46 protein-coding genes, 1 tRNA gene and 1 riboswitch (2 of these 48 cut by a window edge) are annotated in these 57,671 nt (G+C 55.7%); of the genes, 22 read left to right on the forward strand and 25 right to left on the reverse strand.

The window, feature by feature from the left end; translation table 11 throughout:
• From FYC48_RS21690 to FYC48_RS21705, 4 genes are all read right to left on the reverse strand, one after another.
• On the reverse strand, positions 1 to 2,012 hold the 5' portion of the coding sequence (locus FYC48_RS21690; protein WP_149498892.1) for a hybrid sensor histidine kinase/response regulator. The gene continues 859 nt to the left of window position 1, outside the view; only the first 2,012 of its 2,871 coding nucleotides appear in the window; it begins with the start codon at positions 2,010 to 2,012; its stop codon lies off the left edge, out of view.
• A gap of 119 nt (positions 2,013 to 2,131) precedes the next feature.
• Positions 2,132 to 3,583, reverse strand: a complete 1,452-nt coding sequence (locus FYC48_RS21695) for a Gfo/Idh/MocA family protein (RefSeq protein WP_149498893.1) — start codon at positions 3,581 to 3,583, stop codon at positions 2,132 to 2,134.
• 175 nt (positions 3,584 to 3,758) lie between these two features.
• Positions 3,759 to 4,820, reverse strand: coding sequence for an LOG family protein (locus FYC48_RS21700; protein ID WP_149498894.1), 1,062 nt, complete (start codon positions 4,818 to 4,820; stop codon positions 3,759 to 3,761).
• Positions 4,821 to 4,943: 123 nt separating this feature from the next.
• Complete coding sequence (locus FYC48_RS21705) at positions 4,944 to 6,533, reverse strand: Na+/H+ antiporter NhaA (protein WP_149498895.1); 1,590 nt, start codon at positions 6,531 to 6,533, stop codon at positions 4,944 to 4,946.
• Positions 6,534 to 6,910: 377 nt separating this feature from the next.
• Between FYC48_RS21705 and FYC48_RS21710 the strand changes: the two genes are divergently transcribed.
• The 5 genes from FYC48_RS21710 (at position 6,911) to FYC48_RS21730 (ending at position 14,404) form a co-directional block, all read left to right on the forward strand.
• Positions 6,911 to 7,399, forward strand: a complete 489-nt coding sequence (locus FYC48_RS21710) for a PDZ domain-containing protein (RefSeq protein ID WP_149498896.1) — start codon at positions 6,911 to 6,913, stop codon at positions 7,397 to 7,399.
• A 345-nt stretch (positions 7,400 to 7,744) separates the two neighbouring features.
• Positions 7,745 to 10,762, forward strand: coding sequence for a type II secretion system protein GspD (locus FYC48_RS21715; protein ID WP_149498897.1), 3,018 nt, complete (start codon positions 7,745 to 7,747; stop codon positions 10,760 to 10,762).
• A gap of 389 nt (positions 10,763 to 11,151) precedes the next feature.
• The gene (locus tag FYC48_RS21720) at positions 11,152 to 12,468 is read left to right on the forward strand and encodes a citrate synthase (RefSeq protein ID WP_149498898.1); all 1,317 of its coding nucleotides are present in this window, start codon (positions 11,152 to 11,154) and stop codon (positions 12,466 to 12,468) included.
• Between the two features lie 75 nt (positions 12,469 to 12,543).
• On the forward strand, positions 12,544 to 13,113 hold the full coding sequence (locus FYC48_RS21725) for a thioredoxin family protein (RefSeq protein ID WP_149498899.1): 570 nt from the start codon (positions 12,544 to 12,546) through the stop codon (positions 13,111 to 13,113).
• 91 nt (positions 13,114 to 13,204) lie between these two features.
• On the forward strand, positions 13,205 to 14,404 hold the full coding sequence (locus tag FYC48_RS21730; protein WP_149498900.1) for a right-handed parallel beta-helix repeat-containing protein: 1,200 nt from the start codon (positions 13,205 to 13,207) through the stop codon (positions 14,402 to 14,404).
• Between the two features lie 48 nt (positions 14,405 to 14,452).
• Here FYC48_RS21730 and FYC48_RS21735 read toward each other — a convergent pair whose 3' ends face one another.
• The 4 genes from FYC48_RS21735 to FYC48_RS21750 form a co-directional block, all read right to left on the reverse strand.
• Positions 14,453 to 14,869, reverse strand: a complete 417-nt coding sequence (locus FYC48_RS21735; RefSeq protein WP_149498901.1) for a TadE/TadG family type IV pilus assembly protein — start codon at positions 14,867 to 14,869, stop codon at positions 14,453 to 14,455.
• A 56-nt stretch (positions 14,870 to 14,925) separates the two neighbouring features.
• Positions 14,926 to 16,095: a pilus assembly protein TadG-related protein gene (locus FYC48_RS21740; protein ID WP_235034358.1), complete on the reverse strand. Its 1,170-nt coding sequence runs from the start codon at positions 16,093 to 16,095 to the stop codon at positions 14,926 to 14,928.
• Positions 16,096 to 16,142: 47 nt separating this feature from the next.
• Complete coding sequence (locus FYC48_RS21745) at positions 16,143 to 16,811, reverse strand: hypothetical protein (RefSeq protein ID WP_149498902.1); 669 nt, start codon at positions 16,809 to 16,811, stop codon at positions 16,143 to 16,145.
• Positions 16,812 to 16,867: 56 nt separating this feature from the next.
• A riboswitch (cyclic di-GMP riboswitch) is annotated at positions 16,868 to 16,956 on the reverse strand.
• A gap of 268 nt (positions 16,957 to 17,224) precedes the next feature.
• Positions 17,225 to 18,328, reverse strand: a complete 1,104-nt coding sequence (locus tag FYC48_RS21750; RefSeq protein ID WP_149498903.1) for an endonuclease/exonuclease/phosphatase family protein — start codon at positions 18,326 to 18,328, stop codon at positions 17,225 to 17,227.
• Between the two features lie 119 nt (positions 18,329 to 18,447).
• On the opposite strand from FYC48_RS21750, the gene FYC48_RS21755 reads away from it, so the two are divergent.
• Both FYC48_RS21755 and FYC48_RS21760 read left to right on the forward strand, forming a co-directional pair.
• A complete protein-coding gene (locus tag FYC48_RS21755) occupies positions 18,448 to 18,849 on the forward strand; it encodes a DUF4112 domain-containing protein (RefSeq protein ID WP_149498904.1) in 402 nt (133 codons plus the stop codon).
• A complete protein-coding gene (locus FYC48_RS21760) occupies positions 18,846 to 19,457 on the forward strand; it encodes a hypothetical protein (protein ID WP_149498905.1) in 612 nt (203 codons plus the stop codon). The genes FYC48_RS21755 and FYC48_RS21760 overlap by 4 nt, the downstream gene beginning before the upstream one ends.
• On the opposite strand, the gene FYC48_RS21765 is transcribed toward FYC48_RS21760, so the two are convergent.
• Genes FYC48_RS21765 through FYC48_RS21775 form a run of 3 tightly spaced genes read right to left on the reverse strand, consistent with a single transcriptional unit; the run spans position 19,394 to position 24,728 of the window.
• Positions 19,394 to 20,221, reverse strand: coding sequence for a PB1 domain-containing protein (locus FYC48_RS21765; protein WP_149498906.1), 828 nt, complete (start codon positions 20,219 to 20,221; stop codon positions 19,394 to 19,396). The genes FYC48_RS21760 and FYC48_RS21765 overlap by 64 nt on opposite strands.
• 18 nt (positions 20,222 to 20,239) lie before the next feature.
• On the reverse strand, positions 20,240 to 23,587 hold the full coding sequence (locus FYC48_RS21770) for a hypothetical protein (RefSeq protein WP_149498907.1): 3,348 nt from the start codon (positions 23,585 to 23,587) through the stop codon (positions 20,240 to 20,242).
• Positions 23,526 to 24,728 carry an NAD-dependent epimerase/dehydratase family protein gene (locus tag FYC48_RS21775; RefSeq protein WP_149498908.1) on the reverse strand — a complete coding sequence of 401 codons (1,203 nt, stop codon included), beginning with the start codon at positions 24,726 to 24,728 and terminating at the stop codon, positions 23,526 to 23,528. Before FYC48_RS21775 ends, FYC48_RS21770 begins: the two co-directional genes overlap by 62 nt.
• Positions 24,729 to 25,100: 372 nt before the next feature.
• Here FYC48_RS21775 and rpe point away from each other — a divergent pair, with 372 nt between their 5' ends.
• From rpe to FYC48_RS21790, 3 genes are all read left to right on the forward strand, one after another.
• Positions 25,101 to 25,790, forward strand: coding sequence for a ribulose-phosphate 3-epimerase (gene rpe, locus FYC48_RS21780; protein WP_149498909.1), 690 nt, complete (start codon positions 25,101 to 25,103; stop codon positions 25,788 to 25,790).
• Positions 25,787 to 26,380: a histidine phosphatase family protein gene (locus FYC48_RS21785; protein WP_230780057.1), complete on the forward strand. Its 594-nt coding sequence runs from the start codon at positions 25,787 to 25,789 to the stop codon at positions 26,378 to 26,380. Before rpe ends, FYC48_RS21785 begins: the two co-directional genes overlap by 4 nt.
• Positions 26,381 to 26,685: 305 nt before the next feature.
• Positions 26,686 to 27,444: a prolipoprotein diacylglyceryl transferase gene (locus FYC48_RS21790; RefSeq protein ID WP_160149692.1), complete on the forward strand. Its 759-nt coding sequence runs from the start codon at positions 26,686 to 26,688 to the stop codon at positions 27,442 to 27,444.
• A 162-nt stretch (positions 27,445 to 27,606) separates the two neighbouring features.
• Here the strand turns inward: FYC48_RS21790 and FYC48_RS21795 are convergent, their stop codons facing one another.
• On the reverse strand, positions 27,607 to 28,446 hold the full coding sequence (locus FYC48_RS21795) for an MBL fold metallo-hydrolase (protein WP_149498912.1): 840 nt from the start codon (positions 28,444 to 28,446) through the stop codon (positions 27,607 to 27,609).
• Positions 28,447 to 28,548: 102 nt separating this feature from the next.
• Positions 28,549 to 29,724: a hypothetical protein gene (locus tag FYC48_RS21800; protein WP_149498913.1), complete on the reverse strand. Its 1,176-nt coding sequence runs from the start codon at positions 29,722 to 29,724 to the stop codon at positions 28,549 to 28,551.
• Between the two features lie 322 nt (positions 29,725 to 30,046).
• Between FYC48_RS21800 and FYC48_RS21805 the strand changes: the two genes are divergently transcribed.
• The gene (locus tag FYC48_RS21805; RefSeq protein ID WP_230780049.1) at positions 30,047 to 30,715 is read left to right on the forward strand and encodes a HEAT repeat domain-containing protein; all 669 of its coding nucleotides are present in this window, start codon (positions 30,047 to 30,049) and stop codon (positions 30,713 to 30,715) included.
• A 326-nt stretch (positions 30,716 to 31,041) separates the two neighbouring features.
• On the forward strand, positions 31,042 to 31,305 hold the full coding sequence (locus FYC48_RS21810) for a hypothetical protein (RefSeq protein ID WP_149498914.1): 264 nt from the start codon (positions 31,042 to 31,044) through the stop codon (positions 31,303 to 31,305).
• 137 nt (positions 31,306 to 31,442) lie between these two features.
• Here the strand turns inward: FYC48_RS21810 and FYC48_RS21815 are convergent, their stop codons facing one another.
• Complete coding sequence (locus FYC48_RS21815; protein ID WP_235034359.1) at positions 31,443 to 32,672, reverse strand: thioredoxin family protein; 1,230 nt, start codon at positions 32,670 to 32,672, stop codon at positions 31,443 to 31,445.
• Positions 32,673 to 33,842: 1,170 nt separating this feature from the next.
• On the opposite strand from FYC48_RS21815, the gene rho reads away from it, so the two are divergent.
• The 3 genes from rho (at position 33,843) to trxA (ending at position 35,967) form a co-directional block, all read left to right on the forward strand.
• Positions 33,843 to 35,126, forward strand: coding sequence for a transcription termination factor Rho (gene rho / locus FYC48_RS21820; RefSeq protein ID WP_149498915.1), 1,284 nt, complete (start codon positions 33,843 to 33,845; stop codon positions 35,124 to 35,126).
• A gap of 295 nt (positions 35,127 to 35,421) precedes the next feature.
• Positions 35,422 to 35,504 (forward strand) — tRNA-Ser (locus FYC48_RS21825).
• A gap of 142 nt (positions 35,505 to 35,646) precedes the next feature.
• Positions 35,647 to 35,967: a thioredoxin gene (trxA, locus tag FYC48_RS21830; RefSeq protein ID WP_200836671.1), complete on the forward strand. Its 321-nt coding sequence runs from the start codon at positions 35,647 to 35,649 to the stop codon at positions 35,965 to 35,967.
• Between the two features lie 218 nt (positions 35,968 to 36,185).
• Here the strand turns inward: trxA and FYC48_RS21835 are convergent, their stop codons facing one another.
• Positions 36,186 to 37,541, reverse strand: a complete 1,356-nt coding sequence (locus tag FYC48_RS21835; protein ID WP_149498917.1) for a dihydroorotase — start codon at positions 37,539 to 37,541, stop codon at positions 36,186 to 36,188.
• Positions 37,542 to 37,996: 455 nt separating this feature from the next.
• On the reverse strand, positions 37,997 to 38,329 hold the full coding sequence (locus tag FYC48_RS21840; RefSeq protein ID WP_149498918.1) for a hypothetical protein: 333 nt from the start codon (positions 38,327 to 38,329) through the stop codon (positions 37,997 to 37,999).
• A 156-nt stretch (positions 38,330 to 38,485) separates the two neighbouring features.
• Between FYC48_RS21840 and FYC48_RS21845 the strand changes: the two genes are divergently transcribed.
• From FYC48_RS21845 to FYC48_RS21860, 4 genes are all read left to right on the forward strand, one after another.
• A complete protein-coding gene (locus FYC48_RS21845) occupies positions 38,486 to 39,052 on the forward strand; it encodes a rhodanese-like domain-containing protein (RefSeq protein ID WP_149498919.1) in 567 nt (188 codons plus the stop codon).
• Between the two features lie 186 nt (positions 39,053 to 39,238).
• Entirely contained in the window at positions 39,239 to 42,421 is a 3,183-nt protein-coding gene (locus FYC48_RS21850; protein WP_160149693.1) for an amidohydrolase family protein, read from the forward strand.
• The gene (locus tag FYC48_RS21855; protein ID WP_149498921.1) at positions 42,418 to 43,731 is read left to right on the forward strand and encodes an amidohydrolase family protein; all 1,314 of its coding nucleotides are present in this window, start codon (positions 42,418 to 42,420) and stop codon (positions 43,729 to 43,731) included. Before FYC48_RS21850 ends, FYC48_RS21855 begins: the two co-directional genes overlap by 4 nt.
• A gap of 130 nt (positions 43,732 to 43,861) precedes the next feature.
• Entirely contained in the window at positions 43,862 to 44,773 is a 912-nt protein-coding gene (locus tag FYC48_RS21860; RefSeq protein WP_149498922.1) for a lactate/malate dehydrogenase family protein, read from the forward strand.
• A gap of 80 nt (positions 44,774 to 44,853) precedes the next feature.
• On the opposite strand, the gene FYC48_RS21865 is transcribed toward FYC48_RS21860, so the two are convergent.
• The 6 genes from FYC48_RS21865 to FYC48_RS21890 all read right to left on the reverse strand — a co-directional run bounded on the left by FYC48_RS21865 (position 44,854) and on the right by FYC48_RS21890 (position 52,252).
• The gene (locus FYC48_RS21865) at positions 44,854 to 45,795 is read right to left on the reverse strand and encodes a diguanylate cyclase (RefSeq protein WP_149498923.1); all 942 of its coding nucleotides are present in this window, start codon (positions 45,793 to 45,795) and stop codon (positions 44,854 to 44,856) included.
• 151 nt (positions 45,796 to 45,946) lie between these two features.
• Positions 45,947 to 46,753, reverse strand: coding sequence for a WecB/TagA/CpsF family glycosyltransferase (locus FYC48_RS21870; protein ID WP_149498924.1), 807 nt, complete (start codon positions 46,751 to 46,753; stop codon positions 45,947 to 45,949).
• Positions 46,750 to 47,802, reverse strand: coding sequence for a polysaccharide deacetylase family protein (locus FYC48_RS21875; protein ID WP_149498925.1), 1,053 nt, complete (start codon positions 47,800 to 47,802; stop codon positions 46,750 to 46,752). The genes FYC48_RS21870 and FYC48_RS21875 overlap by 4 nt, the downstream gene beginning before the upstream one ends.
• Before the next feature lie 7 nt (positions 47,803 to 47,809).
• On the reverse strand, positions 47,810 to 49,105 hold the full coding sequence (locus tag FYC48_RS21880; RefSeq protein ID WP_235034360.1) for a glycosyltransferase family 4 protein: 1,296 nt from the start codon (positions 49,103 to 49,105) through the stop codon (positions 47,810 to 47,812).
• Positions 49,106 to 50,395: a sugar transferase gene (locus FYC48_RS21885; RefSeq protein WP_235034361.1), complete on the reverse strand. Its 1,290-nt coding sequence runs from the start codon at positions 50,393 to 50,395 to the stop codon at positions 49,106 to 49,108.
• 141 nt (positions 50,396 to 50,536) lie between these two features.
• Complete coding sequence (locus FYC48_RS21890) at positions 50,537 to 52,252, reverse strand: GumC family protein (protein ID WP_149498926.1); 1,716 nt, start codon at positions 52,250 to 52,252, stop codon at positions 50,537 to 50,539.
• 308 nt (positions 52,253 to 52,560) lie between these two features.
• Between FYC48_RS21890 and FYC48_RS21895 the strand changes: the two genes are divergently transcribed.
• Positions 52,561 to 53,265 carry a class I SAM-dependent methyltransferase gene (locus FYC48_RS21895; RefSeq protein ID WP_149498927.1) on the forward strand — a complete coding sequence of 235 codons (705 nt, stop codon included), beginning with the start codon at positions 52,561 to 52,563 and terminating at the stop codon, positions 53,263 to 53,265.
• A gap of 220 nt (positions 53,266 to 53,485) precedes the next feature.
• On the forward strand, positions 53,486 to 54,568 hold the full coding sequence (locus FYC48_RS21900; RefSeq protein WP_149498928.1) for a redoxin domain-containing protein: 1,083 nt from the start codon (positions 53,486 to 53,488) through the stop codon (positions 54,566 to 54,568).
• Positions 54,569 to 54,582: 14 nt separating this feature from the next.
• On the opposite strand, the gene FYC48_RS21905 is transcribed toward FYC48_RS21900, so the two are convergent.
• From FYC48_RS21905 to FYC48_RS21910, 3 genes are all read right to left on the reverse strand, one after another.
• The gene (locus tag FYC48_RS21905) at positions 54,583 to 55,260 is read right to left on the reverse strand and encodes a 3-keto-disaccharide hydrolase (RefSeq protein ID WP_149498929.1); all 678 of its coding nucleotides are present in this window, start codon (positions 55,258 to 55,260) and stop codon (positions 54,583 to 54,585) included.
• A 110-nt stretch (positions 55,261 to 55,370) separates the two neighbouring features.
• Complete coding sequence (locus FYC48_RS27915) at positions 55,371 to 55,532, reverse strand: hypothetical protein (protein WP_160149694.1); 162 nt, start codon at positions 55,530 to 55,532, stop codon at positions 55,371 to 55,373.
• Positions 55,533 to 56,113: 581 nt separating this feature from the next.
• Positions 56,114 to 56,929: a LuxR C-terminal-related transcriptional regulator gene (locus FYC48_RS21910; protein WP_160149695.1), complete on the reverse strand. Its 816-nt coding sequence runs from the start codon at positions 56,927 to 56,929 to the stop codon at positions 56,114 to 56,116.
• A gap of 439 nt (positions 56,930 to 57,368) precedes the next feature.
• Here FYC48_RS21910 and FYC48_RS21915 point away from each other — a divergent pair, with 439 nt between their 5' ends.
• Positions 57,369 to 57,671 carry the 5' portion of a Gfo/Idh/MocA family protein gene (locus FYC48_RS21915; protein WP_149498931.1) on the forward strand. It continues 846 nt past the right edge of the window, so the window shows 303 of its 1,149 coding nt (coding positions 1-303); its start codon is at positions 57,369 to 57,371; the stop codon falls past the right edge of the window.

Genomic DNA, 57,671 nt, shown 5'->3' on the forward strand with positions numbered 1-57,671 from the left:
AGCACCTGACCAAGCTGAGCCTGATCGAATCGGCAACGTGGAATATTCTGAGCTAGTTTTGTCGTGACGGTGATATTCTTGGTAAACGTCGAACGGGCGAGCAGCGCAGTTTCTTCGACCGTTCGATTGATATCGCCTGGTAGCAATTCGACCTTCGTTTGTCGAGCAAACCCCAAGAGGGAACGCACCAAACGTGAGGCTTGCTGTGTGCAGCGAATCGCGGATCGGAGATTTTCGGCCGATTCAGAAGCGGGTTGATTTGATGAACGCTGAAGCAATTCTAAGTTCGACGCGATACCCGTCAGCAAGTTGTTAAAGTCATGCGCAACTCCGCTCGTCAGACGCCCGATGGCGTCGAGCTTCTGGCTTTGCACCAACTGAAACTGTAGGTTCCGATTGTCGTCGGCGGCGCGTTGAAGTCGTAACCATAACGTCGCGAAGCAGATCATCCCGACGGTGCAGGCGATCGCGACGATCGTCAGACTGGCGATCGCAATTGATGGCGAGAACTGCCACCAACGAGCGGTCACATGAATCTCTGTCATCGACGGTACTTCGATCACGAACGCTGGATGAACATCACCGCCTGACGCGATCGCATTGCCACTCACCGGGACGGCCGTTCCTGACACGGAGAGTTCTCTGGCGGTCGGAAGGGCAAGCGATTCGAGATTGGACATCACCGAATCGATTTTCGCAACGAAATCGACCCCTTGGTCGCGCAGCGTCAGATATGAATGGTTGCCGGCCCGATGGGAAGTGACCAACGTTCCACGAAGCCGAACCCTCAATGGCAAGTGATTGACATCCACTTGCCGAACGTCAGTTAGAGGTGGGGGCATCGATTGCTGGCCTCTCGAAAGCACGTAAAGGTTGCAAAACGTGTTCGGACCAGATTGATAAACATAGGCATCGACTGCATTCCCAACCATTGCCGATTGGATGATGTTCGATCGGACCAGCAAGTGATTTCCGTCTTGCTCTAAAAGATAATGCCGGTTCGGAACAACTTCGGTGACTTGGCCACGAATCAATACCGGGCGGTTCCCTACCGGCAGTTGCAAGACCGTCGCGATCGATGTCGGTTCGGTCGGCAGCGTCGTGGGGCCTTGCCGAGTTGACTCGGCAGCCAAAGCGAGCGGAGGATCCGCTTCATTGGTTTGAAAAAAGTAACGCGTTGGGTTGCCATCGGCGTCGATTTCGCAGCTCAGGGTCCCCTTCGCGATGACGGTTCGATGAAGGTAGCGATCCCAATCAAAATAGCTCGATTCGTCGCGGCGGCGAATGACGAACTCTCGGTCGTTGATGCTGCACAATGCTTTCCAGTGGCTTCCCATTCGAGCCAATTCGGTTAACTCACCTTCCGCCCGAACATAGTGTGACCAAAACTCCCCGAGTTCCAATTCACTTAGGATGACAGGGGCCGATCTCTTTAATTCCTGTTTGTCGAGCACATCGATTGTGTCCGCCGAGATAAAAAAGTCATCGACATCAAGATACCCTCGGACACGGATTTTCGTTCCCGGTGCAAGACGCGGGTAAACGGCGAACGCTTTTTCGGTTGCGGCGATGTAGATCGCATCGAACTGATCTTCGATGAATAAATCCGAAGTACGGTGATCCCACAAGTTGACCGACGCCTCGATATCAACAGGAACCCTGGAAAGTGTTGGGTGACCGTAGTAGCTCGCCACTTGTCCGAGGTTAGTCGCGACCAATTGATTCGTGCCGCCGGAGGGAGTGGATTCACTCGAAGAAGTGCCCTCGCGAAAAGTCTGGTCGGACCTCGCGGCGGAGGCCTGGGCATAGGCCCGGGTGGGGGCTAACGACGATGCGACGACAAGCCAAGCGGCGATCAGACACGCGAGTCGGAATAGGAGCGATGCGGACGAACCGCTGTCAACACGAGCCTTTGATCCCTGCTTCTTGTGATACCGCAGACAGCCGAACCACGGACAGTGAGACTTCCGTTTACAACACCACCGACAGGCTATGCGGAGACTTCTCATCATTATTGTCGCCTTTTTAATTCGCGATGTTGATGTCCCCGTTTCACAAAACAAACATCGATGAAGCCGGCGATGCCGACTTCATCGAAAGCTGATTTAACTCATCGCAGACCCGCGCGCTTCTAGACGATTTCCGGAACTTCGTAACCTTTGCGGTACTCTCGCTTCAGGAGCGGATTGGCCAGTTCAGCACCTTCGCCAACGAACTGTTCGGTCTCCGAATCGAGTTCCAGCATCGGACTGAGTTTGATCTGACTATCGGTCAACTTCAAATTGTGGGCCGCAAGGTGCTCTTCCATATCGCCGAGCAGATCTTTCCACTGGGACAGGTCAACTTGGTTAGCGGATTTAGCGGAGTAAGCTTGGCCGGCTTGGAAGGCGATGTTTGCCAAGTTGCACCAACCGGTGCTGTCGTTACCGACTTCGACTTCGGCATTGAGGATCGATCGATCCCCTGCGCGAACGGCATCGATAAAGTTTTGTTGGTGAAGAACGTCGCCGTTGCCTTTGAACTCGCGGATTTTCTTGCCATCGTTGTCGTACGCCGCGGCACGCCCACGCTGTCCTTCGAAACGGCCGCCTTCGCAGTACGCCATGTATCCACTGGAAGGACCGGGATGAGCGGCACTACGTTTGTCGCCGGGTTTGGCAGGCAGATTGCTCAATCCGATCACGACGGGAATCGATCCGGTATCAAAGAATGCGAAGTGAACGTTCGGGGTTTCACCGGCGTCGTTGTAGACGACACGTCCGCCACCACCAAGAATTCGCTTCGGCAATGCGACGCTGTCTTGGAAGATGTTGTTGCGACAATCGTCAAGGACGTGAACGCCCCAATTGCCCATTTCCCCCGAACCGGTGTTCCAATCCCAGTGCCAATCGTAGTGCAGGCTTTCGCGGTACAGCGGTTCGTCGGCTGCCGGGCCGAGCCACAAATCGTAGGCCACATTTTTGTCGATCGGCAACGGCGTGTCGCGTTTGCCAATCGACTTTCGAATCCCGTAGCGGTTGACGCGTGCGGCTTTGATTTCACCGAGCGCCTTCTCTTCGTGTAAAAACTTCTTGATCTCCGCCTGCATCGGATCGGAGCGTTGCTGGGTGCCGAGTTGGCATACGCGGTTGTACTTTCGAGCCGCCGCAACGGTTTGCTTGCCTTCCCATTGGCTGTGCGACAACGGTTTTTCTACGTAAACATCTTTGCCGGCTTCCATCGCCCAGATTGCGGCCAAGCAGTGCCAGTGGTTGCAGGTCGAAATCACGACGGCGTCGATGCTATCCGATGCGATCAAATCTCGAAGGTCAGTCCAACCTTGAGCTTTCGGGAAACGCTTCTTCGCCGACGCCAATCGTGTTTCATCGACGTCACAAAGTCCGGCAATGTTCACGCCTTGAACTTTGGAAAACTGACTCATCAAGCCTTGTGACCGACCGCCACAACTGATGAAGCCGAGGTTGATTTCTTCGTTGGCGTTTGCCGCCCATGACAGACGGGCTGGCAAACTTGAAGTCACGGCCAAAGCGGCCGCCGCGGTCGTTCCGGTTCCAACGAACTGACGACGGGAATATCTATTCATCGCAAGGTGGGGGGCAAAGGGGAGGAAAGTCGAAATGAACGCCTTTATCATACCCTGAATCGGCGTTTTCGTCTCCACGTTTACCATCCGACCGCACTGTTTCTTTCCAACATGGCGCAGTGCAGTTTTTTCCAGACAAGCCGGAAACCTCGGCAAATCCCGCGACGTGGTGAGATTAGTCTCGGTTGATCTCGTTGATCAACAGACGCAGTCGACCGAGCGAGCGCCGATTGAAACGGAAGACCAATCGGGGCAGGCCCGCCAAGTCCGGCTCGCCGGCCTCTTCGGGCAGCGAACGAGACTGTTCGAAGGAACCTTTGACCAAGATGTCGGCGAAATGATCGTTGACGAACGCAAGTTTTTCGTCGGCTAAACGCTCCTTTAATCGGAAGACCAGTCGATCGCGGACATATCGCATGCTGTGATAGCGACGATAGAACTGCAGGATTTCGTCGACCGCAACGTCGACATCATTGGTGATGCGATAAAGCGCGGTATCGTCGCCGCTGATCATGCCGCCTTCGCCAAGGTTTCGATCGATGAACTTCCCGAAGTCGCTCCAGTAACTACCGTTGGGATGGTCGAGCAAAACGAGTGGCAGCATCGTTTGTTTGCCTGTTTGCATCAGCGTCAATGTTTCGAGCGCTTCATCCAACGTCCCGAAGCCGCCGGGGCAACAAACAACCGCACTGCATTCCTTGACGAACATCAGCTTACGGGTGAAGAAGTACTTCATCGTGACGAGTTTCGGATCGCCATCGATGACCGGGTTAGCCCCTTGTTCGAAGGGCAACATGATGTTCAATCCCATCGACGCTTCTTTGCCCGCGCCGACATGACCGGCTTCCATGATCCCGCCACCGGCACCGGTGATCACCATCCAGCCGTGTCCCGCCATCGCGCGACCGAGTTGAACCGCTGATTGGTAATCTGGATGGTCAGGCTGGGTTCGTGCCGAACCAAAGATCGTCACTTTACGTCGCCGCCGATACGGCCGGAATACCTTGAACGCGTAACGTAGCTCTAGCAGCGTACGCGAGAGGATTTTCAAATCGCCGCGCGACGTTTGATCGTTTTCCAGTCGATCGATTGTCGCCCGCATCTCGTCAAACAACGAATGCTTCTCTGGCGGAGCGGATTCAACAATCGGTTCGTCGGCCGGTTGCGGTCGTTCGGTTTCGCTTTCACCGATGGCTTCCGGCGGAAGTTCCTGCGGGTCGAAATCGTTTGCATCCATGGCGGATTGGTAGGTCTCTAAAAAGGAGGCGAATAGTGTGCCGGCCAGATGGTCTAATAGGCTACCGGAAAACACGATGTGACTGGTGTTACCGCTTGAACACTGATCAAGGCCGACGAAGCATTACGCGTGTTGCACGCCGCCATCACCGGTACCGCCAGCCGGATCGGTATTTCCGCCTGCCCTGATCCCCAAAGCCTTGGCGATTAAGATCGACAGTGGCGCGGCGGCAAAGCTGAGCAAGGCGCCCATCTTGACCGAGTCCTGGATCGGTCCCGGATCTTTGAACGCCGCCACCGATACAAACAGGGCGACGGTGAAACCAATCCCGGCGACCATCCCCAACGTCACGACATGGCGATAGTCCATCCCGGCCGGCTTTTCCAAACCTAGCACACGCTCGGAGAGCCAAGTCATCAACGTGATGCCGACCGGCTTACCGACCAACAGTCCGACCAAGACCAACCACGTCCCGGTGCCCAGACTACTGAGGACAACGCCGGCATTGGCCAACCCGAAAAGGCCGAGGATGATTTCAACGGGGACTTTCCAGAAATGCTCGAATTCGTTGAGCGTGTCTTCGCGGTTGAGCTCTTCACGGGCAAAGATGCCAAGATCAGAACTCGCACTTGGCAAAAATGGAATGATCGGGACGAGGCCAAGTGCCGGGTGGATGTTGGCTTCATAAAACGAGAACCATGACGCGATGCCGGGACCAAGGATGTAAAACCAATGTGATTGCACTTTCATTTTGGCGAGCATCCAAGCAACCGCCATCGCGCTCGCGGTCAGGATCAACCACATCGGTTCGATCGGTGCGGAGGGATAAAAGATCGCCAGAATCACCAGCCCTGCCGCATCATCGGCGATCGCCAATAACAACAGAAACGCGATCGCGGGGTGCCCCGTTCCAAAGATCAAGCGAGCCACTAAGTAACTGAATGCGATGTCCGTCGCGCAAGGCACCGCCCAGCCTTTGCCAAAGTCCGCGGTCGTCCCGGTCAACATCGCACCGCCAATAAAAAACAATGCCGGCCCGGCGATCCCGCCGAACGTCGCCAACAACGGCGTTGCCGCCTTTCGCGGATTCGACAGCGCCCCTCCGGGCAGTAGAGATTCCCAAACTTCTTTCGCCGCGATCGCAAAGAACAACGCCATTAAGACGTCGTTGATGATGAACAGCAGCGAATACCAGTGGTGACTGCTCTCGCCCGAGTGTTCTTCCGCCGGATGCTCTCCGGGTGCCAAGTGCCCATCACCAGATTCATGATCGCCTACCGGATCAGACTCACTCACGGGATCCGCACCGGCGTTATCGAGATCGGTATCCTCGACCGCATCAACTGCGTCAACTTCAGTTTCCGGGGGTGACGTCTGCGGTCCTTCATCGTCGACGACTCCCTGCTCGCCTTCGGAAGCCGGCGTCAGATCGGCCGCCGGTTCGTCAACCCCTTCAACACCTTCGCGCTCGCCACTTTGCTGATCAGAGCTTTGCTGATCAGAGCTGTGCTGATCGCCCAGTTCGTCACCGTGACTTCCGCCGGCACCGACGAGTGTTCGCACATCAAAGTGGATGAAATCGTGGTAGCTTGTACTTTGATTCTTGGCGGCCCAATTGGCCCAGATCAGGGCCGCGACTGCCCCGGTGATTAAAAACAGCGAGTTGTCGACAAAAAAGCCAAACAAGCCTTTCGGTTTAGTGTGCCCAGACATGGACGGTGGAGATCTCGGTGAACGGCGGGCTGGTAAAGAATGGGCGGCGAATCCAATTCCGGAAAGTATCCAGATCGGGCAACGCCAAACGGGCAGGGCATCGTACCGATTGTGTCCACCTTTTCTAAGCCCAGATTCCGCACCGGGTCACCCATCACTCGGCAGATCCGCTTATTTCCGCCAGCTTGATCCTGCAGAATCGAGGTTTGCCGTTGAGGCGATCGCGAAGTTTTGCCGCAGGTTCCGCTGCCGAGGCAGATTCCCTCGGCGACAAAAAATCTTAAGAAGCCAGTAACAAAGCCGATTCCCGGACGCTTGGAGTCTTACCAACCGGCAATCACCACCGCTTCGCTTCCCTGCATCGAGTGCTTACGACCATGAAAATGCCAGAATCACAACTTGAGAAACCGATCTACGGATACTTGGTGATCACCGTTGGCCTGATCGTTGGGATCGTGACCGCCGCGGCACTCGGCGATGCTCCTACACCAGCAACCGTCGAGCCGACGGCAACGCACGCCGGAGATCTCGAGACGTCGCCAACGGTAACGCAGACCGCCACCTCCGATCTTCGCCGCTGGATCCTTGGTGTCCGAACCAATCCCACCGGCTCGGGTGCCGTCGTGACCTCGGTTTCGCCCCTGAGCGCTGCCGAACAAGCCGGCATCGAGGCGGGTGACCGGATCATCGCGATCGATGGCCGCCAAGTCGGGTGGATCGGCGACGATAGCGTTCCACTGCATCGATTGGTCGATGCTTCGCCGAGCGGCGTTGCCCGGCTCCTCATACTGAAACGCTCTTCATCATTACGAACGGTCGTCGTTCAATTGCAAACGATCGGTGAGACGCTGGGAATGAAATCCTAGCGCGACGGTCCAGTTCGATTTTACGATTGAACGCTTGGCATTAACCGCGGTTTGGTGGCAACAACGGGGTCTAACCAGTCGGCTGATGCGTCAGTTCGAAACTATTTCGCTGCGACGAAACACGCCCCCCCTCCCTCGCAACCTGGGGCATCGCGGAAGCCTCGGGCACCCTGGAGCGCTGAGTCAACTTTGCCGGTTGTGACGGATGATCGACAAAAACTCCCCCGCTTTCGGAATGTCGATTCGCTGTCGGTTAACCCTCACTCGACGACTGACCGATTCAATCCACACAGGAGGCCGCCCCATGGTTCGCGGCACCAGACCCCCCAGTCCGGCAAGTGAACAATGACGTCAGTAACCAGCCAACGAGCTCATCGTCCCGCACCAGATTTGAAACGTCAGACGCAAGATTCGTGTACCAACCGTGTGCCGAGTCCCAACCGTATCGCGGGGCAACGCTGGGTTTGGTTTGTGGTCGGAGTCATCACGTGCGGACTGCCGCTGCATTGCCATGCGATCGTGACCGGTACGCGGGATGTGACCACGGGAAAAACAGCGTCTGAGCTGTCGGTCGTCGAGACAATTCAAGAGCGTTCCACCGAGGCCGCGGTGCTGCAAAGCGGCTTGGAAGCATTTCCGCGGATCGAACAAGCGTCGAAAATGCGTGCGACGTTTGATGCGATTATCGAAACCGAATCCGAACGTATCGCGCTTCGCGAAAAAATGAAGCAGCAGCTTGCGGCGGCGGTTCATGTCCCGGTGAACCAAGCTTCCACTGCCGCGAATGACACTGCCGCAAATTCATCCGAACGCAGTCGCGAATCAAAGCCAACGACTCCGGTTGCGGCCCATCCGTTCGCGATGCCGAGCGACGTCAAGCTTCCGGGGGAAGAACACCACGGCAGCATGCTCGCCGAAGACGCGCCGGAGGTGCCTCCTGCGACGACCACGATGAATCCAGGTACGCCGGTTGCTGGCAGTAGCGCAGTCGCTTCGGATACCGCTGAATCGCACCATGCGCCTGAGATTTCGCTGGTCTCGTCATCGTCTGCTCAAGCATCACCTCCTCAAACATCACGTTCTGCTGCGACGGTGCGTCCTACACCGGCGACACGACCTCAGGCAGATTGGGGTTCATCGCTTCTGAGTGCCAAACCGACGATCAACCCGTTCTTTGTCGCCGAGGATTCGACGGATGGTCACCCTGATCGTCCGACCGCCCCTACCGCCTCCGATGCTGCGCAAAGGTATCCGCGTCACCAAAGCGACGTATCCTCCGGCCCGGCGTCTTACCGATCGAACGGCCAAATTTCGGCGGCTTCGATGATCACCAACCGAGTCAGTCAGCCAGCCCCGAAACCGGTCGGCCCGCAGCCAATCGTGATCAACAAGCGAATGCCGGCTCAAACGGTCGGATCGTCCGCAAGCGACTCCGCTGGTGTCGTGAAGGCCATCGCCGAAATCTCCCCATCGACATCGAATCGCCCCGATGCCGCCCCCCATGCGTTTGCGCTACCGCCGATGGAGCCTCAACTGGATCCCGAAGCCACCACCACCTCTCAGCCCAACACCGCACAACTGGTCGCCACCCGCAAGCACACATCATCAAGAGACGAAACCGATGATTGGACGGACTTGCTTTTAACCGGGGCGGGCCAACACCATCGCAATGCCGCGTTGTGGGCGGAGGGCAAGGCAGACTTTCCGCCACTCAAACGCCCCCACCTTCGTTCAAGCCCGATGATTGAACAAGAAGAAATCGATCCATCGCGATCGACGGTCTCGGCCGAACACGCGCCCCCGGTAGCCCCCGTGGAAATCGAGTCGGTTCCACCCGGAAAAACACCGTCGCCGCGATTGGATTCCGATGCTCGCGTTGCTGCCGGAGCCGTTAAAGACATTGCCGAATCAGTTCCTGCGATATTGCCTCCGGCTGCGTCGACGGTACCAGAACCGATGCAACCGGAGTATTCGCAACCTGCCTCGCCACGCTCCACCGAAGCGGAAATCTCGTTGGTTCCCGTGAATGCCAGTGACACCCCGTCAGACGTGACGCTGAATGTAAACGAAGTTGATGTTCGCGTTGTTTTGGAAATGTTGGCGAAAGGCTATGGCTTAAACCTTTTGATTGCCCCGGGCGTTGACGGCACCGTTACCGCGAACGTTTCGGGATTGTCGCCCGAGAAAACACTTCAAGGATTGGTGCGGATGTGTGGACTGGCGATGCAGCGTGACGGCGACTTGATCCTTATTTATCCCAAAGAGAACTTGCCGCTGGACGCTCGCCAGGTGCGCGTTTTCCGTCTCGACTTCGCCCGATCGGGAACGGTCGATCCGACCGTCCAGACGCTGCTCTCGCCCGTCGGGACTGCCTACGCATCGAAAGTTGACGAAACCGACAATCGGCAAGGATGCGAAGCGATGGTCGTTATTGATGTGCCAGAGGTAATCGACCAAGTCGAGCGGTATTTGATCGAAGCCGATCAGGCACCACGACAAGTCCTGATCGAGGCCCGTGTGTTAGAAATCGAACTGACCGATGGGATGCGACACGGGGTCAACCTTCGTCATTTCAACGGCGGTGCGCACCACGGCACGTTCCGGACATCGGACAACGGTGCGATGTCGGCGAATCCATTTTTCTTTACCGATGTGAACGGCCAAGACTTGTCGACTTGGTTGGCGTTGATGCAGCAAACCGCGGATGCCAAAACATTGGCAACACCACAGGTGATGGCGGTCAATGGTCAAACGGCCAAGATTCAGGTCGGGCAGCAACTCGGCTATTCGGTCGCCACCGTGACCGAAACATCAACGATCCAAGACGTGCGATACTTAGAAACAGGCATCGTACTGCAAGTCACGCCGACCATCAGTCGCGATGACCGGGTGTTGCTACAGGTCAAACCCAAGGTCAGCAGTGGTGAAATCAATCCCGAGACACGCTTGCCCGAAGAAACCACGCGTGAAATCGAAACCTCAGTGATGCTGAATAATCATCAAGGAATGATTATCGGCGGACTGATCCAAGAACAAGATCGTGTCGCGATTCGAAAAACCCCGATCCTCGGTGACGTCAAACATATTGGACCGTTGTTCCAACGCCGCGAGTCCCGCCGATCACGTAGCGAAATCATCGTGGCATTGATTCCTCACATCATCGAACCAGGACAAGCCGAACACTGTGAGTTCCCCTTCGATGCCAACCGTGTCGACGATTGGGAGCAAGCCGGCACGCCGCTCTTCAACGGCCCGCTGAATCGTAATTGTCGCCCTTGGGAAGCCAAGTTACCCGACGCGGCTTCGCAAGGTGCGGCAGCCAAGGCGATCGAGCGAATGCGAAACGCTGATCCGTATCGTTAACGAGCGACCGGACGATCACCGTCATCCTGATGCGGCATATTGTTTCGGGGCCTCTTGGATGTGCCCCAATTGGGGCAGAGTTAATCGAGGGCTAATTGCTCGCTTTGGCGGACCGCGTTAAACTCGCATGCGGCAGGGATCCGAGAAGTTTAGGGCGGCCGGATCGGCCAGGACTGCGTCGTCTCATGAATCCCATTCTCTCGGTGCCAGCGCCTAGCCAAGTGCTTCTTAACGAAATTCTTCGAACGCCGTTGGCTTTCGGGGCTTTTCGATGGACGACACTGCCTCCATGCCGGTGAATTTCTGCATTTCGTCTCAAGACGCGGAATCTTCTCACCGGGCCGATGCCTCACCCACCTTTGCCAGTTCAATCCAATTCGGACGACCTCATGACCGCCAGCGATAAATTCCAAACTCAAGACGTCGGAACCGCTCGATTGACGTATGGGGATCAGGAGATCGAGTTGCCGTTGCTCGAAGGTAGCGAAGGCGAACGCGCGATCGACATTTCGGCGCTGCGGAAAATGACCAGCTTGGTCACTTTGGATGAAGGCTTCGTCAACACCGGTAGCACTCGCAGTGCGATCACGTTTCTTGATGGCGAAAAAGGAATCCTGCGTTACCGCGGATACCCGATCGAAGAACTGGCGGCACACTGTGATTTCATCGAAGTCGCATACCTGTTGATCCACGGTGAGCTTCCCGATTCCGAGCAAGCGGCCGCGTTCCGCAGCGGCATTCGGCATCACACGATGATCCACGAAGACATGCGGTCGTTTTACAACGGCTTCCCACGTGATGCTCACCCGATGGCAATTCTGTCGAGCGTCGTCGGTGCCCTGTCGACGTTCTATCAAGACTCCATGCAAGTCGATGACCCAGAACAAGTCGAGATCTCGATTTTTCGGTTGATCGCCAAACTGCCGACCATCGCGGCATACAGCTACAAAAAATCGATCGGCCAGCCGTTCATGTATCCGAACAATGATTTGGATTACTGCGAAAACTTCCTGCACATGATGTTCGCGACGCCCGCGCACGAACACATGATTGACCCGGACTTCGCCGAAGCCTTGAACTTGTTGCTGATCGTCCACGCCGATCACGAACAGAACTGCAGCACGTCGACCGTCCGCATGGTCGGAAGTAGCAATGCGAATCTATTTGCGTCGATCTCCGCCGGAATCGGTGCCCTCTGGGGTCCGCTGCATGGCGGTGCCAACGAAGCCTGCGTGAGCATGCTGGAACAAATCGCCGCTGATGGCGGCAACGTGAAAAAGTATGTCGACATGGCCAAAGATAAAAACAACAGCTTCCGGCTGATGGGATTTGGTCACCGTGTCTACAAGAACTTTGACCCACGGGCAAAAATCATTCGCGCCTGCTGCGACAAATTGCTTTCGAAGCTCAATATCGACGACCCCTTGTTTGACGTCGCGCAGGAGCTTCAGGAAGTCGCACTTAAAGACGAGTACTTCGTCGAACGCAAGCTCTATCCTAACGTCGACTTTTACTCCGGCGTGATCTATCGCGCGATGGGAATCCCCGTGCAGATGTTTACGGTGCTGTTCGCGATCGGACGTTTACCCGGCTGGATCGCCCACTGGCGTGAATTGCACGCCAACCCCGGCAAGCGAATTTACCGCCCGCGTCAAATCTATACCGGCGACACCGAACGCAAAGTCGTTCCGATCGAACAACGCTAGTGTTTTCCAGTCTTCACCCATGCGACGATTGCATGGAGTGAGGCGAATCATCACCGAGGATGTGCAGCAAGAGCCATGACGGATCTCGACTTAACCACGTTGTTCGATCAGGGTCTCGCCTACGAGGCTTTCTTGGACCAATACGCCAACGCGTCGCAACGGGAACGCTGGGACAAAGTTCACGCCAACGTTTCGTTAGACGAATCGCAGCAAAGCCTGCTCGGCAGCTTTGTCCGCTCAATGAAAGTGTTCGTTTCGGCGGGAGCTTGGTGCGGGGACTGTATCAACCAATGCCCCATCTTCGACCATTTCGGCCAACGCTGTGATCGGATCGAAGTTCGTTACTTTGATCGGGATGATCACCCCGACCTCGCCGATGCGATTCGGACCTGTGGCGGACGTCGCGTCCCCTCGGTTCTGTTTGTCAGCGAAGACAATCAGGTGTGTGGTCGCTATGGCGATCGAACGATCTCGACCTATCGTCATCTGGTCGCGACACAGCTGGGCCCCAGTTGCCCGACCGGCTTCGGTGACGTCAATCAGACCTTGCTGGACGATGTAACCGACGACTGGCTTCGTGAGTTCGAACGGATCCAGTGGATGCTTCGCTTGTCGCCCCGACTGCGTGAAAAGCACGGCGACTGAAGTCGACGCCCCACCGGCGAATCTCGCATTCTCTGATCACTTATACTGCGGACCCTCCCTTTGTTTCCCTCCGCAGTATTGATGAGTGACCATGAAGATGTTTCCAACACTTCACATCCCGGCAGTTCTTTGGCTCTCATGCGTCGCCCCGCTTGCCATTCCGCAAGTTTTCGCCGCAGATTCAGCAGCCACCGCGGCCAGCGACGCTCCTCTTGAGGTCAACGCCGGTGACTTTCCGTCGTTGCAAGCAGCTTGCGACGCGATTCCTAAATCGGGCGGCGTCGTGCGGATTCCCCCGGGAACCTTCGAGATCACAGAGCCCATTCATGTTTCCACCGGCGATACACTGATCGTCGGATCGGGCACGTCAACGCAGATCGTCAACAAGAACACTTCGGGACGACCGGCGATCTTGATCGAGCATCCGGACTTCGTCGGCAAATCGGTCCCCTCGAAAGCTCGACTGTGGCGGGTCACGGTGTCAGAGCTGCGCATCACCGGGAATGAGAAGAGCGGCGCGGGGATCGAAGCTCGCTATATCGAAGAGATTTGCATCAAATCCGTCTCCAGTAGCAAAAACGGTGGCGACGGCATTCGACTGGATTGGTGCTACGAAGACCCTCGCGTGATCAACAACTTGCTGACCTACAACAAGTCCAGCGGGCTAGAGATCAGCGGCTGCCACGACATCATTGTTTCGGCGAATCAATTCGAAGAAAACCAAGACGGGGTTCGCTGCGTCGATTCATTTAATCTCACGATGAGTGGCAACAATTTGGATGACCATCTCGGCGATGGCGTCGTCATTGAAAACACTTATGGATCGGTTGTCGCCAGCAATATGATCGAAGAATGCCAAGGATGGGGAATCGTTTTAGATCGCGATTGCTATGGGATCACATTGTCCGCCAACGTCATCGCGCATGAATTCGCGGGCGGCATTGATCTACGTGATGCCCACGGATGCGCTGTTTCGGCAAACACGTTCACGATCGTCAAACAAATAGGAATAGCCGTCCGAAAACAATCGGGCGCGATCACCATCGGCGGCAACAACTTTAGCGACACTTGGATCGGGCGTGACGAAGATGGAACGGTTCAGCGCCGCCGTGCCCCCAAACCCACCAAAACAGAACCGAACCCCAACGAAGCCGCTGGCGTATTGCTCGAAGAATGCGAATCGGTAGTGATCACAGGCAACCTGTTTTCCGGCTTGGTCGGCGAACCGATCCGGCAAGTCGGCGAGTGCCGTCAGATCGTCGCCGATAACAACGTGACCAATACGTTGTAGCGAATAGTTGGACGATCGAAACACACCGGTGTTTGAAAACGGCACCTGCTAAGTGCCGGTGCTTTCGCGTCGCATCACTGTTTCGGCAGAAATATCGACTCCATCAAAATTGAAGAACCCCGGGATGAAGCTCACCTCGGATATTGGGATTTCAATTTTGACAGAGATCTCTTCACCAGGCTGCGCGGTATCGAGATGGCTTGGGGTAATCGAAACGCTAGCTGTCGTTATGCCCATCACGCCTAGTTCCTCGTTGATCCGAGATTGAACGTCCGAACTGGAAGCCGTGGGGCGGATACCAATTCGCGCCCCCTCGCGTGAGGCCTGGACGATGGATTCTTTGATGATGCTGATTCGACTCATCTCTATCAGGCCGAAGGTAAACGTCAGCATCAGCGGAACGATCAATGCGAATTCAACCGCTGCCGCTCCCTGGCGACTCTTTTTACGTCGACGAATATTCATAGCGAAACCAAGTTGTATTTTTATGCTGTTGTCGGGTTAGTACGAAAGCAATGTCATCATTCCACCAGCATGACCGGAGTGAATAGATACTCGCTTTCGATAATTTCTTCCTCGATGATAGAGTGGTGAGCGACCGTGGGAGCCGGCTGTATCGTGACATGCTTTTTCTTCATTGGCCCGGTCAACTTCACTCCCAGAATACGGATGCCTTCGAACCGGACGATGGTGTACATCGCATTGTTGCCGTTGCCGTGAACGGTCGTGAAGATGGGAATGATCCGAGGTTGGCCAATGATCTCTGCAAGCTGTGCCTTGATCCCAGCACTGATGCCGGTGTCCCCATTTAGTTGCAGTTCATGATTGGAGTCGAAAGCCAACGGCTTGCCTAAATCGACAAGATCCTGCTGTGAAATCCCGTGCAGAATCTGACGACGCAAATCACTGGTGCTATTGTTCGCGCTGCCAATATCGACCGTCCCGCGGTTTCCCGGCGATCCAGTTCCGGTCGGATAAAGAGAGCATTCAAAATACCCATCTGCGCCATTGGTCACTTGCCCGTTGCTATACCCAAGCTTGTCTTCAGTCTGCTTGGCGATCACTTTTTCCCATGTCTCGAGGTCTAAAGCGATGGGCAAGATATTCAGTGTTTCGCCGGATTTTTTCGGACGATAGAAGCCACCGATCTTTTTGAACAATGCCGCAGTGGAGCGAGCTTCAAGCGACTGCTTGTGTCGCCCAGTGACGGCACCAAAGAAAAGTGAGATACCAGAACCGTCTGCCTCTCGTTGCCGAACGTGAACACGAACCGCGTTGTAGTCTGGATTCGATGTATCCAGAAGCCCCGTTTCCATGTCGTAGTAGCCCATTTCGATATCGGTCTGCTCGTTCACAGTAGGGACATTGGAAGCCACCGTGTTCTTGGCGGCGAATAGAGATGCCATTTCCGAAACGCTTGACTGGGCTGCTGAAGGCGTTTGACCTTCGACTGCGGCATCAAACAGTTCCCACGCTCCCGACATTGCTGCTGAATCAGCGGTGCGTTTGATCTCGGAACGTGACACACTGATGCGACCGAAATCGACGGCGACCGCACTCATGATCAGCAGACCAGCGAGTAAGAAAACGCCGAAGACGGCGGCCGCCCCTTTTCGTTGATGGGGTAGTCGGGTCGAGTAACGAAGGCTTTTACAGGCCGCGATTGCGGCAAGATTGGATGTATATCTCACGGTTCTATTGGGGGTTGTTTGGCAGAGTTGATCGCTAAAGACGCAAGTTATTGATGAGCGAACTCATTGACTTGAATCACTTGCTGGCTTCCATCGGTACGGATCAACCGAACCGTCTTAAGCCGAATGGATGCGACCCTGTTCGAACCGAAGCCGATATCAACCGCTGCCAAACTTTGCGCCGGTGAGTAATTTGCGAGATTGACCAGACCTTCGTCATTCATCTCTACCAAGTATTCGGGTCCACCAAACACACCCCACTGATAACCATAGCCATCCTTGACGGCGAACATTAGCTGGTTGTTGAACACAGCCATCGCACTGGTCCAACGCAATCGATCGTTGTCCCAAGAAAGCGTTTCGCTGATGCGGCTGCGTTCCTCGTCTCGAGGATGGTCTCCTGAAAACGCACCCACGCGGAAACCGCCGCTGGAGTAGCCCTCTTCGGCGGCGTAGTTCATCTGAAGCTGAAAGTACAGATCATCGCGTCCAGAGTCGGGATACATAAAGAATGCGATCTGTGGGGAGTTAATCGCAACTTCAGGCTGATTGATCACCAACTCCCAATCTTCTTCGACGAGGAAGATTTTTGGTTCGGCGGCTACCACCGCGGTGTTGGCAAAGACGACGAGGACGATACTTCCATACAGAAACGGGTACAGGAACACTCGACTGAGTGCGCACCGCGGATCGTCCCATGTGTTGACTGTTGACATGGTGGTTCCCTACTGGCTGAACGATAGAAAAGATTGCCAAGCCAACATTGATCCCTTTCGGTGGTCTGGCGATCCGGCGAAGTTGACAACAACCGGACCCATGACTTTGCGTCCCACGCTTACACGTGGTTTGCCGTTTCGAGGGTGAAATGGGAACCAAACGACTGACCTGGTATTTGGAAACCTATGACAAATCCGGTCAATGCATGGCCAAACGACACTGATTTTCCCCAAGAAGAGGTGATCACTACGCCGGTCGTACCGGTTGTGACACCCAATTTTTGCAAAGCACTGCTTTCACCCCCCTGGCGTTCTGGACAACACAAAAGAATATGCAAGTGCGCGGCGACAACGTGCCAAACTGTTGACTATTTTCTACCGCTGACAGAACTGGCTAGCGATCGTATCTTTGATCACTCCAACTCGCGGGTTCGGCTGCTGGCGACGGACGCGGGGGCATCGATGACCGGGGCTGGCGATTCAAATCGAGAAAACTCAGCCCATAGCGGAAGGTGATCGCTGATCGAATCGGCCTGCTCGAGTGTCAGATTCAGGTCCTCGATGAAGCTGACCACGCCTTTGCGGCCGGCATATTCCGCGGTGACAATGCGATCGATCAGGATATGGTCGTTTGTTTTCTTGCGGCTGACATTCGTTTTGATGTCGCCCGCTAAACTGACCATGCCGTTGATCTGCGAGAGCTGCCCCAATTGGTCCGGACCGGCATTCAGATCACCGAGCAAGATAAAGTCGTCTTCCATGCGCAGCCTAAACTCGAAATCTCGGACGCGTTGGAAAACGCTCGCGAGCACGTTGATTTCACTGTCTTGGTCTTCCGGGTCGACTTCATCGGGATCGGTATGCACGTTGATCGCGGTGAAGCGAAACGGTGTTTGATTGCTCTCCGGCGGAACTACCGTTTGAAACGAAGCCACCATCGGTTCGCGATACATCCGCTCGCCGCTATCGAGAACGACGTAAGCACTCCCGGGAATCAATCGAATTCGAGAGTAGTTGTAAACGAAGGCATAGCACTCACGGCGTGCCTCGTTGCCGATCGGATCACTGATCGTCGCCGCGAACGTTCCACCGGATTCGTTTAATAGGTTGACGAGCTTCTGGAGGGCGGCACCGTCGTCTCCCCGGATTTCCTGAATGGCGACCAGGTCAAACCTGCTAACAATCTGTGCGATTGTTCCCATGACATCAACGCCATGATCGTTTACACGGGTATCCGCTTTTTTGTCGCCAAAGTTTTCAATGTTGAACGTGGCGATCAGAATTTTGTCTTCGGGCAGCCCACCAAGCTGATCGAGTGAAACCGTTTCGCCGCGGAAGGTCGCGTCTTCATCGCCACCGATCAATTCGTCGAGCGATGAAAAACTCCAACCACCCGTGAGGACCAAGTAGACCGCATAAAGAAAACCCGCCGTGGTCGCGCCGGGACCAAACCAGCGCAACAGTGGTAGGCTGCTTTTAAATGAGCTCTTCTTACGACGTTTCGAAAACAGTCCCACCCCGGCCTCCTTGCCGACTCCTGTGAAGGTTTTGACGAAAAAGCCAACGGTATCGCCCTATCGACGCGTCTTCCGTGCCGCTATAGAAAAGATGGAATCTTCACGGCAAGACCAATCCAATGTCAGAACTAGAAAAAATTCAGCGACGTGTCGCTCGCGTCCGGCGAATCGCCACGTGGCTGGACAGCCGATACGCAATCCCGGGCACGAAAATTCGCTTCGGCCTAGACAGCTTGGTCGGTCTGATCCCCGGTGCCGGTGACGTGGCAACAGCAGCGGTCAGCTTGTGGCTGATTGTCGAAGCGGCGCGTTTGGGTGTTCCGATGCGAACCATTGCCCGGATGTTTTTTAATCTATTCGTCGATTCAACCGTCGGTGCCGTCCCGGTCGCCGGTGACGTGTTCGACATGTTTTTTAAGTCAAACAATCGTAACGCCAAACTGCTCGAAAAAGCCGTCGCTCGCCGCTACGGTGAAGCCAATAATCCAAACGCCCCCGACACGCCGCCGACGAAGCCGTGACCGAGATTTCCCCAGATCAGGTCCGTCGCTTTGCCATTCTTGAACACCGTGTCGGAGTCGGGTTTCGGCGTCCGGGCAACAAGGCGGTCGCCGCTGGGGCGGTCCATTGGGATTGGTTATTCGACCTGCCGCATACCGAAAGCCGGCCGCCTACCGAAAGCTCGAACAGTTCAGAACCGGGCGGCCTAGCAACCTGGGCAACGGATCCGTTACCGCAGAGCATGCCCGGGGCGAGAAGGTTTCCTCCGGGCACTTATCAAGCGCTCCGCTTGCCCGATCATCGCCACAGGTACCTCGACTATGAAGGCGACATTGGTGGAGGTCGTGGCACGGTCACCAAACTCGCCGGTGGCTCGATCGTCACTTACGACCTCGGAAGACAAACTGCGAGTCACGATCTCGTCCATCTGACGGTCATGATCGAACAATCAGCGACACTTCAGATCGGTGTTCGGCTGAAACTTGAATGGCAGCTAAGAATGATGCCATCAGCTGAAACGAATCGCTTGATCGGCAACTCGGCTCGGCCAAGTCGAAGTTCCGATCAGTCGAGCGAGATCGTCTCGTCGGAGCCTGCCCCACCGCCATGGACGCTGCGTCTGGGATAATCGAGCGACGCCTCGGGACGATTTTTCAGCGAAGCGATTTCATATACCGCTCCACGCGGTTCGAAATCCGCAAGTGTGCCTTCTCCCGATCGCCCCGCCAAGCAGACCTTGCCGTCATTGAGTTCGATGAACTCGACAATCACCGGTGCCGCTTCCATCCCAGAATACTTTTGGGGGATATCGATCAGGGCAACCGTCTCGCCATCTTGATCATCCCAGCGAAGGTTCAGACTGGTTTTCGCGAAGATTTTAGCGATGTTGTCTTTCAATCCCGCTAATGGCAGTGGCAAAGCTCCGGCATAGATTGAATTCAACTTGATCGCCAAGCAATTCGGCTGATCGGTCATCTGAATACTCAGATTGCATGAGACAACGCCATCAAACCGGCGGCTCTTGATCCTCGCCGCCGCGGTCACGTTGCCTTCGTCGACTTTGATTTGAGGATCCTGCAAACCTTTCGCTTGCAATTTTTGGAAATGCTGTGGCAGTTGGTCGATCAACCATGCGTTGATCTGTTCTTCAGCGAAGACAGCTTCCCACAAGCCGACTTGCTCGACATCGGCTTGCAACTGCTCGACTTGAGCTTGCATTTGCTCACTCGATTCGGCAACCTCCTCGGCCGAAACCTTGGAGGATTGGATTGCGTTCCGATAGAAATCGGGCACTTTCTTACTTTGGTGATACCCCCACCAGGCGCTGAGGGCGAGAGCGGCGATCAACGTGAAGCCGACCAGCAAGACTCGCTTGATCAGTCGCTTAATCATGATGCCTCTCTTGATGAATTAGAAACGGATGGGGCGTGGCAGCCAGTCACGAATTCGCTCGGCGACGCTGTCACGATTCCCTTGGGCGGGCGGGCGATCGTTTGTGGGGTTTGACGAGTGGTTGAGGGAGGTTTTATTTGGTGCGATGGATGACGCGGCGGCGCTCTTATTCTCGGTCATCGCCGCCGCGGCGGAGCTATGGGTGATAAGCAAATATTGCGCCCAACGATTTCGCAGCAACTCAGCGGCGGGGGCGTAACTGCCGCGCTGAAGGCCTTGGATTGCCAGGAAAACTTTACCTTGTAAATGCGAACGTTCGGCACGAGTTGCGAAATTGTCATGAAGTCGAACGTCATCAATCCATAGTCTACCTGGAGTAAGGCTGTCGATTGTCAGCCGAATCGTTTCCAAATCGTCCGGATTGAGGCCTTCGATCTCTAGAATGTTCTTTTTCGTCAGCCACTGACCGTTGCACGGTAGAGAAAATTGCGAAACGAACCGAACCGGCTCGCCCCCCCTGATGCCCTCCAATGAAACACGGAGGTCGTGACTCGGTGGCTGCGGCGTCAGTTTTGATTTGGCGACTTCGACCTGATCCGTCTCTCCGGATGCGGTGGCAACATCACCCCCATTTAAATTCATCATCACCTCCGCGGCTGTCTGGCGAATTGGATTCACCGCCGGTTTGGCTGCCGCCCGAAGTGACATCGAAACGCTTAGACGCCCCGTTGCGGGCACATTGATCGGTTCACTGACAATCCAAACGCCACCGGGGTTTTGTTCGGTTGTTAACAGTCGGATCGAGTTTTTGCCCTCGCTCGCTTCATCGGAATCCAACTGCACCGCGTCGGCGGGAAACTGTGTGTGCATCCAGCCAACGATGCCGACTTTTCCATTCGCCTCAAAGTTCGCATTTCGGATACCGTCATACAGATCCGGCGACCCCAACGTGCCGATATGATCGACCACAGTGGAAACGTGTGTTTTAAGGTGCTCGATGGTTTGAGTTGGGTTTTCGAAGTCCGCTTTCCAGCCGCTGACAGCGATATGTGATTGCTTCGACACCAAATTGACGACTGAGGAAGGGGGCAAGACGATTCGATCGTCTTGCTGCAGTTCACTGTGGTCGCTTGGGTTGATTAGCGACGATGGCGTGGCGAGGTCCAGTCGAACGGTATTGGTCCAAGGTGCCTCGTTGACCAATGTGACAACGCTGTGATCGGAAAGGCCTTCAGAAACGAACACATGAACCCCGACAGATTCTCCCACCGGACCGGCGGTTTCCTGTGCCTGATTGTTTGACGCTTGACTGTTCGACGCTTGAATGCCCGGCATGGGCTTGCCCGGCGATGCCGAAGGAATTCCACGCATCGATCGGGGCACGTGTTTGACCTGCTCGGTGGTCCGTAAAAGCTGCGGATCAACCGCCATCGGCAACCTGTCGCTATCGATGACGATTCGCTCCGGACTATCGCGTAACAAACGCTCAATGAGCTTGGCGTGGAGTCGCGACTGGACGATCCGCTCCTGACCCTTAAACACGGTGGACTCAATCGATACCACTGCCGCCTCGGGTTGAAACCCCTTTCGTCGATCGACCATCACAATGGGAGTACGAATGGTTTGGCTCCATGCATCACACGCCTGAAACCATAGCGGGCCGCACCAGCGGAGATCCGATGTCGATGATGCCCCGGCAAGCTGCTTCAATTCTGTATGAAACGCTGCGTTCATTTCGGGCGCCGTCTGAATCATCAATCGATCGTACTGAAGCCATCTTGCATGACTATCAAGTTGACGTATCCCAGACCAAAGGATTTCAAATAACTGAGTGCTTTCGGCGAACCGACCGCTTAGCGCCACGCGAGTCGGTCGATCGACGAAATCGGCAGCCCAATCCCACGAACGCGTTGACCATGTCAAATGACGAAACCCACCGGATTCGGTCTTCGCCGGTGACGGCTTGCCAGCGGCCAACAAATCAATCGACTGAATCGCGACAGTTGCCGTTGAAGACAAATTGCGAATACGCACGAACTGGGGTTTGCCGGTCGATCGATGAGCAACGGCGACATGTCTGTTGCCAAGTGGGACAGGCGCGCCGGCGTCGAACTGCGGCTCGATAACATACGTGTCACCCTGTTGAATCGAATCAAACTGGGGCGACGACGCGATTTCGATACGCAATCGAGTGCTGTCTTCGATTGCCGATTGCTGTTCGATCGAAAACTGCAATTGGCAACGGTCGTCGGGGCTGGCAATCGGCAGCACCGCGATGACGTCTTGCTGTGATTTCAACACATGGTCTTTCAGTGGTTGCTCATCACGCCAGTGCGGTATTGGAAGAGATTCACCGACCCGTTTTGCCCCAGGAACAAAACGGGTTGCGTCGGGAATCCATCGCGTTCCCATCCATAGGTTCGCATCGAACTGCGTCGCCTGACCGATATTCTTCCATGCCGTCGAAGCGGTGACCGAGAACGGATCCCGAGCGGATCGATCTGACGTAGCCGGAGCGGAGGGACTTACTAGCCAGGGCGTTTGAACTTCGGCGACAATCTCGCTGTTGCGCAGCGAAAACCGCTCCCAAATTTTATCTTTCGGTTGTAGCAGTCGGAGTCGAATTTCGTAGACGCCGACTTGTTCGGGGGAATGGTCGGCGACGGAAATGACTTCCGATCGTCCGGCGGAATTCAAGGTGATTTCGGTTTGCTCGCGAGCGACCAAGTCTCCGCTCGGAACTTCGATCAATTCATACTGCAACCGTAGTCGCTCGCCGGCATGAGCCTTCAATGCGTCGATCAGAACGCTTAGCCTGGTCGCGTCACCCGCCTTGCTAATCGGCCGTAACGAAACGGACTGCTGGGGTGCCGATGTCAGTGCCCCCGACGTTGACAATTCCGGATTTTCTGGGGCGGACCACTTCAGCCGAAACGGCTTGGTCGATGCTTCGTATAGCGACAAAAACGCCTGTGTTCGACCGGCCGTTTGCGGGGCCCGAGTCGACTCGATTGATTCGGCTGCCGACAGTGACAGCCCAGCCCCCGTCATGGCGACGGTGAGGAACAGGCACATGCTAACCAGGACGCCAAAGTGACGACCGTGTCGATTTGCCTTCCCGAGAAACGTGCTCCTCGCCGCCTGAATCGCTAAGGGATAACGGTGGCGTGACGCATCGAATCGTTTCTGCGGACTTCCATGTCCTTGCATCAACATCGCTAAGCGGTTGGACGGAGTAGTGGCGAGACAGCTCGATCGTATCGCAGCCGCCTGAATCGCTCGGCTCCAACGATCACCTTCGAGACTACCGATTGTCGGCATGCTGCGGCAAGACGAATCGCTCTTGAATCCAGCGTGCGGCGTCATCCAACGTTTCGTCGGTATCGCGAATTTGATAGCCCAATTCACGGATCGCCCGTTCACTGCTGTACCAATGAAACTGACCGCTCATTGTTACCTGGGCGCTGTTGACATCGGTTTCGTTGCCGCTGACTCGGGTCCAAAGATCTCCGACCAGTCCTGCCAGGTATTCGACTCCGGGACCAAGGGTATGTGTCGGCGGGCGTTTCCCCATGCGAATCGCCATCTCCGACCACAGTTGTTTGTATGTCCAATTGTGCCCGGCAAGAATAAACTCACGCCCCGGTTCACAGTCCTTTAGTGTCGCCGCGATGACCCCCGCGGCAACATCGCGACTGTCACAGACGCTGCACCCACCGCGCGGCGCGATCGGTTTCCACCCTTTGCCGACTTCGATCAGCATGCGCCCACTGCTGGGTTTCCAGTCCCAGGGACCGAGCATAAATCCGGGATGCACGATCACCGCGTTCAACCCGGACGGGATAGCTCGCCGGACGACTTCGTTGGCAGCCCGCTTGCTCTGCACGTACGCACAGGGAACCTGCCCACCTGCATGACCGACCGGCGTGTTTTCATCGGCGATGGTGTCACGTGACCCAAGCGCAATGGAATTCACCGTGCCAACAGCGGTTAGCTTTTTCTTGTGCCGGAGGCAAGCCTGGGCGAGGCGGTCGGTGCCGTCGCGATTGACGCGCATCGACGATTCAATATTTCGCCACCCCAGATGAATCATCGCCGCGCAGTGAATGACGGCGTCGCATGACCGGACGGCTTGATCAAGGACGTCGCCGTTCCCACCACGGAAATCAGATACTTCGCTGCCTGCCTGTTCGCTGCCAGCCTGTTCGGTGGGCTGCTCATTTGCTTGCTCATCAGCGATCGGGGCAAAATCCGATTCGACGATTTCGATCGGGCAGTCCCCCGATAGCGACTGCCCCGAGTCTTGCTCGGTCGTTCGCTTAACGGAATCGATGCCATCAGTTTCGCCGGGAAAACCTCCGTCGCTGCTCCCTGCGAAGATCCCCGCAAAAACCTCAGAATCTGGTGCCTTACGGACGAGGGCGACCGGGGTGTGTCCCCCGGCAGCAAGTTGACGAACGATATTGTTGCCGAGCAAGCCCGTCGCACCGCTGACGAGAATCCGCATGTTATTCCCAAGATTCGAGACCAAACCCCAGCCCGGAGGGGTGCGGTTTGATTCTTTTTTTAGGTGTGATTATCACCCCTTACCCACCCAGCCGGACTCTCAGGATAGGGGATTTGCGATTGGAAACGTAACATGAAACCACCTTCGCAGCCACGTTGATCGGCTGGGGTGAATTGACAAGTCACCCACCGGTTGACCAATCTGTCGGCTGATCGATTTTCAGCGGATCGACTCCGGTCGTCCAGCTCGACATCGCAGATGGTTTTGCGGTGGCTTTCGGGCGGGATACCGACGGTGCCCACGGAGCGGGCCGAGTCCCAAAGTAGGGCAACGACGCCAATCCGCTCATTCAAGAAGACGAGACTCAACTGCATGTCGCGAGACAAGCTGGAACTAATTCGAAAGTCTGCTCCGAGTGTGCTGCCCAGCCTACTGCTGTGTGATTTCGGCGATCTCAAAGGCGAACTTGCCCGTTTGGAAGACGCCGGTGCCGAAGTTCTGCACTTGGACGTCATGGACGGAAACTTTGTCGGCAACCTGACCTATGGGATGCCGATCGTCGAAGGCATTCGCCGTCATAGCGACCTGCCGATGGACGTCCATCTGATGATCACCGACCCGTTGGCCTATGCGAAACCCATGGTCGACGCCGGAGCTGATTTGCTGACGTTTCATGTCGAAGCAGTCGACGATGTCGCTGCGGTCGCGGCACAGATTCGCGAAATGGGTGTCGGAGTCGGCGTCGCGCTCAATCCGGAAACGCCCCTTTCGGCGATCGAACCTTGTCTGGACATTGTCGACCTCGCATTGGTGATGAGCGTCAAGGCGGGGTTTGGCGGACAGAAATTCAATCCCGTCGCACTCGACAAGTTGCGTTCACTGAAACAATCCCATCCGAAGCTTTTACTGGAAATCGACGGCGGCATCGACGCGACAACGATCGGCCCCGCGCGTGAAGCCGGATGTGATCTGTTCGTTGTCGGCTCGGCAATTTTCAAGAAAGATGACTACAAGGCTGCGATCTCGGTCTTGGACGACGCAATTGCCGGGGTCGCCGAATGAGCCGAACAGCAACGATGACTCGCGTCCTGCTGATTCGGCCGGGCGCGACGGATTTTGATGAACAGGGGCGGATGAAAGGATGCCTCGACATGCCGCTCAGTTCGCGTGGCGAACAGCAGGTCGACGCGCTCGCCGAAGATCTCGCCCACGTCGACTTGCGTACGATTTATTACGCCCCGTGTGAAAGCGCCGCCGAGACGGCTCGCTGCCTTTCTCGCCGCCTGACACAGCAGGGATGCGAAGCCAAGGTCAAGATGATCGAAGCGTTTCGCAACTTGGATCACGGACTATGGCACGGGAAGCTGATTGACGAAGTTCGTCGTAATCACCCGCGCGTGTATCGTTTGGGCGTCGAGCACCCCGAGGTGTTTTGCCCTCCCGGCGGCGAACCACTCGGTGACGCCCGGACACGAGTGAGCAAGGCGATTCGAAAGTGCACTAAAAAGGCGCGTGACGGCGTGATCGGTTTGATCATTCCTGAACCGCTTGCCTCGGTTGCCGAAAACATTCTTAACGGCGAAGAGCTAAAAAGTTTATGGAAGCACGAAACCGACTCGGCAAGTTGGACGATGATCGAGACCGAAGTCTAGTGCTTCGTTCCATTTGAAAATACACGTTCGCCCCATCAGCCGACGGGCGTCAGCCCGGGTTACTGCACCGAAACGTGCCTAACGCCATGCGGCTAATCCAAAAACCAAAGGTTGACGAAGCACTGGGTTGCATCGCCTTGGTTTAAACGTGGTGGTGCGGTCGGATTCAACTGGGAACCTCACACACGCTTCGCCGTTTCAAATTGCATCAAGCGGTTCTTGGCTTCCGACATGAATCCTGCGCAAGGTTTTCTTTCGGTCGCCGCACATTGATTGCCTTCCTCGAAACAGAGTTGGCTTTGCAAGTGAGCTTAAGCGCGCCGGGTTTCGAAAACACTAACTTCGGTCGGCTTGGATATGCCGGCGCGATGGTGTTCGCGACACTGGTCGCCGGTTGGCTTTATCGCCGTGGTCAGGACACGAGCGAGTTGACTCGCGAGCAGCGCTGGGGGATTGCGTTCGGCGGCGTCCTCGGTGCAACCTTTGCGGCGAAGATTCCGTTTGTGCTTGGCAGCACGACCACAGGAGGCTGGTTCGGCCTTTGGCTGAGCGACGGAAAAACGTTGCTTTGGGGACTCACCGGCGGTTACATCGGCGTCGAAGTGGCGAAGTGGTCGCTGTACGTTCGCCAGCGAACCGGCGATCGCTTTACGGTCCCTGTCGCCGTCGCGATCGGAATCGGACGAATCGGCTGCTTGTTCAACGGATGCTGTTATGGCGTTCCCACCGACGATAGCTGGGGGGTCCGGTCAGGTCTTGCTGATGGAGGACGGGTGCTTCGTCATCCCGCGCCGCTGTATGAGTTGGCGTTTCATCTCGGGTTTGCCATCCTTGCCACCATCGGTCTGCGCAAAGGAATCTTGCGTGAACGATGGATGCTGGTCTACCTGATCAGCTATTGCTTGTTTCGATTTGTCAGTGAGTTTTGGCGTGAAGAACCGCAACTGTGGATGGGGCTGACGTTTTATCAGCTCAGCGCGGTTCCGATCGCGATCGCATTCGCGACGGTTTTGGTTGCACGATCGGTCGGCCAAAGGAACGGGCTTTCCGAGAACGAAGGCTGATCCCCGACCTGGGCACCGGTACGAAAGCACGTCGACTGACCTGGCGCGGGATTGCGCCACCAGCCCAAAAGCGTTACCTACGGTCGAATGACATGCGTCCGCCTGTAACCCACGGCCCTTGCCTCGCGACCGGCGAATTCGGCCTGGGCTGGGAACTCTCTGCTAGATCCAGAGCTTCATCCGGCCGTCGAGCATCCCCGGGAGCGCTCGCTGCACCATCGTCTTGACTTGGCGATCGTGATAACGCGTGCTTAGGTGCGCGGCGATGATGAGCTCGTTTTCAAACTTGTCGGCCCGCTTGCGATAATCATCGACGTGCATGTGCCCGTGCTTGTGGATCTTTTCTTTGCGGTGTTCCGGGGCGACGAACGTCATCTCACTAATCAAGATCTTCGACTGATAGAATTCGGGATTGTTGTCCAATCCAGGTGGAGAGGTGTCACCGGTGTAGGCCAGAACGGGGACGCGGATCTCGGTACTGATTTCGGTTCCGGCAAGTTTCAAGTCACGGATTTCAGGTCCGGAAAGATGTGTGAACTCCGCTTTCAATTTATGGCGTCGGTGATAGACGATGAAGCCTAAAGAAGTGATCGTGTGTCGCGTCGGGACGGCTTCGACTAAGTATTCGCGCCCGCATTCGATTTGGTCACCGGCGATCAGCCCGACCAGTTCACATGGCATCGGCCCGCGGTCAAGCCGCCGAAAATTCTGCAGCATCTCCCACGCTTCGTCGACGGCCGAATCCGGCAGATAGATCACCGGCGGGTCCATCTTCATCATCCGTCGCCGCGACACATACGAAGGCAGCGAGGCAATGTGATCGAGGTGGGCGTGTGAGATAAACAACGTCGACGTGCCCATGAAGTCCCAAGGTTGGGCGCCGACATCGAAAAGCAGTTTCAGTTCATTGATGCGCCAACAGGTTTGCACCGCCGCGCGCGAGTAGCCCTCGATCGTCAGACCGTCATGGTGATGAGAGATCAGGGGAATATTTTCAACCATCTCGTATCGTCAAGCTTGCGGCGAACCAACCAGCGGGCAAGTCACCGTCTAGGTTCATGGGAATCGCACGCCCGATGCGTGCGCGGAGAACAGGACAGCCTGTCACTCACCCCGGGGCGACACAAGCAGCTTTCCTTCAGCGGTCTCGATCTTCAGCGATGATTGGTCTGTGATCAAGTGGACCAATTCCCAAAGCGTCATGTCTTTCGCCTCGAAGGAGACCAGTTTGACCAACGAGGGGTTCGCGGCCGGGTCGAATGCCGATGTGACTCCTGCGCTCGAAAACAACTGATGCAAAACCGCGCCAGCCTTTTGGTTTTCGACCTTTAGTGAAAACGTACGGCGATCGTTGCGAAGTTGCACCAGCGGGTCCGAGCTGGCCGGCGGTCCGGCGGGCTGGCCGGTGGTCGCCGCTGCCGAAGAGCCGGCCGAGGACAGCAGCGCAGAGCACAGCAAGCGATGGGCGGCCAGACCGGCTGCGAGCGTCGTCTCTCCGCGCCCCGGGGTGACTTTGATCGACGGATGTGACTTTCGCAGCACCTTAAGTTCCTCGCTTAAGCCGGCGAATCGATACCGCAGGGTTAATCTCTTTTCAACTTCGCCTTCCGGATTATCGACACTAGGATCCTTGAATTGGGCGGCGACCAGCGTCATCGCGGTTACAGGTGACACTTGGTCCAGACGTGTCGCCGGCCAAAGATCGTGTGGCAAAGCAGCCGAGTCGGACGGGAAGGCGGCGCCGCGATTAACCGATGGGCCGATGGCGTGGCGGATCGACCGCATCGCTTCGGTCGGCGTGGACAGCGCCGGCCAGCGGACATCGATCGGCCCGATTGCGACGTTTGACGCGGGGTTTTGAAGTTTTATTGCGGCCTTGTTTTGCAATAAATCCCGGCCGGTCTGGGCGACCCATTCGGCGCGTCCGATTAGCACACATCGTTCGATCGGCAGCACAACGCAACCGGCCGAGTCGGCGACTTTCTCGAGCGATCGATAACGGGTTGGCCCCAACGGCCCTGGAGAAACTGGGGCATCTGGGTCAACTTTACGATCAAGCCAGACGTTCAAGTGTCGATCCGGCTGGCCGGGAATTTCGCTTATCAGTTCGATCGCGATGCGAAGTGATTGACCATCAAGACGCCCACTATGCGGTTCTCTAAGCCGCTGCACAAAGTCATCTCGGACATCGAGTCCATCGGCGCGACCAGACGTTGCCGATGCCAAGACGAGCGGGCAAATCAACAGCAGGGCGATCACGTGTGTGCGTGCGAAAAGCATAAAACGGACTAAGCGGGCGAACGTTCGAGCGAGAAAATGGCTATGAGAACGGCATGAACAAGGGTGTCTGATCGGCACACCCGTCATTGCCGTGATGTCCGGCAACCAACAATCCGACGGCGTCTGAATCGGGCCCGACATGTTGTGAATGCGAGGGCTTGTAACTAGACTCCGACCCTGCACGAAGCAAAACGAAGCCGGAGAGTAGCTCCACCGAAGATGCGGAAAATCTTCTTGCGTTCGGTTGCCCGACACACCCGTACGCCTAGTATAACACGCGACTTGCACCTGGATTGCTCCTCAACTCGACGGACGCCCCCCTGTGACTTCACCTCTAGTGCGAACGCCCCGATTGGCCACCGCCTACCGGCGCCTACTGAACACATCCGATGCCCCTCAGTACGCAGCCGAAGTCAACGAACATTATTCGCCTGCGACCTTGGCCCGATTGCTGCGTCAAGGCGACGTGGAACTGCGCCGCGCCTCGGCGATGGCCCTCGGTCTGCTCGGCAACAGCCGGTCGATCGAGCCGCTCGGCCGCGCCCTCTGTGACGCGGACCGTGGCGTGCGGTTGGTCGCCGACGATTCCTTCCGTGGCCTGCTATTGCGTGACGCATCGCCGACTCATCACCAGCAGTTGCTTAAAGTGATGCACCTGACCGACGGTGGCGAGTACGCCGCGGCACTAGCACCGGCCATGATCCTGGCGGGACAGGCACCGCAGTATGCCGAGGCACACTTCCAGCTCGCGTGTTGCTGGCAAGGCCTTGATAATCCCACCAAAGCCGCGCAGGCCTACACCGCATGTTTGTGGCGTTGCCGGTATCATTACGGCGCATGGCAAGCCCTCGCGCGATGCCAGATGCTGGCCGGTGAGTACCCACAGGCAATCCGTTCGTTGCAGCGATGCCTGGACATTTCTCCAGACACCGAGAACGCACGGGTCCAGCTACGGTCGCTACGGCGTCACATGCGCCGCTCCGACGCGTAAGCGTCACCCAACCCTGTCGCGACCTGCGAACGCACACAGTGCAAACGACCACAGGGCCGATAAACCAAGGCTAAGGTTGCGCTCGGATTCGAAATCAAGACCTGCCGCATGGCGTTAGCCGCGGTCTCGTTGCGACAAGCCAGTTGCAACAAGCCAGCGCGAATCCCCTTCGGCTGCTCATTCACATCCGACTGCCGATTGCCGACTGCCGACTGCCGACTGCCGACGGCCGACTGCAACATAGCACTGGCCAATATGACTCAGGCAAAATTCGTTACGTGGCAACGTGCCAGCCGGCGAGTCTTTGTTTAAACGTGTTGTCTGTGATGATCAACTACAACGACCTTTTTGTATCCTGCGTCGCGATGCTGGGTTCTGCAACGGCGTTTGCCGTCGGCATCGGTCCATGGCAAGAACCCTATCGCTTGCGAACCGTCGCGATGATTGCTCAGCGGTATGGCATGCCGGCGGCGCGAATGCTATGGATCGCGATCGCGATTATCTCACTCGTCGCCGGAATAGCGATCGCTCGCGGCATCCGCCCCAGCTACGCTCGGCCGACACCCGAATCGGTCGGGCCCAAGATCTAACCAACGAAGGCCTATCCAGCACCGTTCCCCGAAAGGCGTGCGCACCACCGACGGCCGTCGCTGCGACATACAGCTCTACACAGCCTCGTTGAAATACAGCCTCGTTGAAATACAGCCAGCTGCAACCGCAAGCACTTTTAGACGCCTGGGTTTGATTCCTGGACGGCTTGATCCATCACTTCGATGGCCGCGTCGACGTAGCGTTCGAACGATTGCTCGAAGTGCAACATTGCTTTTTCGTCTGCGAAGAAAAACATGCGGTTGTGAACCGGGTCGATCACGCCCCATTCACGGTTACCCTTCACGATTTTCTTTTCTTCAAAGAATCGCACGACGTCAATTTCATTAAGCATCGGCGTGAACGGCATGGGGTCGACCAGGAACGCTTGCATCGCCGCTTCATTGGCGAACAAATAAAGCTTGCCAAGGTGCACGACGCCCAGTTCAGGCTTGCCTTCGATCCACTGCCCGTCTTTGACGACCGAGACGGCGCAGTAGCCTTGGATCGCGAGCTCTGGCTTTTCAGGCGACTTAGTATCGATCGAAGGCGACGACTCTTTTTCGATGCGAGCGGCGGCCATCGAGGCATTCATAGCGGTCGGATTATTGGTCGAGGCGACATCGGCTGCTGGCAGCATGAATTGATTCGTTTGGGGGCTTGCTTTGGTTCCGCCGTCTGCCGGCTTTGCGTTTGAAACGCGGACTTGAACCGGCAGGTCACCCGCTGGCAAGTCAAGCCTACCGGTGTTCGCGGCGAGCGTTTCCGCTTGCGGCACCGTGGTGTTTGGTGACGCAACGGTGTTTGCCGATGCAACCGGTGCGGTCATGCCCGCCGGGCTGGTTGCGGTCGTCGGCTGCGGCGTTTGCGACGATGGTTGCGGTGGCGTCTGAACGGCCGCCATTTGCGTTGCCGCAGGACCAGGCTGAGCGGCCGTCGGTGCTGCGGGAGCATTTGGAGCGGGAGCCGGTTGCCGAGCTGCCGCGATCATGGCGTTCGACTTCGTGAAGCTCGAATAGGTGTTCGAGAGCATCGCGACATAGCGGCCGGGATGCTGGGGGCTGACCGAGTGAGACAGTGCCTTGCCATCGGTGGTCACGATCACGTCGGTTGGGTACTTGGTGACCTTGAACAGCTTGGCCAGCTTGGGGTTTTTTCCGCCGTGAACCTTGACCGGGATAAAATTCAGGTTGACCGCGGTTGAGACTGCGGGGTCTTGAAATGCACCCGCCTCCAAGCGATCGCAGTAAATGCAGTTGTCGGTGTAGAAATGGAGCAACAGCAGCTTGTTTTGCTGCTGGGCTTTGTCGTGGGCGTCACGAAGTTTTCCCTCCCAAGCGATTTGCCCGTCGCAGGGGCTCGAGCTCACGAGGGTGATTGCGAGCATTACAAGTGAAAGCGCGGCGTATCGCATCCTGCGTTCCTGTGTCCGTCCGTGGGGAGTGATTTGAGGTCAGCCGCCGATTCCTAGCGACGCATCGTCAAACTTGATCGGCTGTTAGTAAGGTGACGCTTAATCGGAAAGTACAGAATGGGGGAACTTTAACGCCAGCCGGAACAATCTGACCTGACCCGGGGAGGCGAGAGCTCCTTTCTTGCCGCGTCATCCGGGAGGGAAATCAAGCGGTCAATCGCAACTGGATCTCTGCCCGATCACGGCAGCAACGCTAGCTGGGGGAGGTTTGTCTTGACAGGGCGTTAGGATCGGCTATATTTCGAGGTAGCTTCGTCGGTGCGGCGAAGAACGTGTTGCGTCGCACCCCATACAATTCACTTCGTCGCTCCTCGACGTTTTCTGAGATTGGATTTGTAGGTTGCCGGGACGACTTCCCGGTGAGACCCGACCGTAGGCATCAATGGGATTGATTTTTTCCTGCGGTGTGGTTCTGATGTCCAAACAGCAAATTCCGAACGAAATCGCTTCATGACGCCGACTTGCGGTCGGCCCCGTTTGATTCTCCCTGGCTGAAATCCCAGTTCGGGTGCGTGTGATTCGGGCGAGTTACTTAAGACTTGGTGTAGTGAAAGAAACGGTTGGACGCCGGAACACCAATCTTGACTCAACGGCAAACTTAATGGGTTGCGATCGTTGAGGGGTGCGAGAAAAAAGGAGTGGCAAGCGTGAATCGATTCACGCTCGCCAAGGTAGATCGACAAACCACCTAGCCATAGGAACTGGCAACTTAGCTCGCGGAATTGGTGGGAGAGCCCTGGGTCAGTCCCTATCGGACCCCCAGATGCAGGCCTCTCACCCCGCTGACCGATTTCCTGTTCGGTTGTGCGTGAATCTTATTTGATTCCAACGATCCATTCGATCATCGAAACAGGTTTCGAAACAAGCGATCCGGCACGGTTGTTGCCGCCTTCGCAACGTTTTTTTAGGTATCGACCCCGTCGCGGAACGACGTCCGCAGCTTCCCGGCCGGGTCCTTTCACGTTTCCAACTGCGGATTCTTATTTCAGCGTCGGCCTGCGTTCACGACCACGTTCGTGAAGGCTTGGTAGATTCCCAATCGTGCTGGCGCTATCTGGACGAAACATGGCGAAAAAGAAACGGTCCCCGCGTCGCGGTCCGAACTCCAACGGTCAAGCCGGCGGAGGGAATAATAAACCTCGCTCGAGGCGTCGACGTCGAGGCGGAGGAAATGGCCAAGCTGATCGAGAGCCAGCGGATTTCCCCAGTGATGCGCCAATGGAAGAGTGCGAGGGCATCCTCGAATTGCACCCCAATGGCTATGGATTCCTGCGCAGCCGCGACAACAATTATTCCCGCGAACGCAGCGACCCGTTTGTTCCAGGGACCATGATTGACCGATTCGGGCTTCGCCAAGGCGTCTACATCCACGCCATGATGCAGCAGGCCAAACGACAACAAGGTCCGCGTGTCCGCGAAATCCTGGACGTCGATGGCATCCCTCCGGAGTCTTACCCGGATGTGAAAAGCTTTGATACGTTGACGCCCATCAACCCCGAAGAATGGTTGACCCTGGAAACAGGCCAGCGGCCGGTCACCAACCGCGTCATCGACTTGCTCGCCCCTCTCGGCAAAGGCCAGCGAGCCCTGATCGTCGCCCCGCCGCGAAGCGGTAAAACGGTGATGCTACAGGACATCGCGCAGGGAATCTCGACCAATCACCCCGATCTGAAACTGATCGTTCTGCTGATCGACGAGCGTCCCGAAGAAGTCACCGACATGCGCCGCAATGTGGTTGGCGGTGAAGTCGTCGCAAGCAGCCTGGACATGGACGTCGAAAGCCATGTCCGGCTTAGCCAACTGGTCGTTGACCGAGCCCGACGGCTTGCCGAAATGGGGCAGGACGTCTTCTTGATGCTCGACTCGATCACCAGACTTGCTCGTGCGTTCAACAAGTGGGTTGGACGAAGCGGCCGTGGCGGCGCGACGATGAGCGGTGGACTAGACATCAAGGCGATGGACATCCCCAAGAAACTTTTCGCAACCGCACGCGCGTTCCAAGAAGGCGGCTCGCTAACCATTGTCGGTACCGCACTGGTCGATACCAACAGTCGAATGGACGAAGCTATTTTCCAAGAGTTCAAAGGAACCGGGAATATGGAACTGGTCCTCGATCGACGACTCGCCGACCGACGCGTCTGGCCAGCGATCGATATCAGCCAATCGGGCACACGCCGTGAAGAATTGTTGCACGACGAAGAAACCTACGAAGCCGTCACAATGCTTCGGCGCACGTTGTCGACCATGCACCCCTGTGATGCAATGGAGCAACTGACGAAACAACTGGGACGATTCGCCAGCAACGATGAATTCATCAAGCTGATCAGCGGAGCCAAGACGACGCTCTAAAGCGTCATCGGTCCGGATAGCGATGAGCCCATCGTAGCGAAAGCTGCCGAAGCTTTCAGTCGCTTGATAGGGACCGACCGAAAGTCACAGCAGACAATTGATTTAATCGAATGAAGCGATTCAACGATCAGCCGACGGGCATATCAGCCCAGCAGTGCGCGGAGGAACCGCACGCGATCGCGTTCGCGGCTGATTAAATCAACGAGCCGCTAACAACTTCCGGGACCCTCCAATCAAATTCAGTCGATGCCCTAGTCATTTGTATCTGTCTCACGATACAATCACCGCACGATTCGGATGGTAAGCGAATTGGTGAGCAGCTTCACTGGAACTGAAGTACCCCGCAAGGGGCTGCGGGTTCGAGTCCCGTGCCATCCGCTCTCACACACCCCTCAGTCTTGACCCCGCGATGCGATTTAAAGCGTTCAGAAAATTGTTTCTGGTCCGATTCGTCGCGTGTTTGATTTGCACAGGATTGGTTCTAACGGGGTGTACTTCGCGTCCTTCGGGACCAACGCGGGTGAAGGAAATTGGCGAGTCCGATTTCCAATCTGTCGTTCTCGATTCGGAAGGCGTCGTCCTTGTCGATTTTTGGGCGACTTGGTGCGGACCGTGTCAGCGACAAGGTCCTGTCATTGATGAATTGTCCACCGAGATGGGCGAACAATTTGTGTTTGCCAAGGTCGACATCGATCAGCACCCGAACTTGGCGTACGAGTATGGGATCGAGGCACTGCCGACGCTCATGGTCTTCAAAGGCGGTAAAGCGGTCGAGCAACTGGTAGGCATGCACGATGCCGATCAGCTTCGCAAGTCTCTTGAGTCTGCCGCGGCAGAGTAGACAGCGAAATGGCGACTGCCTAGTGCTCCGTCAACATCTGAAATCAGGATCAGCCGATTGGGGTTCGCCGCGGCTTCGGTGCGTTCACCGGGGCCAATACCCGTCGTCTGATGAGTCGAACCCAACCGCTGGTCGAGAGAGCCATAGGGGTGAAAGCGGACTTTAACTAAATCGACACCCCTCGGCGGCTTCCGCTACGGCTTGGGACGCGCTGCCAACTACTCGGCGATTCCGATACCGTCGGCCGTTGCCCAGTAGCCACCTCGGCTGTGATCGAATCGCAGTTTTTCGCCACGGAAGCTTTCGTCAAAACCTTGCTTCGTATCATAGACACGGTGTCCGCCGACGAACGTCGCCACCGGCCAACCTTGAAGTGTGACCGAATCCCAGGGACTCCATTTCGATTTCGTGTGTTGCTCGGCATCGCGAATGGTTCGCGATTCGTTCATGTCAATGAGAACCAGGTCGGCGTCATAACCAGGCTCCAAGCGCCCCTTGCCAACGATCCCCCAGACCCTTGCTGGTGCATCACACATCCAAGAAGCAACTTGATTGATCGAGCAGCGGCCTGCGTTGACCTCGTGAAGCATTAAGGCAAGCGAGTTTTCGACGGCCGGCAATCCCGATGGGCTTTTCGGATAGGGCGCGGATTTTTCTTCGAGTGTGTGGGGAGCATGGTCGGTTGCGATGACCTGAATGTCACCACGCAGGAGCGCCTGATAAAGGCCTTCGTTGTCTTTCGCAGTCTTGATGGACGGATTCATTTGGATCCTCGAGCCGAGCCGGGGATAATCGTCAACGTTGAAAAACAGGTGGTGCAAACAGACCTCTGCGGTCACATAGGGAGCGGCGTTAGCGACCAATGGAATTTCCGCAGCGGTCGATACGTGCAGGACGTGAAATCGATGCTTATAGCGGTGCGCCAACTCGGTTGCGCGTCGCGTCGCGATGATGGCCGCCTCCTCGTTCCGAATACGCGAGTGATCCGCGATGTCGCTGGTGCCAGCCAAACGTTCCGCATTCGCTCGCACGGTTGTTTCGTCTTCACAGTGTGCACAGATCGGAAGTGTCGTCTCGGCGAAGATCCGTTCGAGAGCTTCTTGCTCGTCGACTAACAAATTCCCGGTGCTGCTTCCAATGAAGATCTTGATTCCCGGAACGTCCTTCACTGTGTTCAGTTCGTCAACATTGTCAGGGGTCGCGCCGATATAAAACCCATAGTTGACCAACGACTTTTCAGCCGCGATGCGTTCTTTTGCCCGCACACCTTCGCCGGTGACAGCAGGTGGCTTGGTGTTTGGCATCTCTAAGAACGAAGTCACCCCCCCTGCGGCACACGCATGACTGGCCGTGGCTAGATCTTCCTTGTGAGTTAGCCCTGGATCGCGAAAGTGGACTTGGTCGTCGATGACTCCCGGCAACAAGTGCAAGCCTTCACATTCGACAACCTCGTCGGCAGTTGTGTTCGCATCCGCATCGATGTCAAGGATCTTTCCATCTTCGACCAACAGTGACCCTTTCGTAACCGCTTGTGGCAAGACAATTGATGCGTGGCGAAATAATGTGCGTGACATGGCAGCAGCCTTTGAGAGAGCGAGCGCGGGCGTTGACGGTTGGTCCGAGTCGGCGCGACAATCGATCAAGCCTGATCGTTGAGGATCTGAGGGAGACCACTGGGCGAACGCGATAAGGTCACTGCGGTGCCGCAAAGACGTGCGAGCGAGAGCCCCACCGCGGGCACGGTGGTCCACCTTTCGCGAACGTGTCATACGGTGAGAGAACGAACTCATCAGCCGCAGGCGCACCGCTTCGTCGTTATACCGGAAGCAACGGCAGTTTCGAAAAGCAAACTCGACGCCCTCAATCCTGAACTTAAATCATAGGGAAGCGAATGCGTGTCCCGGACTCGGTTCAGGAATAAGCCTAACGGCAAAAGCGATCACCGCGAAGTAGTGTCGCCCCTACGACGGTGACAACGAGCATTCGGACTGCCGACGAGTGGAGAGCTTGATTGCAGACCACCTAGTCCCTATGGAATGATCGCACGCAACGTGTTTGCAACGGGTTGTCCAGGGACGCGAACTTCGGTCCCACCGTACGGTGAATAGTACATGTATGCAGGACGCCGCATGACCGGGACAGGCATGACCGGCGCGATCACCGGCTGCTGTACGATGACGGGTGCGGGGGCGTAGGCATAGCCGTATCTGTACGACGTGTAGGGATAAACCGCTGGGGCAACTGGAACTCCGACTGCCGGCACCCCAACCGTGGGAACCCGAAGCGTCACATATTGGGCGTGAGTTTCATTGGCGATGGCAAAGGTGGCCAGCAAGGCGAGCGCAATTACGAACCGTTTCATCGATGATCTCCTCAGATTGAAGTCTTGGTGTTTTGGAAATCCGTTCCCTACAATAGCGACTGACCTAGCAACAACCGTCTTTCGTTTCTGTGCTGATCACGCTCAGCGGAACGATAGGCTGCAACTTCAGTGCCGACAACCATTTTAACCGCAACGATGTCAATCAAGATTCACCAGATTCGATTTGCGCCGATCGCCCGTAGTTCCGCTATTTGTGTTTGTGCGCTATCACTGATCGTTTTCGCTACGGCGCCCGCTCAGGCCCAACTAGGGGCGGTTTTCCCTTCCTTGGCCCCCGTCGAAACAATCAAGGTGGACGAACTAAAAACGCTGCTGGATCAACGCAAGGCTGCCGAAAAGAAAGCTCAGGCCGAAGAAAAGACGATCGATTCTGACTTCGTTTTGGTCGACGTGCGTTCGGAGAAGGAGTTTTCGGTATCGATGATTCCGGGGGCGATCACCAAAGCCGAATTCGAAAAGCAAAAATCCAAGTTCAAAGACAAAACGGTGATCGCGTACTGCCTGGTTGGGGGACGCAGCGGTCGATACGCGTCCGAACTTCGTCGGGAAGGGTACGACGTGAAGAATTTCAAAGGCAGTATCCTCGGCTGGTGCCAAGCCGAGTTACCTGTCGTCACCCCGGATGGCAAACCTACCAAGCGAGTTCACATCTATAGTGATCGCTACTCCATCCCGGATTCGTATGAAGCTTTGACGGAATAGCCGGTGCGTAAGGAAAAGGCTGCTATGTTTCGGCCTCGACAGCCGCACTCGCACTCAGATTCCACGCCCACGATGGCTTCGCATTGATTATCCTGGCGGTTCATTGCCTGCCACCTCGGTCGTTTCGACAACTGTGAGGAATTCATGCGACGCCTTGGCCGTATCTCGAGAGGTGTGATCGGATGCATGATCGCACTTTCTATTGTTCAGTATTTCTGCGCTCCCAACGCATCCGCGCAGAATCCGGGGGACACACGCCCGACCGTTGGGTTACGTTCCAATCGCGGGCAACCGATCGTCTTGACCAATGCGACGGTGGTGTTGCGCCCCGGAAAGGTCCTGGAGAATGCGTCGATTCTGATTGACGAACAAGCCATCGTTGACGTCGGCAATGAGGTCGATCCACCAGCCGGAGCAGAACGAATTGACTGCTCCGGCAAAACGATTTACCCCGCGTTCATCGATGGGTTTGGCGAAATCGATGTCGACGAAAACCCAAACGATGGTGTGGGTCATTGGAATGGTTACGTGCTACCACGACGTCGCGCTTCGGCGGCGGTGCGCAATGTGGGGCAGGCCAATGACTATCGCAAACAAGGGATTGCGATTCGCCTGATCGCGCCCCGCGGTGGGATCATCAAAGGCCGAAGCTGCCTGGTTTTGCTGGATCAGTCCAGTCGCGGAAGTCTGATCGGTGATGATGTCGCTCAGCACGCGGAACTTTCGATTCCGCGTGATCGTCGCCGTGATAGCTATCCGAACTCACCAATGGGGGCGGTCGCTTTATTGCGGCAAACACTACTGGACGCCGATTGGTATGTTCGGGCGGCCAAGGCCTGGCAGGCCAACCCAAAACTTCAACGCCCCGTTCGCAACGACGACTTAGCACGGATCGCTGACGATTGCTCCGCCGGACGCTTCGTGTTCGACGCCCCCAATGAACGGATGGCGATCCGGGCTCGGGATCTTGCCCGCGAGTTCTCTTTAGACGCGATCTTGCGAGGCAGTGGGCGCGAGTACCGCGATTTAGCGACGATCGCTTCTGCCGCGATGCCAATTCTCGTCCCCGTCGATTTCCCCAAAGCTCCCGATGTCACTAGCGAAGCCGCGGCCGCCGATGTCGATCTACGAACGTTGATGCATTGGCATTTTGCGCCGGAGAACCCGAAACGGTTAGCCGAGGCGAACGCGACGATCTGTTTCACCACCGATGGATTGGACAACGGCAAAGCATTCCTTGACAACGTACGCCAGGCAGTCGACCGGGGACTCCCTGCCGACGACGCTTTGACCGCGATGACAACCGCGCCGGCCAAACTATTTCAGATCGATCACTTGGTGGGCGAGATCCAGCCAGGGTTGCTCGCCAATTTGGTGATCACCGACGGTGATTTATTTGCTGAAAAAACCAAGCTGCTAGAAACTTGGGTCGCTGGGAAACGCTTCGAGCATTCGCCCACGCCTTCAGAGAGCCCGTTTGCCGGTGACTGGGACGGCGAGCTCGCGATCGCCGGAACTAAAGTTCCACTGCGAATGGTGTTGAAACAAGACAAGCAAAAGTGGTCGGGCAAATTCGTGCGGAATGACCGCGAAGAGAAGTCGGCTAAATCGAGTGATGCAAGCGAAGAAGAAAAGTCCGACCAGCCCGAGCACGCGGACTTCAAAGACCTCGCCCATGCGATTGACCGAGTGACCGCTTGGGTCGATTTGTCGAAGTTAGACGAGGGCTTTCCCAACGGTCCTTCGCGGCTCACCATCGTGGCGGTGCATCGGTCCGCAGAGTCTGTTCCCAGTTTGATCACGACAGTAACGCTAGTCGATGGAACGTCGATCGAACCGAGGTGGAAAAGGCTGGATTCGCCCGTCGATCAATCGAAAGAAAAGGAGCCCGCCAAACCACCAGAACCGAAGACGTTTCGGTCGCTCGCGGAAATCGCGGTAAACTATCCGCTCGGTGGCTACGGGGTCACCGAAACGATCCCGACGGAGCCGGCGGTTCTTTTCCGTGGGGCTACGGTTTGGACCAGCGGGCCGCAAGGCACACTTAAGAACGCGGATGTCTTAATCGTCGATGGCAAGATTCGGGAAGTCGGCGAGAAGCTGCAGCCGCCGAAGAATTGCAAAGTCATCGACGTCAAAGGCAAACACCTTTCGGCAGGGCTGATCGATTGCCACTCGCACATGGCAACTGATGGTGGTGTCAACGAATCCGGGCAAGCGGTGACCGCCGAAGTCCGTGTCGGGGACTTTGTCGACAATTCGGATATCCATCTCTATCGGCAGCTTGCCGGTGGTTTGACGTCATCGAATATCTTGCATGGGTCGGCCAATCCCATCGGTGGTCAAAACCAAGTGATCAAGCTTCGCTGGGGCGATTCGATGCAAGAGCTGAAGTTCGCATCGGCGCCCGAGGGAATCAAGTTCGCGCTCGGTGAAAACGTCAAGCGTAGCAATCGGCGTGAACGATCAACACGTTATCCGGGAAGCCGAATGGGCGTACCGGAAATCATGCGAGATCGTTTTTTGGCGGCGCTGGAATACACCCAGGCACACCAACGGTATCGTCAGGGAATCCGAAAGGAGTTGCCACCGCGTCGCGACTTGGAGCTAGAAGCGATCGCGGAGATCTTGCAGCACGATCGTTGGATTCACTGCCATAGCTATCGTCAGGATGAGATCGTCGCGTTACTCGACCTGCTTGACGAATATGAAATCACCATCGGAACGCTACAGCACATCCTGGAAGGCTACAAGGTTGCCGACCGGATGCGCGAACACGGTGCAATGGCTTCATCGTTTTCCGATTGGTGGGCCTACAAGTTCGAGGTCTACGACGCGATTCCTGATAACGGGGCGATCATGCATGAACAAGGCTTGATTGTGTCGTTTAACAGTGACGATCGCGAACTCGCTCGTCACCTAAACACCGAAGCCGCCAAAGCGATGAAATATGGCGGCGTGCCAGCAGAAGAAGCTTTGAAGTTTGTCACGCTCAATCCGGCGAAGCAATTGCGCATCGATGATCGTGTCGGTTCGATCGAAGCCGGCAAAGACGCCGACTTAGTTGTCTGGAGTGGCCCCCCACTTTCCACGCTCTCGCGCTGTGAACAGACCTGGGTTGACGGGCGTTTGATGTTCTCGCTGCAACAAGATCAGCAACTCCGCCAGCGTGACGCGAGATGGCGACAGTTGTTGATCAATTATATCTTGGCCGGTGACGTCGAAACCGACTCCGGTGAGGCAAAGCCAATCGACGAAGAAGATCGTTGGTTGAGATATGACGAGTTTTGTCACGGACACGATCACGATCACGACGGGCATGACCACGACGGACATGATCATCACGAGCACGAAGAGGTACAGCGATGAACCATTTTGCCAAACTTTGTTTCGCCGTCGTGCTGCTAGCGGCATCAGATTTCGTAGTCGCCCATGACCAGATTCCCGGGGCCCCACAACGTCAACCGATCGCATTAGTCGGCGGCACCATTCATACGGTCGACGGAAAAATGATCGCCGATGGAACGCTGGTTTTCGATGAGGGCAAGATCACCGCGATCGGAAAGGGCGTCGACTTGCCAAAGAGATGTCGCACAATCGATGTCGCCGGGCAGCACGTTTACCCGGGATTGATGGAATCGCTCTCCAATCTCGGTTTGACCGAGATCGGTAGTACCGATTCAACGATCGATACCGACGAAGTCGGCGACGAGAACGGAAACCTACAGCCGCACGTGGCCGTCAACCCAGACAGTGAACTGATTCCCGTCGCGCGATCCGGCGGTGTTTTACTTGCTTCGATCGCTCCCCGTCGAGGCGACATCCGCGGTCAAAGTTCCGTGATTCAACTCGATGGTTGGTCCAATCACGACATGTTGGTCGCTGCAAATACAGGATTGGTCGTCTATTGGCGTGCTTTCGATTCACGGGCCGGCGACGATGGCGACCGCGCTAAACAACGCGACACGAACCTAACCCGCTTCGCAGATCGACTCGACGAAGCCCGACGGTATGGCGAAGCAATCGCGGCGGATGATACAGTGCCAACTGATCTGCGTTTGCAGGCGTTATTGAGTGTGGTCAACGGCGACAGCCCAATGATTATCGTTGCCGATCACCGCCGTGAAATCGAAGCCGGGGTAGCGTTCTGTATCGGTGAAGGCATTCGGCCCGTCATCTATGGTGGTTACGACGCGCCCCAATGTGCAACGCTATTGAAAAAGCATGATGTTCCGGTGATCGTGCGGACGACGTATCGACTTCCCACCCGTCGAGACGATCCTTACGACCACCCCTACACACTTCCCAAACGATTGCATGATCTCGGTGTAACGTTTGCGATCGGTGGTCCGGGATCGGGTAGTCCCGGTGGCGCCTCTGCGGCGAGAAACCTGCCTTTTCATGCCGCCGTCGCAGCAGCGTATGGACTTCCGCCAGAAATCGCGATCCGCGCGATCACGTTATCACCGTGCGAAATTATGGGAATCGATGATCGACTGGGTTCGTTAACGATCGATAAAGATGCGACATTGATCGTCAGTGACGGAGACATTTTGCTAACCGAGTCGAACGTCACCCATGCATTTATCAAAGGTGCAGAAGTCGACCTAGGCAGCAAACACAAGACGTTGGCTGCGAAGTATCGAACGAAGTACCGCCAACAGAACAAGTCAAAGTAATCGGATCCGGCAACGTGCTTTGGAATCACTCTCCTTCCTAGGGTAGGAGAGTGAATTTGCGATCTCAGAACACTTTCCAAGCGACGTCATGCCAGCCTCCAACAATACGTTCTAACGAGAGAAAGCAAGGATGAAGATCACCATTGTTGGAACTGGGAAAGTCGGTTCCGCGATTGCATTCGCTTGTGTGATGAATCCAATCGCCGATGAATTGTTGCTGGTTAATCGTTCGCATGAGAAAGCCGAAGGTGACGCGCTCGATCTGTCGCACGCCAGTGCTCTGCGAAATAGCAACATGCGGATTCGGGCCGGTGACATTGCTGATTCGAAAGATTCTGACATCATCGTTTTTACCGCATCGATTCCCTACGGCGATCCGACTCGACCACGAACCGAACTTGCCGAAGCCAACTATCAATTGCTGTGCGACTGGATCCCCGACCTCGCGCAAAATAGCCCCAATGCGATCCTGATCATCGTCACTAACCCGGTCGATATGCTGACCTATGCGGCGATTCAGCTTTCCGGCTTTCCGCCCAACCGTGTCGTGGGAACAGGGACACTCCTTGATAGTGTTCGCTATCGAGCGATGCTTTCACAACAATTGGAGATTCATTCCGACGACATCCGGGCTTACATCTTGGGTGAGCACGGCGACACCCAATTCGCCGCCAAATCGGTCGCGATGACAGGAGGAGAGCGTTTTTACGACGACGAAGTCAAGGACGAGATCTTTGAACGAACCGTCGGCATGGGATACAAGATTTCAAAGCTAAAGGGGTTCACCAACTACGGTGTGGCAATGGCAACCATGTTGATCTTGGATTCGGTGGTTTATGACTTACGACATACGATGCCACTGAGTGTATTGGTGGATGGTTTCTGTGACGTCGAAGACGTTTGTCTGTCTTTACCGACGGTTGTCGGTCGCCAGGGCATCACGCGAATTATTCATCCGCGATTAAGCGATGACGAGCAGCAATCGCTCCGGCGTTCCGCCGCCGCGGTGCGCCGCACGATCGAGCAAGTCGGTTTGGCGTAACGCATTCGCCATCACAAGGACAATCTCCCCGAGCTTACCACTCGCTCCTCTCGAAAGAACGGTTGATCGAAAGCACGTTCTCACATTGGCGTTTCAGGGTCGTGCTCGATCGGGAGCCTTTGGTTGGGGCCACAAATCTGGTTACGTCCGGACCGCTTCGCTTCATATAGCTTTTCATCGGCCTGACGAAGCAATTCTTGTCTGCTCACGGGCGCGGCAGGGTTAAAGCAAGCGATCCCAAAACTTGCGGTGACTTGCAGTGCGGCATGTGAAGTATGAAATGGTGTTCGCCGGATCGCATGCCAACACGCGTGTGTAATCTCAGTCGCTTCTTCGGGGTTGGTACCCAATAGCAGCAAACCAAATTCTTCGCCACCATATCGGGCGACCAAATCATCCGGGCGACAGGTAGCGAGAAGACGCTGCCCGAATTCTCGCAAAACGGCATCACCAACGACATGACCGAAACGATCGTTGATCTGCTTGAAATAGTCGATGTCCACCATGGCGATGGCCAAGCAGCTTTGTTGACGATTAGCAGTCGCAATTGATCGATCCAGGGTCTCCACTAAATATCGCCGATTCATTGTGCCGGTTAAGGCATCACGCGTCAGCGCCGAATAAAGTGTTTCGTGATACTTTGATTCGACACTATCCGCCGAAAGATACTTGAAAATGAATGTACCGATCCGAATCGTATCTCCTGATCGGAGAGCGGTCTGATCGATGGATCGATCATTGACGATCGTTCCGTTGGTTGTTTCTAAATCAATCAGGCAGTACGCATTTTCCTTGCGGAACAAGCATGCGTGACGCTCGTCGACGCTAGGGTCGTTGACTTGCAAATCACAATCGTCATGACGCCCGATCAAATAACGTTCACTTTCGATCAACATCATCCCGTCGACCACATCGGCCGGATAGATCTGCACCAGGCAGGCTCGTTCGGCAGTTGGCCGGTATGATTCCTGAACCGAAAACGGATCAGGACGGTGATGTTTTGACGACGGACGATCGCTCATCAACAGATGCCCCCAAGGGGCGAGATGGTACAGAGGCAGACTTTCGATGGTGCCCTATTCTGCCCTTTGTTGGCGATCGATGCCATGACCACGCCCGGTCGATCGTACGATCGGTTCAGAAAGACCGTGTCGGGCGCGGCGCGATCAAGCATTATCCGAACCGAATCGTCGTTTTAGGCTGACGTCCCTGGTCCACTTGTCGATGAAGTAATCCGAGCCTCTGGCATCCGAGTCGAAACAAAAATGCCGGGTTGGTCGTTAAGTAGCGTTTCCACAGCCGACGTGGTTCGCAAACCAGTCGGTAGAGCCATTCAAGTCCATGACGCTGCATCCAATTGGGGGCTTGTGAAAGCATCCCCGCATGAAACGCGAAGGCCGCGCCGACGGCGACCATCGGCATCTCAATCTTGTTGCGCATTTCATAGGCGAACACTTCTTGCCGAGGACAACCGAGCCCGACGAAACAAATGCCCGCGCCACTGTCATTGATCTGTTTGGCCAGCGCATCGCATTCGGAAGGGGAGAGCGTCCGAAACTCGCTGGCGCGAATCCCGGCAATGTGCAGACCGGGGAATCGATCACCAAGTGTCGTAGAGAATTCCCGCAGCATTTCGTCTGTACCGCCGAAGAGAAACACCGACACGTCAGAATCCGCGGCCGCCTGACAGAGATGCAGTGTTAGGTTCGGTCCATAAACACGATCAGACAACTCACAGCCGTGCAACCAATTGAGTGCCCAACGCACCGGCTGTCCATCGGGACAAACCAAGTCAAACTGATTCAGTCGATAACGATGTTCTTGATCGCTGACACCTGTCATCACGCCATGGACGGCCAAGGCCGTCACGGCCATCGTTTTCCTTTGCTTACCCGCTGCAATGACTCGACCGACCGCCGCGTCATAATCGATCGCATTGACTTCGATGCCTAAAACATTGTGTTTTCCAAGATCAATCATGATGGCATCGACTCAGTTGAATGAACCGGCGAGGCATCGACAAGTTCAGACATCGCCGTCGGTCGTTCGATTTGCCGGATCATCGTGCGGACGTCAAACGTATCGGAGTACAACTTTAAGGCCCAGCGAACGAATTCCAATTTCGGTTGACGAGCCAATTTCATCCCCGGAAAGTAAGCCATGTCTTGGTCATCTTCGTGACCCAAGAAATCAGGTGGATGCAGCAGAAGCGAGGGTGCTGTTCCGGTGATCCGACAAAGCCGAAGGGCCGAACGAAAATATGCCTTGGCCGCTAGTGTTGAGAAGCCTGCGAGAAAAGTGAGGTAACTGAAGTGAATCGGTGTTCGCAACAACGGCAGCACCGTCACCGGGATTTCCCAAAGACCGTCGCTTTCGATCGAACGACGGAACGGGCGGTTTGGCTGACGCATCGAAGCGAATCCGCCATAGAGTTTCTTCGCCTTTTCTTTTTGTTCGCCTTTCAGTTTTGTCCTGGCCAGAAATACAGCTCGAGCGATCGGTGCGATCGATGTCGGAAACACAGATGCGTCGTAACAATAATTATTCGCGATGAGTACGGAGAGGACCTCGGCCGGGCAGGAAAATCCTGGCCCACGAAAACCTTGCGGACGAATCCCAAGCGATCGCCGTAACGATCGATCCGTCGTCATGATTTCCGATTCGATTTCCTCGTTCGTTAGTGTGTGCATCCAAGGAAGGTGATTGAGCGAATGGTTGGCATACTCAATCTCTCTCAAGGAGCCGAGGTACCGGATCGCCTCAACGTCTGAATCGTTTTGCAAATCGCGTCCTACGATGAAAGCGGTGAGCGGCAAATTAAATTCGCCGAGTACATCGACGACTCGCTCAGAGACGACACCAAGGTAGCTATCGCACGATTCCCAACACGGTTCAACGTCAGCATTTCTTTCGTCCGCGCTGGATCGGGCAGGGGTGCGTCCGGCGGCTCGAAGGTACGCCCACTTATTGTCGAAGTCGATCGACAAGCTAGCGATTGGTTTTCGCGAATGCGTGGTGGAAGGATTCATCAGCATGTCATGACTTTCGCTCGTCGCGGCGACTGTGCATCACGGCGGAAATGGCTTCGATCGCTCCCGAAGCAGCCCAACGCGGAGTACAGTGCCCAATCGATTGACGACAGTTAGACCGCATGTCTGCGATACTTTGATCTGAAAGTTCAAAGTATCGCTCGAGTGCCATCGAAAGTGATTCCGGATGCGAGCGATCGGTTTGACAGGGATCATACTGCCAGCCATTGACGCCATCTTTGATCAGAGTGGTCGTCGCTTGGGCGTACTTACTTCCGATCATCGGCAAACCAGCTTGCAAGGCTTCGTTGACGACGAGCAGCCATTCGTCCGCGAGCGTCGGAGCGATGCTTGCGCCGGCCAGAGCCATCTCGTTTGCTAGTTCGGATGGCGAAAGGTTCCCTAGCAACCGGACACAAAGGTTCTGCGGAACTTCGAAGCGTTCGATTGAGTCGCGGAGGGGGCCGTCGCCGGCGAGCCGGATCTCGATCTCACGTCGTGGGTTTTCGAGACAGTCGTCGGCAAGTTGTCGAAGCATCGGCAGCACACCTTTGCGCTCAGACAATTGACCGACATAAAGCAGACGCGATCGGACCGTTGATTCTTTGCGACAAACGGCCCCACGATAGACCGACCGATCGTCGGCGGCATACGCCAAGCGGTGCAACTTGCTTGGGTCGGCACCGATCGATTCGAGATACTGTTTGCAAGACGGCCCATTGTAGGTCAACGCATCAGCCTGATTGACCAAATATCGACGCAGCTTTGCCCGTAACGCCCCACGGTTTTGCTCGGTATGTTCGCTCATGTACGTGCACAGAACACTCTTAGCGCGAGGGGAGCGTCTGCAATATCGTATCGCCCCAAGTGATCTCGCCCCAAGTTCTAACGACATTACGACGTCGGGATTGAATCGTCTCAGTTGTCGCTGAGTGTCGTAAGGAACGTGAACATACAACGGATCAGAGAAGCCACCGAGGGCAGAATCTTTCGGATGCTTTGATACGCGATGATCCCAGCGACGTTGGAAAGTCCAAGTCTTTTGAACCGTAACGTCCAAACTTCCCCAGTCCAATTCAAACTGGCGGTTCGGCTCAATCGGGGTGCTAATTAGGACATGGAAATGTCGAACTCGGCGAGCGATCTCCTCAAGCACGCGAACTTGGTAGAGCGGTATATAGTGGGTCAAAAAGACGACGCGTGCTGGCAAAGGGCCGGTCAAATCGAATGACCGTTCCCGGTCGACGCCCGGTTCGGCGGTCGACGCATTCGCCGTAGCTTGCAAAGAGGAATGGGCGGACACTTAATCGCTTCCCCGTCCCGTCATTGGAACAACCGTCGTCCTCGCGATCAGTCGCAAGTCCTGCCAAGTGGAGCTACGATCGACGTATTGCAAATCCAATCGCATCCAATCATCAAACGTGGTTGCCGCCGTTTTGTCGATTTGCCAATGGCATGTCATCCCCGGTTTAACGTCCAAGCGTCGACGATGCCAACGATCACACGCTTGGCTTTCGTGCCATGGCAACGGCCGCGGACCAACAAGCGACATCTCCCCACGCAGGACGTTGATCAGTTGTGGAAGTTCGTCGATACAAGTTTTACGCAAGAACTTACCAACAGCGGTGACTCGAGGATCATTCTTGATTTTAAAGGCCGGTCCGTCGCGGTGGCTCGCGGATTTTAGCTCGTCTTGTTGTTGTTCGGCATCGACGACCATCGTGCGGAATTTCAAAATGACGAACGGTCGACCGCCCTTTCCTTCACGAATTTGACGAAAGAAGACAGGCCCGGAACTGGTCAATTTGATCGCGATCGCAACGACCAAAAAGATTGGGCTTAGCACGACCAACCCCACCGCCGCACCACCAACGTCTAGCATACGTTTATTCCACCGACGACGTATCTTGGAACGGCAAACGTTCTCGTCGTTGAGTGACCATTGAACCGACGTTTGACAACGTCGCCCGGCTAAACGCGTTTCTGCGGTTTGCTCCGAGCGAAGTGTCCGGGGTGGGGACGCAACACACGCTACCCCGTCGGATTCCGAACTTCCATAGTCCACTGGTGACCAGGGAATCTCCGTTGAATCAAACGAGTCGCTTACATCGTTTCGCCGACGGCCGCCGAAGTCTGTCAAGTTCGATCGAACGTCTTGACCGTTATCATTGGAATGAAAGCCATCTGGATCGTGAACCTTCAGCGTCAGCAGTGCTTGTAGCCCACGAGATTCACAAAGCGACTCGATCCGATCCAAGGCCGCCCGCCCGCCCATCTCCGGTGTGTCGACGAGCAGGACCGCAAATCGCTGCGGGCCGAGTTGTGCTTTGTAGTCGGTCGAGCGGACTCGATAGCGAAGGATGTCTCGCAGTTTTTGCTCAGAGGATCTCTGCTCGGAGCGTTTGATGCGGCGTCGGCGTTCCGATTGCTCGATCGCCAGATCAATCGTCACGACACAAAATGGAATCGCGCGGCGGACAGCACGCAATCGTTCGCGCGCGACTTCGCGATTAAACTCAATTCCGCCAATCAGCGCGTCAGGATCACGCGTTTGCGGAGGTCGTAGGTGTCGGAGGATAAACTTGCCGATCACGGGGCAATACTTGCTGGGCGTCTTGATGTCAGTCGTTGATCGATGGTGCTGCGAATCGCCATCCGGTTTGCCCAGAAAGCGTCAGCTCGCGTTGTGTTTCTATGCCGCCTGGTCGGCGAAGCTGGTGAAGTAAAAAGGGAGCTAGCGGGGTAGAGCCGGCACGGGCTCGGCCATGGAACGGTCACTGGGTTCGGTTTCACCGCGTATGTCACCGGAGTCGTGCCATAATTCACTCGCCGAATGTGGGCGTGGGGGAACCGAATTGTGCGGGTGAGATGTGATTGAACGATGCGTTGCCGAACGAATCGGATGTCGCAACAAAGCCTGAAAGAGTCCCAGTGCAAACCCAAGCATCACGCCGACGATTGCCAATAACGCACGTGACGGACTGACCTTTTTAAGATTTAAGGACGCGTCTTGGATCACAGTCACATCGGACATGTTGTTGCGGTCTAATTCAGAAACGAAGCGGGCCTCTTCGAGGCTTCGCGAATGTTCGAGCAGCGTTTCCTCGGCAATATCCGCTTCCCACTTCAGTCGCGCAAGGTCCACGGCATCTTGGTTGAGTTGCAGCAACGACTCTTTCGCCATCGCTAAACGCGACTCCAGCGATTCGCTTTTCTTGGCAAGGCCATCGGCCTTGGCATTTGCGAGTGACAGTTCACTTTCCAGTTGTTGCCAAAGTGGGTTCAAGGCTTCGCGACGAAGTTCACGTTCTTTGGCTTCGTCAGCGACAATGTTTTGACTGCGAGCCATTTTTTCTTGCAGCAATCGAAAGCGTGGATGTTCGGGCCGCAGCGTCGCGAGTTGCTCGCTTTCGTCGACTTGTTGATCAAAGAGTTGTGTCTTCATCGAATCGCTAGCCGCATTGGCCATGCCGCGGGTGACTTCCGTCGGAATCCATTCTTCGGTCGACGCCAAAAGGGTTTGCAACGAGTCACGCCGCTGGCGAGCTTCGGCGAACTCACCTTCGGTCGCATCGAGGGCGACTTCTAAGGCGATGATTCGTTCTCTCAAAGTTGTCTCCGCCGATTCGATACTCGTCCAACCGGCGTCACTACGGGCGCGTTGAAGCGTTTCACGGGTTTTGGTCGCGAGGTCACGACTCTCGGCAACTTGCTGTTTGAAAAACTCCAATGACCCGTCGCTACGGTGCGCTTCGACATGGAAGTTTTTGTAGTGATCCATCACCGATTGAGTGATTGCCTGGGCCAGAAACGGATCCGGACCGATGATGGAAACTGCAATCGCATAGCCGTTTTTAGGCACGTCAATGTGAAGCCATTTGCGAACGCGTTTGATCGCGACTTCGCGACGAAGTTGGGCGGTAGCTTCGTCAAGAGGCAACTTCGATTCCGACGCTGGTGCTGTGCCCGAAGACAACGCGTCGACTTTATCAAACAAACGATCAACCCAAGATCGGGGCTGAAGGATCGTCTCTACACCAATCTGCTCGACCGCGCGCTCGGCGATTTCGCGGCTGGCGATCATCTGAGCCACACTTTGGATCTCGGCCGAACGGGTTTCCTGAATCGAAACACCGGCGCCGGCATTCTGAGCCGTCGGATCAACCGAAACCGCGGCACGTCCGAGTCGGACATAGAGCATGCCATCGCTGCCATAGCGATTCGGCCAAACGATCAGTAATGCCACCGTGATCGAGGCAACGAACAACGTGACTAAGAGGATCGACGGCCAGTGTCGAAGCGCATTCTGTAGAAGATCTGAGGGGGTCACCGATGCCCAGAATTCGCCTTCTTCACCCTGAACCGAAACGGCGCGTGCCTCATGTCGTTCGTGAAAACCGAGGTGTTGGCCATTGCGACCGTCACTCGGATCGACAACATTTGAATTCATAGTTTCGACGCGTCGTATGGTGAGGATTGCGTTTTCGCCGGCGACGGAAAAATCTTTGTAATTGCAATGATCTTGCCACCCGGCGGACTCACAAACCGCCGGACTGACGTGATCCGACCGGTCGCCACAGGCTAGTCGTCCGTTCAGTGACGTCCAGTGGTCGGTTAGCGATCACTATTTGTAGTTAACGAATGTTGGGTAGTGGTAATAGTTACGCGGATTTTGCTGAGTATGTGTGCATCACCGCCACAAATCGGAACGTAAAGTCGTTCGGTTTTCTTGCCCTTGATAAAACAGACCTCTTAAGCATGAACCAGCCGCCCCCCCAAACCAGCCAATCTGAATCCAAGCTTCAGAGGACCTTAGAGCCGGAAGCGATGGATGCCGCTGAAGAAGTTCGTGAATATGAGAAGATGAATCACGAAGCGGTCAACAATGCCTTCGTTGACGATTTGAAAGCGGGTGGGCCGGTCGGTCCCAAGGTGATGGATCTGGGCTGCGGTACCGGTGAGATCGCCATCCTGCTCTGCCAGCGACTCGAGGACGTCCAGGTCATGGGAGTCGACTTGAGTGTCGAAATGCTCGAAGCGGCTCGGATAGAGATCGAACTTGGTGGTGTGCAAGGCCGCGTATTTTTGGAACACGCCGACTGCAAATCTCTTGACCATTTCGAACCTGGGTCGTCCGACACCGTGATTTCCAATACGGTGCTTCACCACATCGCCGACCCGGAACCGTTTCTTCGCTGTGCGGTGCATGTGCTTGCCCCGGGAGGTCGGTTGTTTTTGCGTGATCTGGTGCGACCGGCAGACGAAGCCTCGGTCGAAGCGCTTGTCGCACTGCACGGCGAAGGCGAGACCGAATACGCGCAGCAACTGTTGCGACAATCATTACACGCGGCCCTCACCATAGCGGAGATTCAGGAATTAGCTCAGCCACTTGGGATCCCCGCGTCGGCGATCAACGCTACCAGCGATCGTCACTGGACGATCGATTGGGTGAAGCCTTCCTAGCGGCGCCAATTCTCGATGACGCTAAAATGGGTGGCGGAGATATCCCGCCGATCTTCATTGCCTAGATAATTCCTCATCAGCTTCGCCTCCAGCTGACAACCTAACAAGAGAACGCGAGCCCAACGCATGAACATCGGGTTCGCGTAGGCAGACATCGGTTGATGGAGAGGTCTGTCAATCGATTTCACGCCCTCACCTTCTAATCCAAGGCCCGAGATCTATGAGACTGCAACTGTTGGTGGCGATCGTACTGGCAACGTTTTCATTTCACGTAACCTCCGTCTTTGCCCAAAAGCCGGAAACCCAGCCGGTCTTGTTGCAGATGGTTCGTGACAACGCGATCCATCAGGAGCTGAATCTCTCGAGTGACCAAATCGAGCAGATTCGCGAAGCATTGAAGCCGATCGACGGTCCTTGGTTTCGAGTCCGCATTCGACCGGTCGAAGAGCGAATCGAAACGATCGGGGCGCTCACCGAACAACTTGAGAATTCGCTTAGAGGAATCCTCACTGCGGAACAAACCAAGCGTCTTGATCAACTACGTAACCAAGCCTTGGGAACACGGATGGTCGTCCGCGATCAGGTAGCCGCAGCGCTGGGCATCGATGAAACCGAACGCCAGTCATTGTATGACACGTTTCGAAAGACTGATGCCGTCGTCAAGGATATGCGGGAAAAGGTGAATGCCGGCGAGATTGATTCGAAGAAAGCAGCGGCCAAAGTCAAACAGGCACAGCAGGTCGAGCGGAAAGGATTGACCGACGGGTTATCCACCGAACAGCGAATCAAGTTAGTTGACTTGACCGGAGAGAGCTTCGACTTTTCGAAAGTCCAACGAACGTACCCGGTCGCGCCCGAATTGACGCTCGAAGGCGCACAGTGGCTTCAGGGCAGCGAAATAAATCTGGAGGATTTGCGTGGCAAGGTCGTTGCCGTGCATTTTTATGCGTTTCAGTGCATCAACTGCCGTCGTAATCTGCCGCACTACAACGCTTGGCAAACCGACTATGCCGATGAGGGGTTGGTGATCATCGGAATTCAGACGCCCGAGACGTCGCGCGAACGCAAACCGGATGAGGTCGCCGCCGCGATGAGGAGTGAAAACATCGAGTACCCGGTGTTGATGGACACCCAGTCGGCTAACTGGAAACAATGGTCCAACACGATGTGGCCGACCGTTTATTTGATCGACAAGCAGGGGTACCTACGTCGCTGGTGGCAGGGCGAGCTGAATTGGAAAGAAACGCCCGGCGAGCAACAGATGCGACAAACGATCGAACTGCTGCTCGCCGAGGAAGACTGAACCCGGAAGGCCGCCTACAGCGACTTCAGTTTCAGGTTTCGCCAGCGAACTTCGAAAGGACCGGCACCCGACCGAATGCCATGAACTTGCAAGCCGATCACGCCTTTGGGATGGGTTTCGTAAATCTTTTCGTCAGTGAGGTCAGCGATTTGCTGGCCGTTGATGAACGTCTGGATCGTTGCCCCTTTCGCAACGATCCGGTACTTGTTCCATTCGCCGGTCTTGAAGTGATCGTGTTGGTTGACGGACTTGTCTTTTGACTGCGGTTCGGGGGACAGCCATCCTCGACCGGTGGCTTCGGCGTAAATCCAACCGGCTTGTCCTGGTCCGGTTTCGATTTCAACTTGTGGACCATAGACCCGACCGCCGTAGTCATCGGCAAATTTTTCACTCTTGAACTTCGAGCGGATTTGGACGCCGGAGTTCAGTCCTTCGTCGCACTTCACTTCGAAGGTCAGCTCAAAATCGCCGTACTCGTCGTCGGTGCAGAGGAAAGTGTTCTTGGTTCCTTCGGCAGTCTTGCCAACGATCACGCCGCCGTCTTCCACTTCGTAGGTTGCATATCCACTTTTGACGCTCCAGCCGTCGAGTGACTCGCCATTGAAAAGTGACGTCCAGCCCTCTTCGGCTGAAACGGGGTTCACCAAAATGACGGCGGCAACGAGCAGGGCAAGAGAAAAGATGTGTTTCATCAAATCAACTCCGGTAGGGTATCAACACTCGGGGGGGGAATAAAGTTACAGCATTTCAACGGGGTTCGGCCACAAGTCGACTTGCGCGATGTTCCGTCGCAAATTCAAGATCAGCCGAGTTTAAACTGAAACGAAGCACTCAGCACTGCACTGTCTTCGTTGTCCTCGATGTCGTTTGCTTCAAGCAAACCGTCGTCATCGACGACTCTTCCGCAGACCGTACTCGGATGCTTTTCCTGAAGGACGTATCGGACCCGATCATTATAGATCAACGGGGGTCTGGCTGCAGAGTCGGTCGAGGCAAGACGACCTGTGCTTCGTCAACCTTTGATTTTGGTATTAGCCGCATGGCGTTAGCCACGGTTTCGGTGCAATAACCGGGGCTAACTAACGCCCGTCGGCTGATGATCCGAACCCGAACATTTGGTCTAGACGGAGCATTAGACGGCAAGACAGTTGATGGGCCGCCATTCAATTGAGTTGACGTGAACGTTCGGCTGCGGCGATTCGCTGCGAACGGTTCGCGACGCCAGGTGAGGCATCGTTGTTCGCCATGGATTCTTAAGACGACTCAAACGCGGGCAAGCGCCTGATCGGTCAATCCAGCAAACTCTGTTGATGTCCGTAAACAAGATGCGGACAAGATCGTGATGGTATTCATCGGGGCTTCGACCGCCTCGGGGTTTACGGCCGGCCCGACAAAACATTGCGGAAGGTTTTCCGCTCGGCACCGAAGAGGATCTGACGGTGACGATTCACTCACACCGGGGATTGGTGCTTGTAAACTCATTGCGTGATCACGCAACTTGACTGACGACGGTGTCGTGATTGGCAGTGACGGTGGGACCGTCGTTCAAATGGATCCATAAGTGTTCGTGGGAACACTCGAAGGGTTCATCGAAGGCATCATCGACGTCGTCGGTGATAGGTTTGAACTCTTCGTCGGTTCAAGTGAACGCTGATCGATACGTCGATCGACAAGACTGTTGCGTGATCGAGCGACCGGGAAGATCACATCATGCAGTCCACCAAGGATGACCACGCGAGTCATCTCTGCGGTACTTCGGACATTCAGGTGACGATACGCTTTTTGCCTCTCCCGCTCGATCGTTTTCACCGAAACCTTAAGTTTGGTTGCGATCTGTTTGTTGGGAGCACCTTCGACGACGAAGTCAACGATTTTACGTTGGCGTTCGGGAAGGGTCTGGTAAAGTCGATGGCATCGAAGCACATCGAACTGATGCGTCACCAAGTTGCTTAGTGCGACGGCGTCACGAACCGAGTCAACGATCTCGTGCGTTTCCATACTATTGAACGCAACCACATGTGCGATCCGCGCGACAGCTTCCGAAGCCGACATTCCACTGGTTTCGTCCAGGACGAGCACAACCGGAGCCGCGACGTTCTTTTCGAACAGCAGCTGCTCGATGCTTGACCACTGTTGCATTCGCGGATCGTAATCCAGGAAAATGCAAGCGATCTCTTCGGTCGTCGCGGCTTGGTTGACAAGCGACGTGATCGACGGGGAGGTCTGAAAACGATAGCCCTCTGCGTTTGCCGCTTGGCCCACGCGAGAAAGCCATGCCGAGTCCTTGCTCGCGGCAAAGACGACGGGCCGTACCGGTGTCAATGACGCCGGTGAGTAGCCCATGGAAGGTTCCTGATTCATCATGCGTTCGTTACCCCAGAACTTGATGGATGGAAAGGCGGGTTCGGGTCACACCCGAATCTGAAAGGCCGCCGGTCAGCTGTTGCATCGGCTTGTATGAGCGTTCGCCCTCACTCACCGCGATAGCGTCTCTTACACGGGCGTAACCCACGCAAGCGCATTTCACGCTGCGTGGAACACGCCCGTGTGTTTGACTCGGTCGGGCTACCGACAAAGCAAAGCGTCAAACCCTCACGCGAGGGAAAACGGACGCGGGTAAACGATCCAAAGGTGGGGTAGGGGCAGTCCTCGCGATGTCGCCCATCGACAGTGAGGGTTCACCGTCATCGACACTCAAGGTCGTGGTGGAATCTCCCGCTGCTTGCGTTTTGAGGGCAGCTCGCCCACACTTGCGTCTAACCGCCATCACTTGCCTTCCCCCTTCGCCATCAAGTCATCTATGAAAGCCATCGTTGTAGGAACCGGGTTCATCGGACCGGTACATGTCGAAGCCCTTCGCCGTGCGGGTGTCGAAGTCGTCGGGATCGTCGGTTCATCGGCCGAAAAATCGATCGCCGCGGCCGAACGACTAGGTTTGCCTTGCGATATCACGACACTTGATCAAGCCCTCGCCGATCCGGCTGTTGACTGCATCCATCTGACATCGCCGAATCGGCTGCACTTCGAACAAGCCAAGGCAGTCCTGTTGGCCGGGAAGCATGTGCTTTGCGAAAAGCCTTTGGCGATGAACTCGGTCGAGTCA

Source organism: Roseiconus lacunae, assembly GCF_008312935.1.
Lineage (GTDB): Bacteria > Planctomycetota > Planctomycetia > Pirellulales > Pirellulaceae > Stieleria > Stieleria lacunae.

Bases quoted from the DNA above. Each gene is read 5' to 3' on its own strand.
- FYC48_RS21695 (WP_149498893.1), bottom strand. From the start codon at position 3,583: ATGAATAGATATTCCCGTCGTCAGTTCGTTGGAACCGGAACGACCGCG.
- FYC48_RS21700 (WP_149498894.1), bottom strand. From the start codon at position 4,820: ATGGATGCAAACGATTTCGACCCGCAGGAACTTCCGCCGGAAGCCATC.
- FYC48_RS21705 (WP_149498895.1), bottom strand. From the start codon at position 6,533: ATGTCTGGGCACACTAAACCGAAAGGCTTGTTTGGCTTTTTTGTCGAC.
- FYC48_RS21710 (WP_149498896.1), top strand. From the start codon at position 6,911: ATGAAAATGCCAGAATCACAACTTGAGAAACCGATCTACGGATACTTG.
- FYC48_RS21715 (WP_149498897.1), top strand. From the start codon at position 7,745: ATGACGTCAGTAACCAGCCAACGAGCTCATCGTCCCGCACCAGATTTG.
- FYC48_RS21720 (WP_149498898.1), top strand. From the start codon at position 11,152: ATGACCGCCAGCGATAAATTCCAAACTCAAGACGTCGGAACCGCTCGA.
- FYC48_RS21725 (WP_149498899.1), top strand. From the start codon at position 12,544: ATGACGGATCTCGACTTAACCACGTTGTTCGATCAGGGTCTCGCCTAC.
- FYC48_RS21730 (WP_149498900.1), top strand. From the start codon at position 13,205: ATGAAGATGTTTCCAACACTTCACATCCCGGCAGTTCTTTGGCTCTCA.
- FYC48_RS21735 (WP_149498901.1), bottom strand. From the start codon at position 14,869: ATGAATATTCGTCGACGTAAAAAGAGTCGCCAGGGAGCGGCAGCGGTT.
- FYC48_RS21745 (WP_149498902.1), bottom strand. From the start codon at position 16,811: ATGTCAACAGTCAACACATGGGACGATCCGCGGTGCGCACTCAGTCGA.
- FYC48_RS21755 (WP_149498904.1), top strand. From the start codon at position 18,448: ATGTCAGAACTAGAAAAAATTCAGCGACGTGTCGCTCGCGTCCGGCGA.
- FYC48_RS21765 (WP_149498906.1), bottom strand. From the start codon at position 20,221: ATGATTAAGCGACTGATCAAGCGAGTCTTGCTGGTCGGCTTCACGTTG.
- FYC48_RS21770 (WP_149498907.1), bottom strand. From the start codon at position 23,587: ATGACGCCGCACGCTGGATTCAAGAGCGATTCGTCTTGCCGCAGCATG.
- FYC48_RS21775 (WP_149498908.1), bottom strand. From the start codon at position 24,728: ATGCGGATTCTCGTCAGCGGTGCGACGGGCTTGCTCGGCAACAATATC.
- rpe (WP_149498909.1), top strand. From the start codon at position 25,101: ATGTCGCGAGACAAGCTGGAACTAATTCGAAAGTCTGCTCCGAGTGTG.
- FYC48_RS21785 (WP_230780057.1), top strand. From the start codon at position 25,787: ATGAGCCGAACAGCAACGATGACTCGCGTCCTGCTGATTCGGCCGGGC.
- FYC48_RS21795 (WP_149498912.1), bottom strand. From the start codon at position 28,446: ATGGTTGAAAATATTCCCCTGATCTCTCATCACCATGACGGTCTGACG.
- FYC48_RS21800 (WP_149498913.1), bottom strand. From the start codon at position 29,724: ATGCTTTTCGCACGCACACACGTGATCGCCCTGCTGTTGATTTGCCCG.
- FYC48_RS21810 (WP_149498914.1), top strand. From the start codon at position 31,042: ATGATCAACTACAACGACCTTTTTGTATCCTGCGTCGCGATGCTGGGT.
- rho (WP_149498915.1), top strand. From the start codon at position 33,843: ATGGCGAAAAAGAAACGGTCCCCGCGTCGCGGTCCGAACTCCAACGGT.
- FYC48_RS21835 (WP_149498917.1), bottom strand. From the start codon at position 37,541: ATGTCACGCACATTATTTCGCCACGCATCAATTGTCTTGCCACAAGCG.
- FYC48_RS21840 (WP_149498918.1), bottom strand. From the start codon at position 38,329: ATGAAACGGTTCGTAATTGCGCTCGCCTTGCTGGCCACCTTTGCCATC.
- FYC48_RS21845 (WP_149498919.1), top strand. From the start codon at position 38,486: ATGTCAATCAAGATTCACCAGATTCGATTTGCGCCGATCGCCCGTAGT.
- FYC48_RS21850 (WP_160149693.1), top strand. From the start codon at position 39,239: ATGATCGCACTTTCTATTGTTCAGTATTTCTGCGCTCCCAACGCATCC.
- FYC48_RS21855 (WP_149498921.1), top strand. From the start codon at position 42,418: ATGAACCATTTTGCCAAACTTTGTTTCGCCGTCGTGCTGCTAGCGGCA.
- FYC48_RS21860 (WP_149498922.1), top strand. From the start codon at position 43,862: ATGAAGATCACCATTGTTGGAACTGGGAAAGTCGGTTCCGCGATTGCA.
- FYC48_RS21865 (WP_149498923.1), bottom strand. From the start codon at position 45,795: ATGAGCGATCGTCCGTCGTCAAAACATCACCGTCCTGATCCGTTTTCG.
- FYC48_RS21870 (WP_149498924.1), bottom strand. From the start codon at position 46,753: ATGATTGATCTTGGAAAACACAATGTTTTAGGCATCGAAGTCAATGCG.
- FYC48_RS21875 (WP_149498925.1), bottom strand. From the start codon at position 47,802: ATGAATCCTTCCACCACGCATTCGCGAAAACCAATCGCTAGCTTGTCG.
- FYC48_RS21890 (WP_149498926.1), bottom strand. From the start codon at position 52,252: ATGAATTCAAATGTTGTCGATCCGAGTGACGGTCGCAATGGCCAACAC.
- FYC48_RS21895 (WP_149498927.1), top strand. From the start codon at position 52,561: ATGAACCAGCCGCCCCCCCAAACCAGCCAATCTGAATCCAAGCTTCAG.
- FYC48_RS21900 (WP_149498928.1), top strand. From the start codon at position 53,486: ATGAGACTGCAACTGTTGGTGGCGATCGTACTGGCAACGTTTTCATTT.
- FYC48_RS21905 (WP_149498929.1), bottom strand. From the start codon at position 55,260: ATGAAACACATCTTTTCTCTTGCCCTGCTCGTTGCCGCCGTCATTTTG.
- FYC48_RS21910 (WP_160149695.1), bottom strand. From the start codon at position 56,929: ATGAATCAGGAACCTTCCATGGGCTACTCACCGGCGTCATTGACACCG.